The following is a 56885-nucleotide window of genomic DNA, read 5'->3' as shown; positions in this document are numbered from 1 at the left end:
CGTCCAGCGTGACCAGCTCCATCCGGTCCAGCAGCGGGCCGGGGATCGACTCCACCACGTTGGCGGTGGCCAGGAACAGCACGTCGGACAGGTCGAGGTCGACCTCCAGGTAGTGGTCCCGGAAGGTGTGGTTCTGCGCCGGGTCGAGCACCTCCAGCAGGGCGGCGGCCGGGTCGCCGGCGTAGCCGGCGGAGACCTTGTCCACCTCGTCGAGGAGCACGACCGGGTTCATCGAGCCGGCCTCGCGCAGCGCGCGGACGATCCGGCCGGGCAGCGCGCCGACGTAGGTGCGCCGGTGACCGCGGATCTCCGCCTCGTCGCGGACGCCGCCGAGCGAGACCCGGACGAAGTTGCGCCCGAGTGCCCGCGCCACGGACTCGCCGAGGCTGGTCTTGCCCACTCCGGGCGGACCGGCGAGGGCGAGCACCGCGCCCGAGCCGCGACCGCCGACGACGCCGAGGTTGCGCTCGGCCCGCCGGTTGCGCACGGCCAGGTACTCCAGGATGCGGTCCTTCACGTCGGCCAGGCCGGCGTGGTCGGCGTCGAGCACCGCCCGGGCCGCGGCCAGGTCGGTGTTGTCCTCGGTACGCGTGCCCCACGGCATCTCCAGCACCGTGTCGAGCCAGGTGCGGATCCAGCCCGCCTCCGGTGAGGCGTCACTGGCCCGCTCCAGCTTGCCGACCTCGCGCATGGCCGCCTCGCGGACCTTCTCCGGCAGCTCGGCGGACTCGACGCGGGACCGGTAGTCGGCGGAGCCGTCCGGCTCGTCCTCGCCCAGCTCCTTGCGGATCGCGGCGAGCTGCTGACGCAGCAGGAACTCCCGCTGGGACTTCTCCAGCCCCTCCCGGACGTCACTGTTGATCTGCTCGGTGACCTCCTGCTCGGCCAGGTAGTCCTTCACCCAGCCGACAAGCAGCTCCAACCGGGCGGTGACGTCCGGTGCGGCGAGCAGTTCGTTCTTCTGGTCCAGGGTCAACCAGGGCGCGTAACCGGCCGAGTCGGCCAGCTCGGACAGGTCGGTCATCCGCTCCACCGCGTCGATGACCTGCCAGGCGCCCCGCTGCTGGAGCACGGAGGTCACCAGGGCGCGGTACTCCCGGGCGAGTTCCCGGGCGCGGCCGGCGGGGGCGGGTTCGTCGAGTTCGGTCGCCTCGACCCAGAGTGCGGCGCCGGGGCCGGGCACGCCGGAGCCGATCCGGGCCCGGGACAGGCCACGGATGACGGCCGCGGGCTCACCCTCGGGCAGCCGGCCGACCTTCTCGATGGTGGCGACGACGCCGACCGGGCCATACTCGCCGTCGATGCGCGGCACGGCCAGCAGCTTGCGGTCGCCGGTCGCCCGCGCCGCGTCGATCGCGGCCTGGGTGGTCGGGTCGAGGGTCACCGGGATGACCATGCCGGGCAGCAGCACGGCGTCGGTCAGGGGAAGTACCGGAAGAGTTGCCATCGAACACCTGCTATCGCGTTGAGTTGAGCGTGTCTCACTCAAGTAACAAAGCGTTCCCCTTGTTCCGGCTTGTGACCCAGGCCACTCCGACGAGGGGATCCGCCCAACTCCCTCGTTCGGTGCGGGTACGGGTGGTCGCGATGTCCGGTTCCGTCGAGCCCACCCCGGCGCTGGAGGCGCTGCGGGCCGGCGCCGAGGGGTTCCTGCCGAAGACCGGCGAACCGGAACAACTGCTGCCCCGATGCTGGCCGTTCTCGACGGCTGGGCGGTGCTGCCGGCCGAGTTGCTGCGTGCCCTGCTGCGGCCCCGCACGCCAGATCGGTCGACCTGGACGACGAGGAACGGCGGCTGCTGCGGGCCATCTCCGCCGGCCGCACGACCGTCGACATCGCCGAAGAACTGCACGTCTCGGAACGGGCGGTGAAACGGTTGACCGCCGCGCTGCTGCGCCGGCTGCGGGTGTCCAACCGGGCCGAGGCGGCCGCCGTGGCCGGGCACACCGGCCTCCTCGACGATTGCGACCCACCGATTCTCGGTTTTTCTCGGTAACGAACGGAATCACGACGCGCCGAATGGGACGCGTATTGTTGCGGATTACCGGGCTGATAGGTCAGACTTTGGACACATCCCGCCGCACACAGGGAGTAATCGGCAATGGCGAGAAAAGTAATCACGGTCCTGACCGACGACCTGGACGGCGGCAAGGCCGACCGGACGGTCGAGTTCAGTCTCGACGGCGTGGCCTACACGATCGACGTCTCGGACGAAAATGCCGGCGTCTTGCGTAAGGCACTGGATCCGTACATCAATGCGGGTCGGCGGATCGGCCGCGGCCCGGTGGAGAGCGCCCGATCGATCCGGAGGCCGGGGCGACCCACCGGTGCCGGAATGGATCGGGAGCAGAACCGGGCCATCCGGGAATGGGCCGTCAAGAACGGCTACAAAATTTCCGAGCGGGGCCGGATCCCGGTTGAGGTCGTCGAGGCGTACAAGGCGCGCTGACACGCGGGTCGCCGACGGGGTTGCGCCGGACACGGCGAGGCCCCGTCGGATTGTCTCGGTACACGACATGACGGTGGCCGGCCACCCAGGGTTTGTCGCCCCGGGTGACCGGCCACCGTCGGTCGTACTGGGTCAGTTGACGTCGATGCGTACCGAGTCGAACGCGGGGGTCTGGTTGGCCCGCTCCATCATCGGCAGTCGGTGCGAACCGTCACCGGCCCAGACGGAGCACTGCGCGGTACCCGACTCCGGCAGGCCCGGAATCTGGATCGTCACCTCGTCGGGCTGGGCGCCACCGCGGCCGTCCTCGGTCGCGACAAAGAAGGCGGGCACCTCCTGCGGCTCCGGCGGGGCGGTCAGACTGTCCAGCATCCGACACGCGGTATGGAAGTGACCCCGGACCAGGCCCTGGGCGTTGAGCAGCGAGCTCTCCACGTAGTAGCCACCCTGGCCGGCGGCCAAGAAGCGGTCGCGGACCAGGTTGCGCGTGCTCACCCGCAGGGTGAACGCCTGGTTGCGGCCGATCTGGTCGGGGAACTGGGTGATCAACAAGGACGGGTTGTTGGCGGCGGCGCCGACCTCACCGAACTCGGTGCTGACGCAGCGGTTGCCGATCTGGAAACCGTCGTGCGGCTGGAGCCGGCTCTCGTCGCAGTCGTTGGCCAGCACGCCGAGCCCGGCGCCGGGGGCATTGCCACCGTTGTTGTTGCCACCACCGTTGTTGCCGCCACCGTTGTTGTTGCCGCCACCGTTGTTGTTGCCGCCACCGTTGTTGTTGCCGCCACCGTTACTGCCGCCACCGTTGTTACCGCCCGTGTTGCCGGTCGGCTGCACCTGGCACTCGGCGAGCTGCGCCAGACCCTGCGGTCGAGGCCCGACCCGGTCGATCGCGGTCGTGATCCGGTCCAGCACCGCGCGCCGCTTTCCGGCCAGCGGCTGCAGGATCGCGTTGCGGATGAAAGCCTCACCCTTGTTTCCCTCGGCGGCCAACCGGCGGTCCGCCTCGGCGATCTGGGCCTGCAACTGGGCGAGACTGCGATCCACCTCGGCCCGTGCCTGGGCCGGCACCTGCGGCAACTTCGCCGTCACGTCCGGACAGGCGATGGCCGTGCCGGTGCCCACCGTGCCGTCCTTGCCGTCCTCACACTCGGGGACCGACTGCTGCCCGTCACCCCAGTGGTTACGCACCCAGCGGCCGTTCTGCCAGGTCCGGCTGGTCGAGGCGCCGCCAGCCGGCGCGGTCGAACCAGGGCTCGGCTCCACGCACTGCCCGGCAACCGGACGGGGCTTATTTGTCCGCCGGTCCTGGGCCGACGAAATCTGGGTCACGGCGACGACTCCGCCGAAGACCACGAGCGTGCCGACAACGGCCAGCAGACGCTTGCTCCGCGCGTTGCCGGATGACCGGCGCGCCCGTGTGGACCTGCGCATCGAATTGCTCTCCTTCTCGATCCGGTAGTGGATTCCTGCCCTCGGCGGACCGACGGATGTGAGATCGCACGCCACGGTGGTGAGCACCGCGACCTACCCGGTAATGCGTCGATGGCCGACGATGCCCTTTCCGCACCGTCTCCCGCGCCCGTGGACGCGGATGGGGAGATCCTGTTCATTCGCGCAGGAGTACGGGCCGCCGACCGGGAAGGTTCAACCGTCGCGAAGGAAATTGCCGGGACCGGAGACGTAGCCGATCCGGGGCAGGAATCAGCAGGTAGAACGGACGCCGGTCAGTCGGCGCAGAGGTGGTCGAAGCCGAATCCGCCGACGAGTTCGTGGCGGCGCCGACTCAGCGCGGCGATCCGCGCGGTCAGTTCGGCACGCGGCAGCAGGTCCGTGCCGGCGTCCACCCGCAGCCGCTCCCCCACCGCGACGGTGGCGAGATCCTCGGCCAGTCGGGCCGCGTCGATGCCGCACGAGAAACGCTGCTCGGTCACCGAAACCTCCTCGACGAGGCAGGCGTCGGGGCGGACCTGCACCCAACTCCACCCCTGCGCCGGTCCGTCGGCCCAGCGCACGTGCAGCCCGCGCACGATCGGGTCGGCCACCCGACCCGCCACGTACGCCTCGACCGCCGCCGCCCGGGTCAGCGCGCCGAGGTCGTTGACCGGCCCGGTACGGCCGTCCGGCAGCCGACCGAGGATGTCCCGGAAACCCACCGGGGCCGGGTCGTCGCCACCGGCGGTCACCCCGGCGGCGCCGGCCGCCCAGGCGCGCGCGTCGATCACGTACTCCACCAGGCGCCGGCCGTGCTCGGCGGCACGCAACGTCGACGATCCGATCCGCAGCACGGGCAGCCCGACAGCCGCGCTCACCGCGTCCTTGAGGCGCTCGAGGCGCTGCTGGGCGGAGCCGGCGGACGCCACCGGGCCGATCTCCACGGCGACGACCGCCCGGCCGGTGTCGGCGGCGCAGACCACGAAGTCGAAGCTGGCACGGCTGGCCGAACTCCACTGGCTGCCGGTGACCCCGGGCGGGCGACCCTGGACCAGATCGCTGAGCCGACGGGCCGGATGGACCCGGAGGCCGGCGCGGCTGAGCGTCGTCTCGCGCCCACCGTCGGTGGGCAGCGCCCGCAGCCAGCCGGGGTCCTCGCTGCCGATGCTCGTCATCTGCCTGATCCATCCGCCGGTCGGTCGAGCCGGGCCGAGTCTAGGTGGTCGATCAACGGACACCGGCTTGGGATGTGACCGGGATCACAGGCGTGTGACGTTCCAGGAGCGGCCGGCGGGTGTATCCAGCGACCGCCGGTACCGGACCGGCCGGAGGTGACCATGTCGCGTCAGCAGTTCGGCTTCCTCGCCGGGTTTCTCGCCGTGGCGCTCTGGGCACTCGCCGGCGTCGGCGTGACCGCCATCGCCGTCCTCGCCGGCCTGCTCGGCTGGCTGGTGGTCCGGGTGCTCGACGGAGACTTCTCCGTGACCGGCCTCGGCGACCGCCGCACCGAGCCACGGCGACGCCGATGACCGGCCGCCCGTCCGACGCCGCGGAGGTCGCGCGGATCGCGGTCCAGGCCGCCGGCCTGGTGCCGGGCGTCTCCGTCGTCCGTCCGGCGGCGGTCCGCCTCGACGACCGGTCCGTCGGACTCGACCTGCACCTCATCACCTGGTACGGGCACAGCGTGCCCACCATCGCCGAGACGGTCCGGGCGGTGGTCGCCGACCGGGTGGGCGCCACCACCGGCCTCAGCGTGGCGGCGGTGACGGTCACGGTGGACGACCTGCTCGTCCCGGGCGTCGACGTCTCCGCGACCCCCGCGACCGTTTCAACCGAGGGCCGCTGAGATGCGCTACGTCAACCGGGTCGCCTCGCTGCTGCTGGCCACCGGCCTGCTCGTCGGCGGGGCACTGGCAGCCGTCCAGGCGCTCCTGCTCGCCCTGGACCGGTCGGCGCCGCTGGACACCACCGGCTGGTTCGACGCCCTGACCGGCACCCGGTGGCGTGACCCGACGGTCCGGGCGGTGGCCGGCGGCGCCGTGCTGCTGGGTCTGGTCATCCTGGTCGCTCAACTGCGTCGCTGGGCACCGGTGCGGTTGCGCACCGACGACCACGACGGCTGGCACCTGCACCGTCGCAGTGTGGAACGGCGGCTGGCCGACGCGGCCAGCGCGGTGCCGGGCGTACGCCGCGCCCGGGTCCGCGTTCGACGCCGTGGCGGCCAGTGGCGCCCCCGGGTGCGCGCGACAGGTGACCCGGCGGCCCGGGCGGAGATCGAGTACGCCGTGCACCAGGAACTGCACCGGCTCACCGCGCCCCGCCCCGGACGCATCGACATCCGGCTACAGCCCCGTCGGCGCCCGGCATGAGCAACGCCGGCCACCGCCTCCTGTGGACGATCGTCGCGCTGCTGCTGGTGGCGGGCGGCGCGGCGGCGCTGGCGGCCGGCAACGGCACCCTGCCCGGCGCCGATCCGCAGGCGGTGTTGCTCAGCGCCGGGCTACTGGACCGGTGGCGGACGGCCACACCGTGGAGCACCCTGGCCGCGGCGGTCGGCGGGGCACTCCTCGCCCTGGCCGGGCAGCGTCTCCTGGCCCGGGAGGTGCGGCGACCCGCCGGTACGCTGCGCGGCACCCTGAGCCACCCCGGGCGACGACCGGGCCGCACCCGGCTGGCCACCGACGTCCTCACCGACGCGCTGGTCCGCGACCTGACCGCCAACCCCGAGGTACGCCGAGCCCGCGTGGTGCTCACCGGCGAACCGCCGCACCCCGACGTGTGGATCCGGGTGGACCTGACGACCGACGCGGCGACCGCCGGTGTACGCGAACACGTCCGCGCCGCCGTCCGCCGGTTCGCGGCGACGACCGACTGCCAGCCGGCACACCTCGACGTGACCGCCCGCATCGAGCCAGGCCGACCCTGACCCGCGCCGCGCCGACCCGGCGGGCATGATCGGTGTCGGGACCGGTGGCGGACGGAGGTGCGCGGATGCGGGTGGTGTCACTGGTGCCGTCGCTGACCGAGGCGGTGGCGCTGACCCTGCCGGGGCTGCTGGTCGGGGCCACCGACTGGTGCAGCCACCCGGCCGGGCTCGACGTCGCCCGCGTCGGCGGCAGCAAGTATCCCGACCTGGACCGGGTCCGCGCGTTGCGGCCGGATCTGGTGCTGCTGAACGTCGAGGAGAACAGCCGGGCCGACGCCGAGGCGCTGCGGGCAGCCGGCGTGCCGGTGCGGGTCACCTACCCGCGTACCGTCGAGGGCGCGTTGACCGAACTGGGTGACCTGCTGGCCGAGTTGGGCGCGCCGGCCGAGCCGGACTGGCTGCGGGCCGCTCGGCGGTCGTGGGCCGCGCCACCCCGGCTGGCCCCACCCCGCCGGGCGGTGGTGCCGGTCTGGCGTCGGCCGTGGGTGGTGCTCGGCAGCGACACGTTCGCCGGTGACGTGCTGCGCCTGCTCGGCGTGGTCAACACCTACGACGAACACCCCGAGCGCTATCCCCGCCCACCCCTCGCCGAGCTGCGCGAACGGGAGCCCGACCTGGTGGTGCTCCCCGACGAGCCGTACCGGTTCACCGCCGAGGACGGGCCGGAGGCGTTTCCCGGCGTACCGTGTGCCCTGCTCTCCGGCCGACACCTCACCTGGTACGGCCCGTCCCTGGCCGAGGCGCCCGCGCTCCTGGCCGCGCAGCTGTCCCGGCCGGTGCTGACCGACTGACGCGGGCGGCCCCGGCGGGTCAGGTGCCGACGTCGGGTCGGCGCGCGGCCACGACGCTGGCCCCGATGGAGACCACCAGGGTCAGCACCACCACCGCCAGGGTCGACCAGACCGGCAGCTTGCCCACCGGTGTCTCGGCCAGGATGAGCTTCAGTCCGGCGAAGCCGAGCAGCAGCGCCAGCCCGTACCGCAGATAGCCGAACTGTCGCAGCAGGCCGGCGAGGCAGAAGTAGAGGCTGCGCAACCCCAGTACGGCGAACGCGGTCGCCGTCCAGACCAGGAAGGTGTTGGTGGTGATGGCGAGGATCGCCGCCACCGAGTCGATGGCGAAGACCACGTCGGTGGCCTCGATGGCGACGAGTGCCACCAGCAGCAGTGTCGCCACACGTCGGCCGGCCACCCGGGCGGTGAACCGGTCCCCGTGGTACCGGGCGTCGGTGGGCACCAGCCTTCGGAACAACCGGACCACGACGTTGCGTTCCGGGTCGACGTCCGGCTTTCCGCGTACGGCCAGCCGCCAGCCGGTCCAGATCAGGAAGGCGCCCAGCGCGAACCCGGCCCAGGTGAGCCGGTCCAGCAGCTCGGCGCCGGCCAAGATGAACAGCAGGCGGAAGACGAGCGCCCCGACGACACCCCAGAACAGCACCTTGTGCTGATAGCCCGACGGCACCTGGAAGTAGCCGAAGAGCAGGGCGAAGACGAACACGTTGTCCACCGAGAGCGCCTTCTCCAACAGGTAGCCGGAGAAGTACGCGATGGCCGGGTCGCCGCCGAGGCCCCACCACAGGACCAACCCGAACAGCAGACCCGCGCCGACCCAGACGGCGCTCCACAGCAGCGCCTCGCGGAGCCCGATGACGTGGTTGTCCCGGTGCAGGAGCACGTCCACGGCGAGCAGTACGGCGATCACCGCGCCCACGGCCGCCCAGGCCCACAGGGGCACCGCGACCGTCGCCTCAGCCACCGACGCCCTCCGCATCGACCGCCCGCCACCAACCCCGCGGGCCGCTTCCGAGCCTAGGCGAGCGCCCCGGCCCGCACCCGGGCTCCGCGGAAGTCGGCCCCGCCCGCCGATCTTGCACTTTCAGCCGCGACAAGAGGCGTCGAACAGGCGTATACCGGCGACCGAAAGTGCGAGATCGACACCTGGTGGGGGTGGGTTGGGGCCTGGGTGGGCGGGTCTGCCGGACATTGGTGGGGGGTGATCCGGCAGGATCGAGGGTGACCGGACACATCAATCGACACGGCAGGAGATCCCCGCATGAACCAGGCAGCAGGCGCCCGATCCGGCAAGCCCGAGGTGGGTCCGATCGAGGGTGCGCCGCCGGCCGACCTCGTGATCGAGGACATCACCGTGGGCGAGGGGCCGCAGGCCGAGCCGGGCCAGCTGGCCAGCGTGCACTACGTCGGCGTGTCGCACTCCACCGGTGCCGAGTTCGACTCGTCCTGGAACCGGGGCGAGGCGTTCGAGTTCCCGCTCGGCGGCGGTCAGGTCATCGCCGGCTGGGACCGGGGCGTCGTCGGCATGCGCGTCGGCGGCCGCCGCCGTCTCACCATCCCGCCACACCTGGGGTACGGCGACCGCGGTGCGGGCGGCGTCATCAAGCCGGGCGAGACGCTCGTCTTCGTCGTCGACCTGCTCGACGTGCGCTGACCGACGCTCAGGGGCCGTCGGCGCGCGCCGACGGCCCCCGGCGCGGCCCTCGGACAAGCGACGGCGGCTCAGGGTCGCCAGCGCGCGCCGGCAACGGCCCTCGAACAGCGACAGGGGCTCGGGGATCGTCGGCCCGTGCCGGCGGCCCTCGGACAAGCGACGGCGGCTCAGGGGTCGTCGGCGCGTGCCGGCAGCAGCCCATGAACAGTGACAGGGCTCAGAGGTCGCCAGCGCGCGCTGGCAACGGCCCTCGAACAGCGATGGGCTCGAGGTCAGGCGGCCAGTCGCAGGTTGGCCGGCTCGACCGCCGGGCGACGGGCGGCCTCGACGACCCGAGCCGGCTCCAGGATCGGCATCACCCGGTGCAGGCCGGTGGCGCGCAGCACCCGGGCCACGACCGGGCTCGGGTCGACCAGGACCAGCTCACCACCGCACGCCCGGACCCGCAGGTGCGCGGCGAGCAGCGTGCGGACGCCGGCGGCGGAGAGCAGCCGCAACCCGGACAGCTCCACCTGGATCACCGGACGGGCCGGCACGGACCACAGCGCGGACCGGAACGCGGCCACCGTGGCGATGTCGACCTCACCGGCCACCCGCACGAGGACCACTTGGTCACCCACGCTGACCTGCACGTCGAGCCGGTCGATCCGTTCTCCCATGCCGAGAAATCTAGCCGCCCCCACCGACAGTTTCGGCCGCCGCGGGAGTGATTCCGGGTACGCCCAGGGTCTTACCCCGAGGTGCCCCTCGTCCCCCTCGGGGTAGCAGCCCGGGGCCCAGCTCCGCACCGTGCCCCCGACCGCCGGGCCGCGCGTTGATCGACTCCGGTTCCAGGAAACCGGGGTATCCGGAGCAGCGGGACACCGCGACACCACGGATACCGTGTCGATCATGGGCGGCGGGCGGCGCCGGCGGTGCAGAATGGGCCGATGCTGCTCCCTCGGCCCCGGCCGCCACGGTTGATCCGGCCCGTCCGCGAGCCGGCCACCGTGCCTCCGCCGTTGGCCGGGGCCTGGGCTGCGACGGACCAACGGCTCGACCGAGCCGAGGTGCTGCCCCTCCCCGACGGCGCCGTCGGCCCGGAGGACGTGCTTGTCGACGACGCCGGCCGGGTGGTCAGTGGCGACGAGGACGGCCGGCTGTGGTGGTGGCCTGTCGACGCGCCGGTCGGCACCCGCCCCCGACTGCTGGCCGAGACCGGTGGCCGACCGCTCGGCATCGAGGTGGACGCGTCGGGTGAGGCTCTGGTCGTCTGCGACGCGTACCGCGGGTTGCTGCGGGTGACGCCCGACGGCGCGGTACGCGAACTGACCGGGACCGCACCCCTGGTGCACCTGGCCAACAACGCGACGGTGGCGCGCGACGGCACCATCTACTTCACCGACTCCTCCGACCGGTTCCCGGTCTCGCACTGGAAGCGGGACCTGCTGGAGCATCGCCCCAACGGTCGGGTGCTGGCCCACCACCCGGGCAGCGGCCGCACCGACGTGGTGGCCGAGGGGCTGTACTTCCCCAACGGGATCGCGCTGACCCCGGACGAGTCGGCGTTGATGCTCGTGGAGACCAGCACGCACCGTCTGCTCCGCGTCGACCTGGGCGGTGGCGTCCGGGTGCTCGCCGACCTGCCCGCGTACCCGGACAATCTCTGCGCCGTCGGCGACGGGACGTACTGGATCGCGTTGCCCAGCCCGCGGGTGCCGATCGCCGAGCGGCTGCTGCCGCACCCGCGCCTGCGTCAGATCGCCGCGTTGCTGCCCGACGCGTTGCAGCCGCAGCCGCGCCGCTACGGGCTGGTCGCGCTCGTCGACGGCGCGGGCGCGGTCCGCCGGACGCTGCACGGTCCGACCGGGCGGTACCGGATGATCACCGGGGTACGCCAGCACGGCGAACACCTCTGGTTGGGCAGCCTGATCGGGCCCGGGGTGGCCCGCGTACCCCTGGATTGACACGCCCGGGCCGACCCGCCGTGGTGGCGGGCCGACCCCGGGTGCCGGTGTCTCAGCGGCCGCTGACCGAGGGCGCCGGGGCGGGCGAACCGCCGGCCACCGCGCCCGGGTGCGCCGGGGCGACCGGCGCGGGCTTGAGCCCGGGCGGCACCGGCAGGGCGCTGCCCCGGACGAACTGGTCCCAGCTCACGTTCCACGCCGTCCAGCCGTTGCCCGGCTGCAGGTCCACCTCGGTGCCCTTGACGGTGATGAGGTCACCGACCTGCGTCACCCCCATCAACCAGTCGGCCGCGGTGGCGGAGACGTTGGCGCAGCCGTGCGAGACGTTGGTGTTGCCCTGGTCTCCCTCCGACCATGGCGCGGAGTGGATGAACTCGCCACCCCAGGTGTAGCGCTGGGCGTCGTCGACGTCGACCACATAGCCGCCGTTCGGGTCACCCCGGGTGTCGAAGGTGGTCCGCTCGTGCTTCTCCATGATCACCATCTTGCCGCTGGAACTCGGTGTGCTCGGTTTGCCCAGACTGACCGGGATCCGGCGGATCTGCTTGCCGTCGCGCAGCACCGTCATCTGCTTGGTGGCGTTGTCGACCTCCAACGCGAGCTGGCGTCCGATCTTGGAGGTCGCGGTCCGCTCGGCGTCGCCGACCCGGTCCTTGCCGATCGGCAGGCCCTCCAGGCCGGCCCGGACACTGATCGAGGTCCCCGGTTTCCAGAAGTCGGGCGCCCGGTAATAGACCTGGCTTCCGTCATCGAGCCACGACCAGGTGCCCGGCTGCGGAGGATTCGTCTTCACGAACAACCGTCGCTGGACATCCGCTCTGGCCTCTTTCGGAATTGCCGGGTCGAACGCGACGGTTACCGGCATCGCCGTGCCGTACGTCCGATTACCCACAAAATAGAGGGTGCTGGTGATCTGCGGTTTGGTCGACGTGGCCATGGTGGTGAACGTGGTGGTGCGGGTGGTGGTGGCACCGGAGTCCCCGGTCGCGGTCACCTCGGCGGTGTACGTCCGCCGTGGTTGCAGCGGCCCCTTCGGCACCCACCCCGAGCCGTCCTCGCGCGGCTCCGCGTCGACCGGCTTGCCCTTGTCGTCGGTGAGGCGTACGCCGGTGACCCGTCCGCCCCTGACCACGGTGCCCACCTCGGCGCTGACCGGAACGTCCCGGGCCTTGTCCCCCGGTGTCACGGCGAGTTCCGGCCCGGCGACGTGGTGCTTGGTCGATCCATTCGCCGTCTCCCGGTCGGCGGTGCACCCACCCAGGACGAGCGGTGCGGCTGCGATGGTTACCGCCAACAGCGTCAATCGCCGCCTAGACGTCATGTTCAGTCCCCCCGTTTTCGACTTCCCTCCGCCCCATTCTCGCCCGCTCGACAGGGACGTCCACGGCATTCGGAAATAATCGGCGGCGCATTTACCGACGCATTTTCCGGCAATGTTCCGCTTGTTGGAACAGCGGCACAGGCGACCCTTGTCGGGCCCTTTGCTCTGCTTGCGCGACCCCGGACCGGCTGTCCGGATGACGGCGCCTGCGGGGGATGCGACGCGAACGGGCCGGTGCGACCGGTCGCACCGGCCCGGTGACATGAGGTCATCGGGACATCACGGATACGGATCAGGCCTGCGGCGCTCTGTCCACCCGGCCCGGCCGGCGCGAGAAGTAGGAGGTGACGGCGGGTGGCGCACGTCGAGGGCGGACTTTTGTCGCCTGAAGTGAAACTTCTGCCGAACGCGACGAAGCTTTGCCTTCGTCCGGGGGCAAGGGTAAGGTCACTTTCCAGATAGAGGGTTGCCCATTAGTCGATCAGCTTGCCGCCACCCTGCCGGGTTCGCTGTGTTCCGCCCCCACGGGGGCTGAGCCGCACCGGCGCACCGTCCTCACCGTCCAGCCGGAGCCCGCCTCCGGCCGGTTCGGCGTGCCCGGGTGACGGCAGCCAGGTCGACCGCCGCCGACGGCGTACCTGCCGTCAGGAAGGGACCACCACCATGGATCAACAGCTCAACCGTCCGATATCGGCGTCCGAGTCGATCAGCCGGCGCGGAGTTCTCCGCGCCGCGACCGTCTCCGCCGCCGCCGTCGGCGCCGCCGGTCTGCTCGCCAGCCCGGCCGCCGCCGCGCCCGCCGGGCAGTCCCAGGGCCGACGTCGGGTCCCGGTCGACCGGATCAGCATCCAGCTCTACACGCTGCGCGACCAGCTCGCCGCCGACCTGCCCGGCACCCTGGACGCGCTGCGCCGGATCGGCTACCGGCGGGTGGAGCACGCCGGATTCGTCGGACGCACCGCCGCACAGTTCCGGGCGGCGCTCGACGAGGCCGGGTTGCGGTCCACCTCCGGGCACACCGGCATCCCGCAGCCCTTCGATGCCGCCACCTGGGAGCAGGCCCTCGCCGACGCCAACGTCGTGGGCTGCAAGAAGATCGTCCACCCGTACTTCGGTCGGGACGCCAACGGTCAGGCGATCCGGGACCCCAACGTCTACCGGGCCCTGGCGCGCGACCTGAACAAGGCCGGCCGGTTGGCCGAACGCGCCGGGCTCGACTTCGGCTACCACAACCACCAGCTGGAGTTCGTGCCGTTGACCGACGGCTCGACCGGCTTCGAGATCCTCACCGGGCAGACCGACCCGCGCCTGGTCCACTTCGAGCTCGACCTCTACTGGACGTGGCGGGGCGCGCACGACCCGGTCGACGTGATCCGGGCCAACCGCGGCCGGATCCGCCAGGTGCACGTCAAGGACCTCGACGTCGAGGGCGGTTTCGCCGACCTCGGCGACGGCGTCATCGACTTCGGCCGCATCTTCGCCCACGAGCGGGAGGCCGGCATCGAGGAGTACATCGTGGAGCGCGACGACGCCGGCACCACGCCCCGCTCCCCCGCCGACGCCCTGGACACCGCTCGCGTCGGCTTCGACTATCTCGCCTCACTTCGGTACTGAAACACCTCGGGGGACAATTGATGAACAGGACCGCATTCGTGTCCGCCCTGCTGCTGGTGACGGCCGGTCTGGCCGTACCACCGTCGGCAGCGGCCGCGGCGCCGGCCGCGCCGCCGGACACCAGCTTCCAGAAAGTGACACTCAACGACTTCCCGGGCGAGCCGATGAGCCTCGCCGTCCTGCCCGACCTGCGGGTGCTGCACACCTCCCGCACCGGCGAGGTCCGCATCCACGACCCGCGCACCGGGCTGAACACCCTCGCCGCGGACATCCCGGTGTACGAGCACGACGAGGAGGGGTTGCAGGGCGTCGCCATCGACCCGAACTTCGCCCAGAACAAGTGGGTCTACCTCTACTACTCGCCGCCGATGGACACGCCGGTGGACGACCCGGCGACCCCCGGCGTCAACGAGGGGGACGCGCCGGAGACCGGCACCGAGGCCGACTGGCAGCCGTTCAAGGGCGCGCTGCGGCTGTCCCGGTTCAAGCTGGACGGGATGAAGCTCAACCTCGCCAGCGAGCAGCAGATCATCGACGTGCCCACCGACCGGGGCATCTGCTGCCACGTCGGCGGCCAGATCGACTTCGACAGCTTGGGCAACCTGTACCTGTCGACGGGTGACGACACCAACCCGTTCGCCTCCGACGGCTACATCCCGATCGACGAGCGGGCCGACCGGCACCCGGCGTTCGACGCCCAGCGCAGCTCGGCCAACACCAACGACCTGCGCGGCAAGCTGCTGCGCATCAAGGTGAAGAACGGTGGCGGTTACACCGTGCCGGCCGGCAACCTGTTCAAGCCGGGCACGGCGCAGACCCGCCCGGAGATCTACGCGATGGGGCTGCGCAACGCGTTCCGGTTCTCCGTCGACAGGCGTACCGACAACGTGTACGTGGGTGACTACTCCCCGGACGCGTCCAACCCGAACCCGGAGCGTGGCCCGGCCGGGCACGGCCGGTGGATGGTCATCGACAAGCCGGCGAACTACGGCTGGCCGTACTGCGTGACGCCGACGATCGCCTACCGCGACTACGACTTCGCCACCGGGCAGTCCGGCGCCAAGTTCAACTGCAAGCGCCCGGTCAACGACTCGCCGCACAACACCGGCAAGCGCGTGCTGCCGCCGGTCGAGCAGCCGCAGGTCTGGTACGCGGCCGCCCCGTCCGCGGAGTTCCCGCAGCTGGGCACCGGCGGCATCTCGCCGATGGGCGGCCCGGCGTACGACTACGACGGGACCAGCACGTCGCGTACCCGCTGGCCGGCGTACTACGACGGGGTGCCGCTGTTCTACGAGTGGTCCCGCGACTACATCAAGGAGTTCCGCCTCGACTCCGACGGTGACGTGACGGACATCCGTCCGGTGGCGCCGTCGCTGGTGGTGGACAACCCGATGGACATGGAGTTCGGCCCGGACGGCGCGCTCTACGTGCTGGAGTACGGTGACGGCTACTTCGCCGAGAACCCGGACGCCCAGCTGTCCCGGATCGACTTCGTCCGCGGCAACCGGACGCCGATCCCGAAGATCAGCGGTACGCCGACCGTCGGGCAGGCCCCGTTGACCGTCGCGTTCTCCAGCGCCGGCACCACCGACCCGGACGGTGACAAGCTCAGCTACGCGTGGGACTTCAACGCCGACGGTTCGGTGGACAGCACCGCTCCGAACGCGTCCTGGACGTTCCCGGAGAACGGCTCGTACACGCCGACGCTGAAGGTGACCGACCGCACCGGACGGTCCGCCTCGGCAGCCCTGCCGCTGGTGGTCGGGCCGACCGCGCCGGTCGTCGAGTTCGTCACCCCGGAGGCGGGGCAGCCCTTCCAGTTCGGGCAGACCGTCGCGTACGAGGTGAAGGTCACCGACGACCTGCCGGTGGACTGCTCCAAGGTGAAGGTCACCTACGTGCTCGGGCACGACGAGCACGGGCACCCGCTCTCCACCTCGACGGGTTGCTCCGGGACCATTCCCACCTTCCTCGACGGTGGGCACAGCGGTGCGGACAACCTGACCGCCGTGTTCGTCGCGGAGTACACCGACGCGGGCAACCCCGCGCAGTCGGGCTCGGCCACGGTCGTGCTGGACCCGACCCCGGTGGCCGGCCTGGCCGGCTGACCACCGCACGATGACAGCGGCGGCGACCGGAGCACTCCGGTCGCCGCCGTTCGTCGTCCCTCCCGCGGGCGGCGCGGGCCACGGACCGGCGCGGCGTGCGAGCGGCCCTCCGGCCGGCGCGGGGCACGGACCGGCGCGGCGTGCGAGCGGCCGTCCGGTCGCCGCTCAGCTCCAGTCGCTGTCGACGTGGTTGTCCCGCCAGCGCCCGCCCACCGGCGGGGTGTCCAGCAGCATCCCGTCGCCGGCGTTGCCGGCCAGGTCGTTGTCCTCGACCCGGCAGTCCACACAACTGCCCCGCTCGGTGATCCACAGCCCGTGCGTCTGGGTCTGGTCGTCGTGGTTGTCCCAGATCCGGTTGCCGCGCACCGTGGCCGAGTCGAACGCCGCGTCGATCGTGATCCCGGCTCGCCGCTGGGGTGCCGGAGACAGTTCGTATCCGCAGCCGGGCGGCGGGACGTCCCCGCTCCACGCGGTGAACCCGTCGGGGCGTACCGGGGCGAGGGCGAGTTCGTCGCCGGTGTTGGAGGCGACCATGGCGACGGCCTTCCCGACCCGCAGCACCTTGCCCCGGTGCCCGTCGTGCGGCCAGTTGGCCGACCGGTCCACCAGGCACCGTTCGCTGTAGCGGACCGCGTCGCCGGTGCCGCCGGCGCCCTGGGCACACTGCCGCCCGTTGTTGCGGATCCGGTTGTTGAGCAGCACCGCGTCGGTCATCTGGTGGTCGATCCGGACCGCGTCCAGGCCGTTGCCCCAGAGCTCGTTGCTCTCGATGACCACGTCCCGGATCGAGCCCTGGTAGCCGCGTCCGAGGTTGTGCGCGTGGTAGCCGTGTCGCCCGTTGCCGCTGATCCGGTTGCCCCGCACGGTGTACGGGCCGGGGCTGTTGCCGATGCTGACCCCGTCGCGCATGTTGCCGTCGATGACGCAGTCGGTGAGCAGCCCACCCCGGCCGGCCACCGACGAGGTGCCCTGCGCCGACACGTCGAAGCCGGTCTCCAGGTTGCCGGTCATGGTGCAGGCCGAGACGATCAGACCGTCGGCGCCCCAGTCGGAGATGCCGAACCGGTTGCCCTGGCTGTGGCAGCCGATGATGCGGTAGCCGCGCGGCGGCGCCCAGTACTCCTTCTGCAACTCCAGGAAGATTCCGTTGGTGCCGTTGGCAAGCGTGGTGCAGTTGGCGATGGTCAGCCGCTCCACCGTGCCCCAGCCGCCGATGCCGACCCCGATGCCGGCGCCGCCCATCTGCTCGCCGTTGTCCAGGCGGCCACAGCCGACCACCACCACGCCGTCGATCAGCGAGTCCTGGAGGAAGTCGCAGCCCAGCCCGGTGGCCGCGGTGTGGTGGATGTAGAGGTTGCGGAACACCCCCCGCACCACGTACTGCAGACCGAGACCCTTGGCCAGGTAGTTGTACTCGGCCATCGCCACGCCGGAGCCGTCGATCTGGAAGTCGGAGAAGGTGCAGTCGGCGATGTGCCGGTCCCGGTCGGCACCGTGCTGCACGGTGGTCCAGAAGGCCAACGGAGTCGGATCGGCCCGGTTGCCCTCGTTGCTGAGCATGAACCGGGTCGCCGCCGGTCCGGCCCCCACCAGCGACACTCCACTGCGCCACACCGTGCCCGCGTCCCGGATCGAGTAGATGCCCGGCGGGCAGTAGATGACCCGGGCGCGCCCGTCCGAGGCGTACCCGGCGCCCAGCCGGTCCACGAGGGCGGCCAGCGCCGGCTGGTCGTTCGTCGCGCCGTCGCCGGTCAGCCCGTACTCCAGCGCGTCGCAGTAAAGGGGAGCGCCGGCCGAGGCGGGCCGCCGTACCCGGACCGAGTTCAGTAGCAGCTCGTTCGCCACAGCCACAGGCCGGCTCCCTTCGACGCGTTCGGTGCGCTTCGGCGGGGCCGACTTCCCGATCGCACCGCCGGGAAACCCCGACACGAGCAGGCCGCCGGGAGAGCCGGGACGCGCGCCGGCCCCGGCGCGCCGCAGGGGGCAGCGCCGGGGCCGGGGTACGCGCTCAGACGGCGGCGATCAGCAGCGCGGGGCGCTCCACGCAGTCGGCGACGTGCCGCAGGAAGCCGCCGGCCACCCCGCCGTCACAGACCCGGTGGTCGAAGGTGAGGCTCAGCTGGGTCACCTTGCGAACCGCGAGTTGCCCGTCGACCACCCACGGCTTGTCCACGATCCGCCCGACCCCGAGCAGCGCCGCCTCGGGGTGGTTGATGATCGGTGTGGAGCCGTCGACGCCGAACACCCCGTAGTTGTTGAGGGTGAACGTGCCGCCGGTCAGCCGGGCCGGCGGCAGGCTGCCCGCCCGCGCGGCGGCGGTGGTGGCCGCCAGTTCGGCGGCCAGCTCGGCGGTGGTGAGTCGCTGGGCGTCGCGCAGCACCGGCACCAGCAGGCCCCGGTCGGTCTGCGCGGCGATGCCGAGGTGCACCCCCGCGGACTGGACGATCCGCTGCGCCTCGGTGTCGACCCGGGCGTTGAGCTGCGGGAACCGGCGCAGCCCACTGAGGCAGATCCGGGCCAGCAGGGCCAGGATGCTCACCGGCGCGTCGGGCGTCGCCGCGTTGATCGCGGCCCGGGTCTCCAGCAGCCCGGTGGCGTCCACGTCGACCCAGATGGTCACCTCGGGGATCTCCCGCCGGCTGCGGGAGAGCTTGTCGGCGATGACCTTGCGGACACCGGTGAGCGGGACGATCACGTCGTCGTCCCCGGACGGCACCGGCGCGACGGGCGCGTCCGGCACGGCGGTGAGCCGGGCGGCGGGCACGGTCAGCGCCGCCTCCACGTCGGCACGGCGGATCACGCCGCCGGGCCCGGTACCCCGCACCGCGTTCAGGTCGACGCCGCGCTCCCGGGCCAGCCGCCGCACGATCGGCGAGATGACCAGGGCGGTCGGCCGCGCCGGGTGACCTGGTGCGTCGCCCGCGGCACCGCCGCCAGCCGGGCGGGCCACCCCGGTCGGGGCAACACCACCGGTCGGGGCAGCACCGGTCGGAGCAGCACCGGTCGGAGCAGCACCGCCCGTCGCGGCAGCACCATCGGTCCGCGCGGTGTCGGCCGGTTCGGGGGCGAGCGTCAGCCGAGGTCGGCGCCGACGGCGGGTGGCGCCGCCGTGGCCGGTGCCGTAGCCGATCAGCACGTTGCCGGAGCCGGCCCGCTCCTCCTCGCGGTAGGTGGCGTGCCCGGCGGGCTCGTCGCCGCCGTCCAGCGGCGCGATGGTGATCAACGGCTGGCCGACCGGGCGTACCTCACCGGCCGCGCCGTGCAGGGTGACGACCCGGCCGGCGTACGGGCAGGGCACGTCCACGACCGCCTTCGCGGTCTCCACCTCGACCACGCTCTGGTCGACGGTGACCACGTCGCCCACGGCGACCCGCCACTCGACGATCTCGGCCTCGCTCAGCCCCTCGCCCAGATCGGGCAGGAGGAAGACCTGCGTCCGTTCGACGGTGGTCATGCCGCCGCCCAACGCGCGTCCGGCTGGTCGTCCCACTGGAGTCGGGCCACCGCGTCGAGCACCCGGTCCACGCCGGGCAGGTGGGTGTGCTCCAGCATCGGCGCCGGGTACGGGATGTCCAGGCCGGCGACCCGCAGCACCGGGGCGTGCAGCGCGTGGAAGCAGCGCTCCTGCACCCGGGCGGCGATCTCCGCGCCGACCCCGGCGAAGCCCTGCGCCTCCTGGATCACCACGCAGCGGCCGGTGCGGCGGACCGAGGCGGCGATGGTGTCGTCGTCGAACGGCACGATGGTGCGCACGTCCACCACCTCCAGGTCCCAGCCCTCCTCGCGGGCGGCCTCGGCGGCCTCCAACGCGACGGGCACCGCCGGCCCGTACGCCACCAGGGTGGCGTCGCGTCCCGGACGGCGCACGACGGCCCGGCCGAACGGCTCGGTCCGCGTCGGCAGGGCCGCGTCGGCGCTGCCGAAGTAGAGCTTCTTGGGCTCCATGAAGACCACCGGGTCGGGGTCGTCGATCGCCTCACGCAGCAGCGAGTACGCGTCCTCGACGGTCGCCGGGGTGACCACCTTCAGACCGGGGGTGTGCGCGTAGTACGCCTCGGACGAGTCGCAGTGGTGCTCGACCCCGCCGATGCCGCCCGCGTACGGCACCCGGATCACGATCGGCACGCTGAGCGCGCCCCGGGTCCGGTTGCGCAGCTTCGCCACGTGCGAGGCGATCTGCTCGAACGCCGGGTACGCGAACGCGTCGAACTGCATCTCGACCACCGGCCGTAGACCGGACATGGCCAGGCCGACGGCGAACCCGACGATGCCGGCCTCGGCGAGCGGGGTGTCGAAGCAGCGGTCCTCGCCGAAGCGGGCCTGGAGGCCGTCGGTGATCCGGAAGACGCCGCCGAGCGCGCCGACGTCCTCACCGAAGACGACGACCCGGTCGTCGGCGGCGAGCGCGTCGGCGAGCGCGGTGTTGAGCGCCTTCGCCATGGTGGTGGCCATCAGGCGTTCCCCTCCTCGTCGCGAGCGGCGGCCAGCTCGGCGCGGACCAGCTCACGCTGTTCGACGAGTTGCGGGGTGGGCTCGGCGTAGACGTGGTCGAACAGGCTCAACGGGTCGACTTTGGGCTGCTCGTTCATCCGGGTCCGCAGGTCCGCCGCGTACGCCTCGGCCTGCTCGGCGACCTCGGCGATCGCCGCGTCGTCGAGCACCCCGCGGGCCCGCAGGTAGGTTTCCAGCCGGGCGATCGGGTCGCGGTCGCGCCAGGCGTCGACCTCGGCGCCGTCGCGGTAGCGGCTGGCGTCGTCGGCGTTGGTGTGCGGCTCCATCCGGTACGTGTGCGCCTCGACGAGGAACGGCCCGTTGCCGGCGCGGGCGTGCGCGACCGCGCGGGTGAGCACGGCGAGCACCGCCACCGGGTCGTTGCCGTCGACCTGTTCGCTGGGCACGCCGTAGCCGACGCCCTTGTAGGCCAGCGACGGCGCGGCGGTCTGCCGGGACAGCGGGACGCTGATGGCGTAGCGGTTGTTCTGTACGAAGTAGACGACCGGCGCCTTGAACACGGCGGCGAAGTTGACCCCCTCGTGGAAGTCGCCCTCGCTGGTGGCGCCGTCGCCGATGAAGGCCAGCGCCACGGTGTCGCGACCCTGGTACGCCTCGCCGTGCGCCAGACCGGCGGCGTGCACGCACTGGGTGGCGAGCGGGGTGCACTGTGGCGCGGTGCGTACCTCGGTCGGGTCGTAGCCGCAGTGCCAGTCGCCGCGCAGCAGGGTGAGCACCTCGACCGGGTCGATGCCCCGGGCAACCAGCGCCATCGACTCACGGTAGGTGGGGAAGACCCAGTCGGTGTCGCGGACCGCGAGCGTCGCGCCGACCTGGCACGCCTCCTGGCCCCGCGAGGACGGGTAGACGGCCAGCCGGCCCTGCTTGGTCAGGGCGGTCGCCTGGGTGTCGAACCGGCGGCCGAGCACCATGCGCCGGTACAGCTCGCGCAGCAGCTCGACGGGTGGCTCCGGGTAGTCGCCGCGAGCGGGCAGCGGCGTGCCGGTCGGGTCGAGCAGGCGGACGGGTTCGGTGTTCGGCAGCAGCGGGCGCGCCGGGTCGGGCGGGGTGGCCGCTCGACGCGTACGCGGGGATGCCCTGCGGACCGCCTGGGGAGTGGTCGTCACGGCGGAACCTCCTGGGACGTGTGGTGACCCTATGCTTCCGCTTGTCGGATGATTGACTCAAGATCCACGCAGAAGGCGGGACGGTTGGCATGCGGAGGGACTATCAGTGAGCCAGGAGACCGGCGACGAAGCAGACCGGGTGGCGGGATCGGGACGATCGGTACGAGCCCTCGACGAGGTGGACCGGCGGATCCTCGACGAGCTGGTCCGGGACGGGCGGACGTCGGTGCGTACCCTCGCCGAACGGATCCACATCTCCCGCACCAACGCGTACGCGCGGGTGGAGCGGTTGCTGCGCGACGGGGTGATCACCGGGTTCCACGCCCAGGTGGCGCCCGAGGCGGCCGGGTTGGGCACCTCGGCGTACATGGCGTTGACGATCGAGCAGAACACCTGGCGGGAGGTGTCTGCCGAGTTGGCCCAGGTGCGCTATGTCGAGCACGTGGCGTTGCTCAGCGGCGAGCATGACGTGCTGGCCCTGGTCCGGGCGCCGGACAACGCCGCCCTGCGGGACGTGGTGCTGGACCGGGTGCAGCGCATCGCCGGGGTGTTGTCGACGCGGTCCTGGCTCGTCTTCGAGGAGTTCGGCGGAACGCAGAGCCCCTGGCAGTAGAGGCCATAACACGAATTCATTAGCACGATCCTGAAACAGCCGAATTACCGCAGAACGCCGCTACTATCCGCGACGTGGCTATATCGAATGAGTTGTGGGCGCAGGCCAGGGTAGCCGCCCCGCCACCGACCAGGCCGACGTCGACAAGGCCGACGTCGGCCGGCGCGCGGTCCTTCCGCGGCGACATCGAGGGCCTGCGGGCGGTGGCCGTGCTGCTGGTGCTCCTCGGGCACGCCGGAGTGCCGTACCTGCCCGGCGGTTTCGTCGGTGTCGACGTGTTCTTCGTGATCTCCGGCTTCCTCATCACCGGTCTGCTGCTCGAGGAACTCGACAAATACGGACGGCTCTCGCTCACCGACTTCTACGCCCGACGAGCGAAGCGTCTGCTCCCGGCCGCCGCGACAGTCCTCCTCGCGACCCTGGTGCTCACCTACTTCTTCCTGCCCCGAGGCCGCTGGTCGTCCACCGCCTGGGACGTCATCGCCAGCGCCTGCTACGCCATGAACTGGCGGTTGGCCGAGCAGTCCGCCGACTACGTAGCCGCCAACGACGCCGCGAGCATCGCCCAGCACTTCTGGTCCCTCGCCGTCGAGGAGCAGTTCTACCTGGTGTGGCCCCTGCTGCTGATCGCCCTCGGGTGGTTCGCCCGCCGCCGGGGGCATGGTGGCCGCGGCCTCTACCTGCTCGGGTTGGCGCTGATCGCGGTCCCCTCGTTCGCCTGGGCGCTGTACGTCTCGCCGACCGAGCCATCGGCGTACTTCGTCACCACCACCCGGATGTGGGAGCTGGCCCTCGGCGGCGCCGTCGCCGTCACGGCGATCTGGTTACGCCGGTCGCCGCGCCTGGTGGCCGTGCCGCTGGCCTGGGCCGGGCTGATCGCCGTCGGCGCCTCGGCCGCGCTGATCACCACCGAGGCCGGCTTCCCCGGCTACGCCGCGCTCGGCCCCACCCTCGGCACCGCCACGGTGATCGCGTTCGGGCCGGCCGCCGGCCGTGCCGGGCCGGTCCTGCTGCTGGGCCAACAGCCGCTGCGCTACGTCGGCGGAATCTCCTACTCGCTGTACCTGTGGCACTGGCCGGTGCTGATCGCCGCGCAGGCGCACTTCGGCGACCTCGGCGTCGGCCCGGCGCTCGCCGTCGTGGCCGCCTCGGCGATCCCCGCCGCGCTCACGTACCACTTCGTCGAGAACCCGGTGCGCCGGTCGCCGGTCCTCGCCGACCGGCCGACCTCCGCCCTGCGCATCGGGGCCGTCTGCACCGGCGCGGCCGCGCTGGCCGGCCTCGCCTTCCAACTGGCCATTCCGTCGACGGCGGGTACGACGCCACAGCCGTCGGTCATCATGGGCCAGGTGCCCGGCGGTTCCGCGCAGGCGGCGCCACCGGCCGCGCCGGGTGCCGCGGCACTCGGCGGATCCCCCCGCACCAGCCGGGCCGGGGTGCCCGTCGACAAGGTCGACTCGATCACGCCCGAGCCGGCGCGGGCGGCCCGGGACGCGCCGCTGTTGCAGGCGACGAAGAGTTGCCACGTGTCGTTGGAGTCCGCAACGCCGGAGGTGTGCGTCTACGGAAAGATGAACTCGGCGACCACCATCGCGCTGGTCGGCGACTCCCACGCCGACCACTGGGTCCCGGCCATGCGGGGAGCGGCGGAGACCAACGGCTGGCGCCTCGCCACGTACACCAAGGGTGGTTGCCCGTTCCTGACCGCGGAGATCTCCCTGAACGAGCGGCCCTACACCTCCTGCACGGAATGGAACCAGAAGGTACGCGAAACCCTGCTCGGCGCGGGCCGCCCCGACCTGCTGGTCGTGACGAACGCCGAGTACCCGGTCAGTGGCGAGCCGCCCGCGAAGTGGCGGTCCGCGCTGGCCCGTGAACTGCGCGCGACGTGGAGCGGCATGATCGCGGAGAAGATTCCGGTGGTGGTGCTGCGGGACACTCCGCTGCATGAGAAGGACATCGCCGAGTGCGTGTCGAAGAACCCGAACCGCCTGACGAAGTGCGCCATGCCCCGGGCCGAGGCCCTGGGCCGCGGGGGCGGTCCCGCGCAGGAGGAGGCGGCCGATGGCCTCGCCGGTGCCCACCTGGTCGACCTGAACGACTGGATCTGCCCCGCGGACCGGTGCGCCCCCGTCATCGGCGGCGTGCTCGTCTGGCGCGACGCGCACCACCTGAGCGCCACCTACTCGACGACCCTCGCACCCCAGGTGGCCGCCGCGCTCAAGCCCGTGCTCGCCGACCTGTGACCCGCCGCGCTGGGCCGGACCTCACCGTTCGGGCGGGGCCTCCAGCCCCTCCCGGTCGGCCAACTCCAGCAGCGGCTCCAACGAGTGCCGGTCGCCGTCCAGGCCGGCGTGCGGGTCGCCGCGCTCGGCGAAGCGGGCCGGCACGGTGCGCACGTCGAAGTCCTCCGGTCGGGCGTCGTCCAGCTCCGCCCAGGTCAGCGGTGTCGACACCAGGGCCCGGGGCGTCGGTCGAATCGAGTACGCCGAGGCCATCGTGTGGTCCCGCGACATCTGGTTGTAGTCGACGAAGACCGGCCGGTCCCGCTTGTCGCGCCACCACGTGGTGGTGACCAGCTCCGGCAGCCGGCGCTGCATCTCCCGGCCCAACGCGAGCACCGCCCGACGGCACTCGCCGAAGCTCCACCGCGGCTCGATCGACAGGTAGACGTGCAGGCCCCGCCCACCTGTGGTCTTCGGGTAGCCGGTCATGCCCAGCTCGGCCAGGAACGCGTTGACCTCGCGGGCCACCGGCAGCACCTGGTCGAACCCGACGCCGGGCATCGGGTCGAGGTCGATACGCAACTGGTCGGGTCGTTCCACGTCGGCGGCGGTGACCGGCCAGGGGTGAAACCGCAGGGTGCCCAGGTTGGCCGCCCAGATCACCACGGCCAACTCGCTGGGCGCGACCTCGTCGGCGGTGCGGCCACTGGGGAAGGTGATGTGCGCGGTGCGCACCCACTCGGGCGCGCCCGCCGGCAGCCGCTTCTGGTAGAACGCGTCGCCCCGGTTGGTCTGCCGGGTGGCGATCGTCGCGCCCTCGAAGACGCCACGCGGCCAACGTTCCAGCATCGTCGGCCGGTCCCGCAACGCGCGCAGGACCCCGTCACCCACCGAGAGGAAGTAGCGGACCACGTCCACCTTGGTGAGCCCGAGCTCCGGGAAGTAGGGCTTGTCGGGACTGGAGACGCGGACCAGCCGCTCCCCCACCTGGATCTCCTCCGCCGCCGTGGCCACGCCCCCGAGCGTACGGCTCGGGGGCGGGCACGTAGGCGCTACCGGCCGGGGACCAGCGTGGCGGATTGTTGTGGCAGCTCCTCGGTCGGACCGCCGACCTGCACCGGCGGCGTCGCGGGCGGCGTCGCGGGCGGCTCCTCGGCCACCGCGGTCTGCTGCTCGACGGGCACCCGCTGCGACGACCGGCGGGCCACGAAGCCCGGCGTCCAGTCCTTCAACCGCAGCGCCGGCTGCTCGACAAGCTTCCAGGACAGGAACGCGGCGACGAAGGCGACCGCGACCGACATGGCCGCGAACGGCACGTAACCCCAACGGTTCCAGCCGAGGCTGGCCATCAGCTGCTGGAAGATGAACCCGTAGATGTAGATGCCGTACGAGTAGTCGTTCTTACGGCCCACCCAGTGCACCTGGCGCGGCAGCCGCACCGACAGCCACACCAGCAGGTACGCGAACGCGGGCAGCCCGATGACAAAGAACCCGCCGACGAGCAGCGACAACCCGAGCGCCACCGCCGCGCCGATGCCCAGCACGTCGCTGATCGGCACCCGCTCCCGGTAGAGGTCGAAGGTCGCGCCGAGGGCGAAGAGGAAGCCCAGGTAGACGATGTAGTGGAAGCCCATCGGGCCGACCAGTGGCGCATCGAAGGTCCAGCCCGCCGTCGACGCCGGGCCGCTGATCCGCCCGGTGGCCACCCAGTCCTGCAGGATGCTCAGGTAGAGCACGACGGTCAGGACCAGCACGAACCGGCGGGCGTGGCGCAGCACGGCGGTCGCCGCCAGCACGCCCACCACGACGTAGCAGAACATCTCGTACTTCAGCGACCACAGCGCGCCGTTGAAGACGCTGGTGCTGGTCTTGCGACCCCACGGGGTGGACTGGATGAACAGGTCGTGGATGCCGTACTGCTCGACACCGGTCCACCAGTTGCCGCGCAGGTAGGCCAGCGGGCCGCCCGGCTCCCCGGGATTGTCGAAGTAGCCGGCGGTGGTGCCGTGCTCGCGCAACGCGACGAGCGGGGCGATCACCAGCGCGGTGATCAGCAGGCAGACCCAGAGACCGGGCAGGATCCGCAGGGCCCGGTGCCAGGCGTAGCGAATCACGCCGGTACGCCGAGCGCTGCGGGTGATCAGCAGGCCGGAGAGCACGAAGAAGCCGTACACGGCCATGGTGCCGACGTTGGTCTGCCGACCGGTCAGGCTGTAGCCGAGGTCGGCGGCACCGAAGCCGAGCGGCTTGGAGTGCGACAGCACGACGCCGACGGCGAGGCAGAGCCGGATCAGCCCGATGCCGTTACTGCGGCCGGAAAGCAGGTCGGCCAACGTGCCACGGGACCGAATGAGGGCGGGGGTTGTCATACGGTCAGGAAACCTCTCGGCATCAGGCGGGCACCTCGGCGCCGGCGTGCTCCCACAATTGCTTCATCTCGGTGTGCAGGTCGTCGCTCGGCGACCAGCCGAGCACCTCGGCGGCCAATCCGACGTCCAGTCGCTGCCAGCTGGTCTCGGCGGGGCCGGCCTGCTCGGCCTCGACCAGATCGGTCGGCACCTCACTCACGTCGATGAGGAGCCGGACCATATCACGCGCGCTGGCCGCCACCCCCCGACCAATGTTGATCACGCGGCCGGGCGCGTCGGGGCGGGTCGCGGCCAGCAGTACGGCGGCGACCACGTCGCTGAGGCCGATGAAGTCCCGCCGGGAGCCGAGCGGAGCGAGCTCCAGCCGGGCCCGGGTACCGGCCCGCTGGGCGTCGCGCAGCCGGCCCGCGACCACCCCGAGCAGGCTGTGCCCGGGCTGGCCGGCGCCGATGACGTTGCCGACCCGCAGCGTGACGCCCTCGATCAGGCCCTGCCGGTCCGCCGCGGTGATCGCCTCGGTGCAGCGCAGCTTGAACTCGCCGTACGGCATCACCGGCGCGGGGGTCAGCTGCTCGGGCATCGACGAGTCCACCGGGACCAGCCCGTACTCGTGCACGCTGCCCATCTGGACCACCCGGACCCGCCCGGGCAGTCGGCCCGCGGCCTGCACCAGCCGCTCGACCAGTGTGACGTTGACCGCGAGCATCTGGGCCTCGGACAGGCCCCACATCCCGCCCGCCGCGTTGATCACCACGGCCGGGTCGAGGTCACGCAGCACCGCGGTGATCTCGTCGACGTCGGCGGCGGCCAGGTCCAGTGCACGGACCTCGACACCCGGGCCGATCGTCTTCGGGGTACGCGCGACGGCGACCACGGTGTGGCCCTGGTCGGCCAGCGCGCGGCAGATCGGGCGGCCGAGGAAGCCGGTGCCGCCGAGCACCACCACCCGCATCGGCTGCGGTGCCGCGTCCTGGGCCGGAGGTCGTGGTCTGACGGTCATGGCGTCCCCCTGGCTGTCGTCGGTCATCGGCCCGGCCCGAACGCGTGCCGGGACAGGCTGCGCACGCCGGCCATCCTGCCCGAGCGGACAGCCGCCGGCAGCAGGGTGATGGCGTGGAGGCGGGACGAGGTGTAGCTGCGGGCCGCGCGGGCCGCCCGGGGCCAGCCCTGCTCGTCCATCCGGCGGGCGACATCGACGAAGAACGCCCGCGCCTCGGTGAACCGGGAGCCGTTGGCCGCGTCGGCGGCGGACTTGCTGACCGCGTGCCGCCGGTACTGGAAGCAGAGGGTGGTGTCGACGGCCATCTGCTCACCGCGCTGGATCAGGTCGATCACCAGGGCCAGGTCCTGGATGACCTGGAACTCCTCGCGGAAGTCGACGGCCTTGAGCGCGTCCGTCCGCCAGCAGATCGACGGGAAGTAGAACCAGCAGCCCCGCAGCAGGCTGGCCGCCAGGTCCTCGCCGCCCATCAGCTCGCGGGAGTCGATCCGGGGGGCGTAGATCCGCCGCTTCGCCTCGTCGACGATGGTGTTGACCACGGTGCCGTCGGCGTCGATGATCTCGACCCCCGGCTGGACCATGCCGACGCCCGGGTACTGCTCGATCACCGATCGCACGGTGGCGACGTAGTTGGGGTGCATGATGTCGTCCGTGCCCATCATCACCAGGTACTCGTGCTCGGCGAGACCGACGCACTTGCGGTAGTTGGCGGTGATCCCGAGATTGCGCTCGTTGCGCTGGTAGCGGACCCGCTCGTCGTCGATGCCCGCGAACCACTCCGGCACGCCCGGCTCGGTGCCGTCGTCGACCACGGTGAGACGCCAACCCGGGTCACTCTGCGCCATCACGCTGCGCACCGCCGCCTGCATGAGGGGCACGCTTCCGTAGTACGGCAGCATAATGTCGACAATCATTGGGTCGGTTGGCCTCACTGTGCGTGGTGGAAATGCTCGACGGGCGCGGCCACATTATCAGGCCCGTCTCCGCGATCGGCCATCGCCGAACCGAGCTGACGCGCACCCGGATCGGGCCGATCACGCGCGGGGGCCGGCCGTCGCGGGCGCTATCATCGGCGCGCCCCGTAACCGCCCCCCCGATCGGACGCCGATGTCGAACCGCGCCGTTGCCACGGACGCGCAGCCCGCGCAGACCGATGCGGGGAGTCCTCCCCCGCCCACCGGGCCGGACCGCCGGCCGGTCCCGCTCGCCCGCCGGCTGGCGCTCAGCGTCTGGTTCTGGCCGACGGCGTTCGCCGCGGTCGCGGTCGGGTGGCGGCTGGGCAGCCCGGAGATGTGGCACGACGAGCTGGTCACCATCGACGTGGCGACCCGCTCCACCGGGCAGATCCGGGCCATGTTGGCCAACGTCGACGCCGTGCACGGTGCCTACTACCTGTTCATGCACGCCTGGACGACGCTGTTCGGCACCGGCCCGATCGCGGTGCGTCTGCCGTCGGCGCTGGCGATGACCCTGGCCACCGCCTGCGTGGCGCTGGCGGGGCGGAGGCTCTTCGACCACCGGACGGGTGTCGCCGCCGGGTTCGTCTTCGCCCTGGTGCCCACTGTCACCCGGTTCGGGCAGGAGACCCGCTCGTACGCCTTCGTCGTCCTCGCCGCGGCGGCGGCCACCCTGTTCCTGCTCCGCGCGCTGGAGCGGCCCGGCCTGCTGCGCTGGGCGGCGTACACCCTCGCGGTGGCCGGCATCGGCCTGGTCAACGTGGTGGCGCTGACCCTCCTGGTGGGGCACGGCACCGCCGTCCTGATCCACTGCTGGCGCAAGCGCGCCTGGTGGTCGCTGGCCTGGTTCCCGCTCGCCGCCCTCGGCGGGGTGGCGCTCGCCGCGCCGGTGATCCTGCGGGGGATGAAGCAGGCGGGGCGGCAGATCAGCTGGATCCCGGACAGCTCGCCCTGGACGGTCTGGGAGCAGGCGTACGGCTCGGTGCTGCTCGCCGCCGCGGTGACCGCGCTGGCCACCATCGGTCTGCTGACCCACCTGCGCCGCGACGCCGTGGCCCGGACGGTGAGCGCGACGCTTGTCGCCGTGCTGCCGGTGCCGGTGATCCTGGTGGCCTCGACCGGCGAGATCAACTACTTCTTCTCCAAGTACCTGCTGTTCCTGCTGCCGGCCTGGGCGGTGCTGGCCGGCTCGGGGCTCGCCGTGCTGCGCCGTACCCCGCTGGTGGCGGCCGGGCTGGTGGTCGTGGCCGCGCTGTCCGTGCCCGGTCAGCTCGCGATGCGCGGGGAGTACTCGCACAGCTGGTACACCTACCCCCAGGCGAGGGCCTTCGAGCCACTGTCCTACTCCCAGGCGGCACGGGTCATCGAGGCGGGCTACCAGCCCGGTGACGGCCTCGTCGTGGGCGACGTCTGGTGGTGGCTGACCGAGCCCGGCGTCCGGTACTACCTCCCGGCGGACATCTCCCCGCGCACCGTGTTCCAGGCGCGGACCGCGGCCCAGCGCAACGAGCTGTTCGCCGCGGACTGCGCCGACCCGGCGAGCTGCCTGCGGGACGAGCCACGGCTGTGGCTGGTGCAGCCGACGGTCACCGACACACCGATGACCGGGCTGTCGAAAAAGGCGGCCGCCGTCCTCGGCGAGCGGTACCAGCTGGCCCAGCTGACCCACGTGACCGGGATGACCGTCGCCCTGCTGCAACGGCGCGGCTGAGCGGGCGCGATTACCGCCGCCGGCACCCGGGTAGGGGGTCGGCATGGCGGAACTGGCAACGCTCTGGATCATCCGGCACGGTGAGAGCACCGCGAACGTGGCGGCGACGCACGCCGAGGCGTCCGGCGAGGAGCTGATCGGGCTCAGTCACCGCGACGCCGACGTGCCGCTGTCCCCCACCGGCGAGGAGCAGGCGCGGGCCACCGGCCGCTGGCTGGCCGGGCTGCCCGCGGACCGCCGGCCGGACGTCGCGGTGGTCTCGCCGTACCTGCGGGCGGTCTCCACCGCCGAGTTGGCGCTGCACGGCACCGGGGTGCCGGTGAGCCGCGACGAGCGGCTGCGCGACCGGGAGCTGGGCATCCTCGACGGCCTGACCGGGCACGGGGTCCGTCGGCGCTACCCCGACGAGGCCGAGCGGCGGGCCCGGCTCGGCAAGTTCTACTACCGTCCGCCCGGCGGGGAGTCCTGGACCGACGTGGCGCTGCGGCTGCGCACGCTCCTCGGTGACCTGCGCCGGGACCACGAGGGCCAGCGAGTCCTGCTCTTCGGCCACGACGCGCTGGTCTTTCTGCTGCGCTATCTGGTGGAGGGGCTGACCGAGGCGGACCTGATGGCACTGACCCGCGAACACGTGATCGCCAACTGCTCGATCACCGACTGGTCCGCCGACGCGCGGGACCGGCTGGCCCTGGGCGGATTCAACGAGGTCGGCCACCTGCACCGGCAGGGCGCCCAGCCGACCAGGGAGGACGAGATCCATGCCGAACCGGTCTGAGGTGAAGGTGATCACGCCGGCGTTGCTGCGCGACTGGGCGCTACCGGTGCCGGTCGGTGGCAAGGAGAGCCGGGGCACCGTGCTGGTCGTCGGCGGGTCCCGCTTCACCCCCGGTGCGGTGCTGCTCGCCGGGGTGGCCGCGCTGCGCGCCGGCGCCGGGGTGCTCCAGCTCGCCGCCGCCGAGTCCACCGCCGCCACGCTGAGCATCCAGGTGCCCGAGGCGCTGGTGGTCGGGCTGCCGGAGACCCCCGACGGCGCGGTCGCCGCCGACCGGGACGGGCAGCTCGACGAGCTGGTCGCCCAGGCCGACGTGGTGGCCGTCGGGCCAGGGCTGAAGGCGATCGACGAGACCAACCGGTTGCTGAGTCTGGTCCTGGAGGCCGCCCGGCCGCAGACGTCGCTGGTGCTCGACGCGTACGCCCTCGGTGCGCTCAGTCACGCACCTGACCTGCTGGTCGGCTCGGGGCGGCCGGTGGTGCTCACCCCGAACCTCACCGAGGCCAGGCACCTGCTCGGGCGGGACCCGGGCGACGACCTGGACGCCGAGGCGGCCGAGTTGGCCGGCCGGTACGAGGCGGTCGTCTCGCTCTACGGGCACGTGGCCGCACCGGACGGCCGAGGGTGGCGGGAGGAGAGCGGCGACGCCGGGTTGGGCACCTCCGGCAGCGGGGACGTGCTCGCCGGGTTGCTGGCGGGGCTGCTGTCCCGGGGCGCCGACCCGGCCCAGGCCGCCTGCTGGGGTTCGTTCGCGCACGCGGTGAGCGGCCAGCGGCTGATCCCCCGGTACGGCCGGATCGGCTTCCTCGCCCGGGAGCTGCTCGACGAGATCCCCCGCACGTTGGCGATGGTCTGATCCCGCCATATCCGCTGTTTCCGCGTCGACCACCTGGGTACCGATCACCCCACCAGACGAGATCCAGGGAGGTCACACCCGTGTCGACAGATGCCATCGTCCTGCTCAAAGAGGACCACAAGGAGATGCGCCGACTGTTCAAGGCCTTCCAGGATGCCGAGGAGGGTCCGGCGAGCAAGCGGCAGAAGCTGGTGGAGGAAATCCTGGAGGCCCTCACCGTGCACACGTACCTCGAGAACGAGGTGATGTACCCGGAAGTCCGCCGCCTGCTGCCCGACCTGGAGGACGACATCCTCGAGTCGTACGAGGAGCATCACGTGGCCGACGTGCTCTGCGCCGAGCTGGCCAGCATGGACGCCGACGACGAACGCTTCAACGCCAAGACGACGGTGCTGATCGAGAACGTCACGCACCACGTGGAGGAGGAAGAGGAGGAGTGGTTCCCCAAGGTCCGCGACGCGCTGGGCCGCAAGCAACTCCAGGAGATCGGCGAGCGGATGATCGCGCTGCGGGCCGACGCGCCGCGTACCCCCACCGCGCCGAAGGCGATCAAGAAGGCGATGGACGCGATGACCGCCTGAGTCGGTCGCGTACACCGAGGGGCCCGGCGTGCTGCCGGGCCCCTCGTCGTGCGCCAATCTCCCGGGGACCGCGTGGGAGGGCCCTGGACGGCCCGGTAGGATCGGCGCGGGCCGTTACTGGCGCGTGGGGATGGACAACCATCGGGGAGCGGCCCCGTCACGAGGACGTTTGCCGAGCGCCTGGGCCTTCCCGCACGTCTGTTGGAGGTCGCATGTCGCACAACGCCGAGTCCACCGCATTCCGGAGCGCCCTCGAGGTGATCCGGGCTGTCGAGCCGCGGGTGGCCGACGCCATCGGCGCCGAGCTGACCGACCAGCGGGAGTCGCTCAAGCTCATCGCCAGCGAAAACTACGCCTCCCCGGCGACGCTGCTGGCCATGGGCAACTGGTTCAGCGACAAGTACGCCGAAGGCACCGTCGGCCGCCGTTTCTACGCCGGCTGCCAGAACGTCGACACCGTCGAGGCGCTCGCCGCCGAGCACGCCCGGGAGCTGTTCGGCGCCCCACACGCCTACGTGCAGCCGCACTCGGGCATCGACGCCAACCTGGTCGCCTTCTGGGCGGTGCTGGCCGACCGGGTGGAGTCCCCCGCGCTGAAGAAGGCGCAGGTCCGCCAGGTCAACGACCTCACCGAGGCCGACTGGTTCGCGCTGCGCCGCGAGCTGGGCAACCAGCGGATGCTCGGCATGTCGCTGGACGCCGGCGGCCACCTCACCCACGGCTTCCGGCCGAACATCTCCGGCAAGATGTTCGACCAGCGCAGCTACGGCACCGACCCGGCGACCGGCCTGATCGACTACGACCGGGTCGCCGAGGCGGCCCGCGAGTTCAAGCCGCTGATCCTGGTCGGCGGCTACTCGGCGTACCCCCGGAAGGTGAACTTCCGGATCCTGCGGGAGATCGCCGACTCGGTCGGCGCCACCTTCATGGTCGACATGGCGCACTTCGCCGGCCTGGTGGCCGGCAAGGTGTTCACCGGCGACTTCGACCCGGTGCCGCACGCGCACATCGTCACCACCACCACCCACAAGTCGCTGCGCGGCCCGCGCGGCGGCATGGTGCTCTGCCAGCCGGAGCTGGCCGACCAGGTGGACCGGGGCTGCCCGATGGTGCTCGGTGGTCCGCTGCCGCACGTGATGGCCGCCAAGGCCGTCGCCCTCGCCGAGGCCCGCCGGCCCGACTTCGCCGACTACGCCCAGCGGATCGTGGACAACGCCCAGGCTCTCGCCGAGGGGCTGCTGCGCCGGGGCGCCAAGCTGGTCACCGGCGGCACCGACAACCACCTGGTGCTGATCGACGTGTCCGGCTACGGGCTCACCGGCCGGCAGGCCGAGCAGGCGCTGCTCGACTCGGGCATCGTCACCAACCGCAACTCGGTCCCGCAGGACCCGAACGGCGCCTGGTACACGTCCGGCATCCGGATCGGCACCCCGGCGCTGACCACCCGGGGCCTCGGCACCGCCGAGATGGACCAGACCGCGGAGCTGATCCACACCGTGCTGGCCCAGACCACGGCCGGCGCCAACGCCGACGGCACCCCGTCCAAGGCGAAGTACAACCTCGACGCCGACCTGGCCGACAAGATCGCCCAGCAGGCGACCGACCTGCTGGCCCCGCACCCCCTCTACCCGGCCATCGACCTGACCTGACCCGACCCGCTCGTCGGACGCGGACCAGGCCCAGGCCGGGTCCGCGTCCGGAGGCGGGCGTCAGGCCAGGGGGCGCTTGAGGTGGTAGCGGTGCACTTCGGTGCTGCCCTGGACGTTGTTCACGTCTTCGGCCGCGGAGACCAACTCCCACCCCTCCCGGCCGGCACGGTTGAGGTGCGCGATGGCGGTGTCACCGAAGGCGGTGATGTCCTTGCGGGACCCGTCCGGGGCGTACCAGACGAACGAGACATGAAAATTGCGGCCCTGTCCCTGATAACGGCGGACGAGCAGGGCGTACTCCCAGGCAACCATGCGGCCCATTATGACCGTCCACCCAGGACGACGGCACGCCGGCCGTCGCGCATTGCCATCCGGTGAACGCGGTGTGTCAGCCCGCTCGACGGGCCAACTCGTCGGTGATCAGCTCCGCGAGGCGATCCAGCCCGACGTCGATCTGCTCGGGTGTCACCGCGCTGACCGACAACCGCAACGCGCGTACCGGCGCGGTGTCGTCGTAGAAGTGCGCCATCGGCGTCCACAGCACCCCGTAGTCGCGCGCCGAGCGGTCCAGCAACGCGTCGTCGACCGGGAACGGCACGGTCACCACCACGAAGAACCCTCCGGCCGGCACCGTCCAGCGCACCGCCGCCGGCCGGTCCGGCACGGCCGGAAAGCGCCGGGTCAGGCCGGCCACCAGGTGACGCAGATTCCGGGTGTACGCGGCCCGCTCCCGAATGTTCGCGGCCACCAGGCTGCATCCGTGCTCCAGCAGCCGACCGCCGATCACCGCCTGCGCGATCGGCGACGTGTTCACCGTGACCATGCTCTTGATCATGGCAAGCTGGTCGGCGAGCGGGCCGACCCGTCCGTCCGCACCGGCCACCCGCTGGTCGGCGACCACGTACCCGACCCGCGCGCCGGGGAGCACGGTCTTGGCGAACGAGCCGAGGTAGACGACCCGCCGTCCGGTGTCCAACGCCTTGAGGGTGGGCGGGCGGGGCCCGTCGTCGAGGTGGAAGAGCCCGTACGGATTGTCCTCCAACAGCAGCAGGTCCTCCTCGACGGCCAGGTCCAGCAGCCGCCGCCGGTGCGCGGTGTCGATGCTGACCCCGGAGGGGTTGGCGAAGTCCGGCATCAGGTAGCAGGCGCGCGGCCGCAGCCCGGCCGCCCGTGCGCGGCGTGCCTGGGCGGCCAGGTCGGCCAGATCGACCCCGGACGACCCACCGACGACCGGCCACACCGGCAGGTCCACCAGCCGGGCCGCCCCGGTCAGCCCGACGTAGGTCGGTGCGACCGCGAGCAGCACATCCATCGGCCCGGCCCGTAACGCCCGCAGCACCAGGAACATCGCCTCCTGGCAGCCGACCGTCACCACGACGTCCTCCGGGTCGACGGTGATCCCCTCGTCGACGGCGAGGTTGCGGGCGATCAGGTGGTGCACGATGCCCTTGGTCCGGCCGTACTGCAGCAGCAGTCGCCGGGCCTGCTCCGGTCGGTGCCCGAGGTCGTCGACGAGGTGCCGGTGGAAGGTGTCCAGGTGCCGGTGCACCGCCGCCAGGTCGAAGTACTCCTCGTACGGCCGGCCGGCCGCGAGGGACACCGCCGCCGGGTAGCGCTCGGACACCTCGTTGAGGAAGTTCATCGACGTCAACGCCGGATCACCCAGCGCGGGGTGCAGGTCGGCGACGGTCAGGTCGACCGGTTCGGCGGCGCTCACCCCTCAGCCCACCCCGAGGGTGCGCAGCTCGCCGGCTGCCGCCACGTCGGCACAGCCGGCCAGGGTGAGCGCGTCGGTCAGCTCGGTGGCCAGCAGCGCCAACGCGTGCCGGGCGGCCGGTTCGCCACCGGCTGCGAGGGCCCAGAGCAGTGGCCTGCCGACCAGCACCCCGGCCGCGCCCAACGCCAGCGCCCGCAGCACGTCGGTGCCGCCCCGGATGCCGCTGTCCAGCAGCACCTGGCAGCCGTCCCCGACCGCGTCGACGACCTCCGGCAGCATGGTGACGCTCGCTGGCGAGCCGTCCAGTTGCCGCCCGCCGTGGTTGGAGACGACGATCGCGTCCGCGCCGATCCGTACCGCCTCGATCGCGTCGCGCGGGTCCAACAGGCCCTTGACCACCAGCGGCAGGTCGACCTGCTCGCGCAGCCACGCCAGGTCCGCCCAGCGCAGCGCCGGCGCGAACGACGCCGCGGTGTGCGCGGCGATCGCGGACACCCCGGGCGCACCGGAGTGCGCCAGCGCGTCCCGACCGTCGGGGAGGTTCGCGGCGACCACCTCGGCCGGCAGCCGGAACGCGTTGCGCAGGTCCCGGGGACGCCTGCCGAGCACCGGCACGTCCACGGTGACCACCAGCGCCCGACACCCGGCCGTGACGACCCGGTCCAGCAGGTCCCGGACGAGAGCCCGATCGCGCAGCCAGTAGAGCTGGAACCAGACGTCCACGCCCGCCCCGGTGACCTGTTCGATGGGTGTGCTGCCCAGCGTGCTCGCCAGGTACGGGATGCCGGCCGCACCGGCCGCCGCGGCCAGACCCAGCTCCCCGTCCGGGTGCAGCAGACGCTGGTACGCCATCGGCGCCACCCCGACCGGCATGGCGTACCGACGACCGAGCAGGTGGGTGCCGAGGTCGACGGTGCCCACCCCGCGCAGCACCCGGGGCAGCACCGCGACCCGGTCCAGCGCGCGACGGTTCGCGGCGAGGGTCACCTCGGACGCGCTGCCGCCGGCCACGTAGTCCCAGACGTCCGGTGGCAGCACGGCGCGGGCCCGCTCGGCGTAGTCGGCGAGCGACACGGCCGGCAGGTCGGCCAGCACCCGCTCACCCATCGTCCGCCGCCGTGCCCGTCGGTGCGGCAGCCACGTCGCACCCGGCGGGCCCGTCCGACCGGCCGAAGCGCGCACGGCGGAACGCCGCCGCGCCAGCCGCGGCACGGGCCGCCCGGTACGCGGCCACCTCCGGATGTAGGGCCATGTCGCTCCTATCCTCCGGTGCTGACCAACAGCTTGTCGATGCCGCGCAGGAACAGGCTGCCGCTGTACGTCGGCGTCTCGGTGATCGTCAGGGCGGGGAACCGGGCGAACAGCCGGGGCAGCGCGAGGCGTCCCTCCAACCGCGCCACCGCCGCGCCGAGGCAGAAGTGCAGGCCCACGCCGAAGGACAGCGACGGGGGGCCGGAACGGGTCGGGTCGAAGGTGTCCGGGTCGGGAAAGCGGGCCGGGTCCCGGTTGGCGGCCCCGATCAGGATCAGCACGTTGTCGTCCTCGGCGACCGGCACGCCGTTCAGCACGGTGTCGGCCGGCGCGGCTCGGGCCAGGAAGTGCACCGGGCTCGCCAACCGCAGCACCTCGTCCACGCAGCCCTGGGCCAGTGTGGCGTCGGTGGGCAGCGCCGCGACCGTCCCCGGCTGGGTCAACAGCAACGGCAACCCGTTGCTGAACATGTAGACGGTGGTGACGAAGCTGGCGTTGAACAGCACGATCAGGTTGCTGACCAGCTCGTCCTCGGTCAGCGCCACCTCACCGGAGTCGAGCGCCTCGACCAACCCGCTGAGCAGGTCTTCCCCGGGCACCCGGCGGCGATGCCCGAGCAGATCCCGGTAGAAGACCCGCAGATCCCGCGCGGCGGTGTTGGCCGCGGCCAGCCGCTCCGGGGTCTTCCCCGCCACATCCAGGAACTCGTCGATCCAGCCCACCCGCTCGCGGTACCACGGCAACTCCGCGGCCGGGATGCCGATGAACTCGGCCATCACCAGGGCCGGAATCGGGTACGCGAAGTCGGCCACGAAGTCGACCACGCCCTCCCCGGCGTCCGCCATCCGGTCCAGCAGCTCGTCGACCACCCGCAGGATCACCGGTTCCAGCGCGCCGAGCCGGCGCGGCGTGAAGGTGCGGGAGAAGACCTGCCGCATCCGGGTGTGATCGGGCGGGTTGACGAACATCATCGAGGTCTGGAAGGTACGCAGAATCTCCTGCTCCTCCCACCCCGGCGGCGGCTGTTTCGTCCACTCCGGATCGCGCAGCAACCCGTCGACGAGGTCGTAGCCGACCGCGACCGCGGCCACCGTCCGGTGCTCGGCGCGCGCCGGCACCGCGCTGATCGGGCCGAGCCGGTGCAGGTCGGCGTACCACGGGTAGGGATCCTGTCTGCCCGGTTCGCTGTACAGGCCGGTGAGTATCTCCTCCACGTCCACGGCCAACTCCTTCCCGCCGATGTCGGTGGCCGGGGACAGCGGGGATGACCCGCCGCCCCCGGCCCGGGTCACAGATCGAGCAGCCGCAGCGGCACGGCGTCGGCCAGCGCCTGGTTGCCGGCATCGTTCGGGTGGATGTGGTCCCCCGAGTCGTACGCGGGCAGCAGTTGGCTGGGTCGCGCCGGGTCGCGCACCACGCGGTCGAAGTCGAGCAGCCCGTCGAACTCCCGGCTGCCGCGCAGGTACGCGTTCACCGCCTGGCGGGTGGCCTCCTTCTGCGGCGTCCACACGCCCGGTGCGCCGTGCCCCTCGTACGGCGTCAGCGTGGCCACCAGGCTGGTCAGTCCGCGCTGCTGGAGCTGCTGGTTGATCTGCCGCAGGGTGGCGATGATCGCCTCGGGTGCGTCGTTCGACATCCAGATGTCGTTGATGCCCAGGTGGGTGACGACGGTGCGCACCCCGGTCTGGCCGAAGACGTCCTCGTTGAGCCGGGCGGCGGCGTTCGGGCCGAGCTGGTAATAGCCCGGGTAGTTCCCGTCGCCCGGCTCGGTGCCCTCGTGGTTGAGCCGGTTGCCGGCCAGGCTCAGGTTGAGCACGCCCGGGGTGCGCTTGTCCGGCCGGTCGGCGAGCAGCCGGTCGGAGAGCAGGTCGGGCCAGCGCCGGTTGGCGTTGACGGTGCTGCCGTTGCCGTCACCGATGGAGTCGCTGAGCACGACGAGCGCGCCGGGACTGCCCCTGCGCTGCACGTCGATGCCGGAGAGGAAGAACCAGCAGCAGGTGGGACGGGTGGTGAACCCGGTGCCCTCGGCCACCCCGGTCAGATCCCCCGCGCCGATGAAGTTGGCCTGCTGGGACTGCCCGTGGAACGTGGTCGGGCCGGTCGGCGTCGGGAAGTGCAGGGTGACCACCAGGTCGCTGTCGTCCGCGACCGGGAAGGCCAGCGGGTCGCTGAGGAGTTCGGCGCCCCGGTTCATGGTCGCCGTGGTGGCGCCGGTGAAGCTCAGCGAGCGTACCGACGTCGCCTCGATGTCGGAGAGGTCGTCGGGGGTCGCGGTGTTCGGCCGGGCGACGGTGGCGCGGCCAACCCGGACCGCCTGCTCGCCGTACAGGTTGCTGAGGCGTACCCGCAGCGCCGGTCCGCCCACCGACACGTGCACGATCATCCGGACGCTCTGGTCGTTGAGGCCGGTGTTGGTCAGTCCGACCGAGTTGCCCCGGGTGACCGCGGTGGCCCAACTGCCCGCCCACTCGGCGCGGTCGGGTCGGCCGGCGGCGGTGCCGGACGGACCGGCGCTGGCGACGACGGCGGGTGCGCCGACGACCAACAGCGCGGCCGCGGCGGCGATGACGGGCCATCTCTTCGGGGTTGCCGTTGCCATGGAACCTCCATCGTGTGGCAGCCCGGGGCCGTCCGCTGACGGCGCCCGCCTGGACGATGGTCCAGAAACCTAGCCGCCGCCGCTGACGGGCGTCAATCGACCTGATCGACGCCATCAAATGTCCGGCGGGCCCGTCGGATCGCCCGTCGGCACGGTTCCGACCAGCCGTTTCGCGCCTAGGCTTCCAGGCGGCGGCGGTGCGGTCGCCCGAGCGCGCCACCGTCGCGTCGTCACCGGGAGCTGCCCGGGACCGCCGCTTTCTGGGGATGGGGGCTGCCGGATGACTGACGGACCCGGGCACGACACGACCTACGTGCACAGGGTGTTGGACCTCTTCGCCGAGTTCGGCGACCGGGAGGCGCTCGTCGGCGCCGGTCGCCGCCTCACCTACACCGACGCTGCCGCCCGGGTCCGGGCGATGGCCGCGACGTTGACCCGGCACGGCGTACGGCCCGGGTCGGCGGTGCTGGTGACCGTCGCGAACGCGGTGGAGGTTCCGCTGCTGCAGCTCGCCCTGCACCTGCTGGGCTGCCGGACGATGTGGGTCGCCCCGGTGACCGCGCGCCGGGAGGTCGACGAGTTCATCCGGTTGGCCCGCCCGGACGCCCTGGTCTACGACGCCCGGGACCGGGCCGGTCTGGGCCCGGAGCTGGCCGCGGCGCTGCCCGGCACACCGGTGTGCTGTCTCGGCGCGGGCGGCACCGGCCCCGACCTCACCGCCGACACCGACGCCGACGTGACGAACCTGCCGGCGGCCGTGCCGACGCCCGAGTCGTTCCTGCAGACCAGCGGCACCACCGGCAGCCCCAAGCTGGTGCACCACCGGGCCAGCTTCTACGCCCAGATCCTCGCCCTGGCCGCCGACTTCCGCGCCGCCGGTTTTCCGCTGCTGCGGCACCTGTCGCACTCACCGATGTGGCTGGCCAGCGGGCAGATCACCACCCTGTTCAACCTGTTCACCGGCGGGGTGCTGTTCCTGCGCGACGACTGGGACCCGGTGGCCTTCGCGGACACCGTGCAGCGGGAGCGGATCAACTCGACCTTCGTCACCCCGCCGATGCTCTACGAGGTGTTGGACCATCCGGCGCTTGTCGGCGCGGACTTCTCCGCCATGTTCATGTTCAACGTGGGCGCCGGGCCCGCCGCGCCCGCCCGGCTGCGCCAGGCCATCGCGCGGTTCGGCCCGGTGCTGCGCATCGTGTACGGCCTCAGCGAGGCCGTCGTGGTCACCGCCCTGCCCGGCCTGACTGACGATCCGGAGCACCCGCAGCGGTTGGGCTCCTGCGGGCGGCCCTACGGCGACGTCCGCATCGAGATCCGCGGCGACGACGGCACCGTGCTGCCGACCGGCCGCGACGGCGTGGTGTGGGTGCACACCCGGCTGCGCTTCGCCGGCTACCACGGCCAGCCGGAGCTGACCGCGCAGACGCTCGTGGACGGCTGGGTGCGGACCCGCGACATCGGTCACCTCGACGACGACGGCTACCTCTACCTGGTCGACCGGGCAGACGACGCGATCCTCACGCAACGACGGAGCTGGCCGATCTTCTGCCGCCCCATCGAGGACGTGCTGGCCGGGCATCCCCGGGTACGGGCCGCCGCCGTGATCGGCGTACCGGACGAGACGGCCGGTGAGGTCCCGTACGCGTACGTGGTGCTCGCCCCGGGCGCGACGGTCGCCGGGGCGGAGCTGATCGACCTGGTGACCGCCGAGCTGAACGAGATGTGGGCGCCGGCCGCCGTGGAGTTCGTCGACCGGCTGCCGGTGAACCGGTCGATGAAGGTGGACAAGCGGGCCCTGCGCGCGCGGTACGCGGCGCGTCGGGCGACGGCGGTCGGGGCGTGACTCCCCGCCGGCAACTGGTCATCCTGGTCAGCGCGGACCTGATCTCCAACCTGGGCACCCGCATCTCGGTGGTGACCATTCCGTGGCTGGTGCTGGTCACCACCGGCAGCCCCACCAAGATGGGCCTGGTCGCGTTCGCCGAGACCCTGCCGTACCTCCTGTCCAGCGCGTTGGGCACGCCCTGGGCGGACCGGATCGGCCTGCGCCGTACCTCGATCCTCTGCGACGCGGGCAGCGCCGTGGCGATGGTCGTCGTCGCACTGACCCCGTGGTTGGGCTTCGCCCCGTTGGTGGCGCTCGTCGCGGTGGCCGGCGCGCTGCGGGGCATCGGGGACCGGGTGAAGCACGTGATGTTCCGCCCGGTCGCGGAGGCCGCCGGAGTACCGCTGATCCGGCTGACCTCCGCGTACGACGGGCTCAGCCGGGTGGTGACCCTGTTCGGCGCCGCCGTCGGCGGCCTGCTGATCGCCGCGTTCGGGGTCACCGAGGCGCTCCTCATCGACGCGGCCAGCTTCGGCGTCTGCGCGCTGCTGATCGGTGTCCTGGTCCGCCCGCCGGCCGCCCCGGCGCAACCCGCCCAGCCGGAGAGTTACCTGCGCGCGCTGCGGGCCGGTTTCCGCTACCTGGGTCGGGACCGGCCGCTGCTCGGCATGCTCGCCGTCGTCTCGGCGCTGAACATGGTGGCCAACGCCAGCGTGGCCGTCTACATCCCGGTCTGGGTCGCCCGGGAGCTGCACGGCCCAAGCGGCCTCGGTCTGGTGCTGGCGGCGTTCTCGGCGGGCGCGCTGCTGGGCAACCTGGTGTTCACCATGCTCGGGCCCCGGCTGCCCCGGCGGCTGACGTTCCTGCTCGGCGCGCTGGTCGCCGGCACACCCCGGCTGGTGGCGCTGGCGATCAGCGACGAGCTGCCGGTGGTGCTGGTGGTGACGTTCCTGTCCGGAATCGGCATCGCGGCGGTCAACCCGCTGCTCGGGGTGGCGCTCTACGAGCGGATACCGCCGGAGTTGCAGACCCGGGTGATCGGCATCGCCGGTTCGTTGGCCTTCGTCGGGTTGCCGGTCGGCGCACTGCTCGGCGGCTGGTCGGTGGACGCTCTGGGGCTCACCCCGGCCCTGCTGACCATGGCGGCGGCGTGCCTGGTGATCACCGCGTACCCGTTGCTGAGCAGGGCCTCCGGCCCGGAGACACCGGCCCGGTCCGCCCCCGTCACCACACCCTGACCGGCCCGGCTGCCTCGCGAGGCCCTACCGCAGCCGTGCCCGGCGGGCGCGACACTCGGGGTCGTCGGCGTGCGCGTCAGTCGCCGGCCGGGCCACTTCGGCCGGCAGGCGCGTCTGGTCGTCCACGAAAGCGCAGCGGAGGTTCACACTCGCGAGCAGTCTCGCCCGTTCGAGGTTAGCCCCGTTCAGGCCGACGCCGAACAGGTCGACGCCGAACAGGATCGTGTTGGTGAGGTCCGCGCCCGTCAGGTCCGCGTTGGTCAGATCGGTGTTGGACAGGTTCACGTCGGTCAGCACGGCAAAACGCAGGGTCGCCTCGACCAGCCTCGTGCCGGCGAGGGTGGCGTGGTCCAGTCGCGCCCGGTTCAGCTGCGCGCGCTGTAGGTCCACCGAGCGGAGGTTGGCGCGGCGCAGGTCCGCGTCGGTCAGGTCGACGTCGGTCAGGTTGGCGCCCGCCAGGTCCGCGTCGGTCAGGTCGGCGTCGGAGAGGTTCGCCCCTTCCAGATTCGCCAGGCCCAGGCTCATTCCGGCCAGGTCCATCCCGCGCAGGTCGGTACGGGACAGGTCGACGCGGGTCAGGTCTGGCCGGCCGCTGCGGGAGTCCCTGTCGCCGAGCGCGGCCAGAGCAGCGTGGATGTCGACCGGGGGCGGTACCCGGGTGTCCTCGAACGAGGCTGCTGCCGTGGCCTCGTCGGTAGGAGCGGGGGTGGGAGCGGCCGCCCCGCCGACCGAGTGGACGCGGACGAACGCCGACAGGATCTCCACGACGGCAGGACGATCGGCCGTAGAATCGCGCATGATCCGTCGCAGGGCGTGGATGGCGCCCAGGCGCACGTCCACCTTGTCGGCGCCGGGCTGCCCCAACTGTTCGATCGACGCGGTGAAGCGGTCGGTGATCTGCCCCTGCGCGGTGAGGCGTTGCTGCTCGCGGTTGGCCTCCTGTTGCGCACGGTTGGCGGCGTTGGTGACGTACAGCCCGATCGCGAGGACGATCACCGACAGGATGCTCCCCAGGCCGAGTAACCGTTGCCAGGGGTCCGGTCTGAGTTCCAGGGGGGCGCCCGGAGCCAGCTCCAACCGGGTTGTCGACGGTCGGCCAGGGCGTAGGGCGCGCGACGCGACGGTAGTCGGCCGAGGCCGTCTCTCCCGCGTCGGGCGGCCGGGGGCCGCGGTGGGGGTGCCGGCACGCCAGGCGGCGCGGACGGCGGCTAGTCGAGCGCGGATGGTCGCCACGACCTCCATTTGACCCGACCTGTGCCACTCCTGCTCGCACCTCCGGACGTCGGTGCTCGGCGAACTCCTCGCCGAGCAGAGCGACGGCCTGGCCGAGGCCAGCGTGACCGACTGAGCCTGGCCCGACGGTCCGGCGGTCGGCTAGCGTGCCGACATGCCATCGACGCTCACCGAATCGACGGACCCGTACTGTCTGCGCCCCGGAGAGGCCACCGAACTGCTGCGTGGGCACCCGTGGCGGCGGTTCGTGGCGCTCGGCGACAGCGTCGTGGAGGGCATGTGTGAGCCGACGCCGGGCTACCCGGACGTGCAGTGGGTCGACCGGGTCGCCGCCGAGCTGACCGCCGTGCGCCCCGGGCTGGCGTACCAAAATCTGGGTCGACGCGGGCTGCGCGCGCACCAGGTGCGGGCCACCCAGCTCGCCCCGGCACTCGCCTTCGCACCGGACCTGGCGTTGGTCGTCTGCGGGGGCAACGACGCCTTCCACCCGGCGTACGACGCGGAGGCGGTGGACGCCGAGCTGACCACGATGATCACCGCGCTGCGCGCCGTGGGGGCCGACGTGATCACCGTGGGCATGTTCGACGTCTCGCACAGCCCCGCGGTGCCCGAGCACCTCCGGCCCGGCCTGGGCGAACGAATGCGCCGCCTGTCGGCACACAGCGCCAACCTGGCCGAGAGCCTGAACACAATCCACGTGCACCTGACCGACCACCCCCTGACGGCCGACCCCACCCTCTACAGCACCGACGGCCGCCACGGCAGCGCCCGCAGCGACGCCATAGCAACAGCCCAAACCCTCCGCACCCTCTCCCTCTCCCTCTCCCTCCCCCGCCCCGAAGCCCCCTCCCAGCCCCCACCCCCTCCCCTCCGCCCAGCCCCCGTTGATCATGAGGTTATTGCCCCGACACGCCGATGCGGGGAGCAATAACTCCATGATCAACCAGGGCAAAGCGGGGGTGGGTTAGTGCTTTAGGAGGACTCCGGTTAGGAGAACTCCGTGGGCCAGGTTGAGGACTCCGTCGCAGCCGGGGTAGCCGACTCTCGCCAGGCCGCCGGAGGCGTGGCGGCCGAAGAGGTACGGGGCCAGCGAGAACGGGACGTCGGCGGTGACCGTCTCGCCGGTCTCGATCTGAACGAAGTCCATCGACACCCGGTCGGTCGGCAGGTACTCCTGCAGGATCGCGCCGCCCCGATCGACGGCGGCCCGCACACCCTCGGCCCAGTCCGCCGCGCTCAGCTCCGGGCCGAGCAGCACGCCGTGACCGGCGGAGCCGTCGGCGGGTTTCGCCACCAGCTCGGCCTGTTCGGCGATGGCCCGGTCGAGCACCGCGGCGGTCAACGGCACCGTGTACGGCACGTGCCGGCGGATCAGCGCCTGGTCGTCGGCGGGTAGCCCGTCCACGTCCTCCCACAGCCAGGCGAAAATGGTCTTGTTGCCGAGCAGCCACGCCGCCGCCGACACGAACATCGGGAGGGTGCCGGCGGCGAGGGCCCCGGCCACCGCGTCCAGGCCGGCGGTCGGGGTGACCCGGTTGGGCACGAACAACCGGAACAGCGCGTCGACCGGCGCGCCGTCGACCACCAACCGCGCGGAGGCGTCCAGGGTGGCGCTGGACACCGGCGCGATGACCAGGTCGATGCCGAAGTCCCGGGCCCGTACGGCGAGGGGGTCGAGGATCCGGATGAACGTCTGCGGGTCGTCGAGGCCCGGGTAGTCGGCGTCGAAGTCCATCAGCAGCGCCACCCGGGCGCCGTCGGGCAGCCGCAGCTCCTCGCGGATCGCCACGAACCGCTGGTCGAGCAGCGACGGGGCGGCCCGCACCGGCAGGTCGTCGAGGATGCCCCGCTCCCGGTACAGGCGCGCGAACCGCTGGATGACGGTGTCGGCGTCGAACCCGCCGCCGAGGCTGCTGTCGATGTTGTACTCGACGAACTTCGGCACCCCGCCGGAGAAGATCACATCTGGGCGGTACGCGGCCAGCAGCGCCTCGGTCAGCGGCTCGGCCTCGTCCAGCAGGCGGGTCTCCCCCGCCGGTACGCCGAGCAGCCGGCGCAGCTCACCGGCGGTGCCGGTCCGCCGACGGCAGGCGTCGAGGATGAGCTGGGCGAGCCGGTCGCAGACCTCGTTGAGCTCCCGCCAGGCGTCGGCGGTGAGCACCGGGGGGCGGGCCAACCGCCACTGCTTGTTGTAGGTGGCCCGGCCGTGGAAGACCTGCTCCCAGGCTGCCGCCCCACCGGCCACCATGGCCGAACGGGCCGGCTCCGGCAGGTCGGTCCAGGCCCGGTCAGCCGTCGGCCACGCGTAGTTCGGGTCGATCATGATCCGTCCTTCATGGTCAGGTGGATGGCGGTGGCGAGCTGGTCCCGGCCGGGCTGGACGGCCCGGTCCAGTGCCGGGGCGAACGGGAGCACCGCCCCGTCCGGGCGGGTGACCCGGCGGGGTGGGGCGAGCAGCCGGACCCGCTCCACCACCGAGGCGATGATCTCGGCGGCCATTCCGCAGGAGCGGTTGGCGTCGTCGAGCACCACGAGTCGCCCGGTGCGGGCGACCGACTCGGTGAGGCCGTCGATGTCGAACGGGTACAGGGTGCGGGGGTCGAACACCTCCACCGATACCTGGTCGGCCAGCTCCGCGGCGACGGCGAGCGCGTCGTGCACCAGGTGCCCGATCGCGACCACCGTCACGTCGTCGCCGGAGCGGTGGATCCGGCCCTGGCCCAGCGGCACCGGTGCCGGGTCCTCGACGTTTTCGCGCACGTCCATCGCCGCGGCCGGCGCGAACACCACCACCGGGTCGTCGTGGCGGATGGCGGTGACCAGCAGCCCGTACGCGTCGGCCGGGGTGGCCGGCACGACGGTGACCACGCCGACGTGGGCGAAGAGGCTGTACGGGTGGTCGGAGTGCTGCCCCGCCCACCCGGTACGCGAGCCGGAGCCGGGCACCAGGTAGGTGACGGGGACGCTGCACTGCCCGCCGGTCATCAGCGGGAACTTGTGCGCGTGGTTGACGATCTGCTCGAAGACCAGGAACAGCAGCGACGGGATCTGGAACTCGATCACCGGCCGCAGCCCGGCCAGCGCCGCCCCGGTGGCGAAGCTGGTGAAGGCCTGCTCCGACAGGGGGGTGTCGCGGACCCGATCGGTGCCGAACCGTTTGGCCAGCCCGGTGGTCACCAGCGACGCCCCGACCTGGACGTCCTCACCGAGCAGGAACACCGCCTCGTCGCGGGCCAACTCGTCGGCGAGGGCCCGGGTCAGCGCCCGGCGGTACGACAGTCGGGGCACCTCAACCACCTCCGGTGCGGGCGGTCAGGCCGCTGGCGTACAGGTACGCCAGGGCGTCGGCCGGGTCGGGTTCCGGGCTGTGCAGGGCGAACCGCACGGCCGCGTCGAGGGTTTCCTCGACCTCGGCGTCCACTGCGGCGCGGTCGACGTCGGAGAGGCGTTCGCCCTGGATGCGGACCGGGTCTCGGGCCCGACCCCGGGTCACCTCGTCGGGTGGGCGGTAGTCGAGGCGTACCGCGTGTTCGAAGGTGTGATGGGCGTCGAAGCGGTAGGTCCGGGCCTCGATCAGCTCGGGGCCGCCGCCGGAGCGCATCCGGTCGACGGCCTCGGCCGCGGCGGCGCGTACCCTCTCGGGGTCCTGGCCGTCGACCTGGACGGCCGGGATGCCGAACGCGGCGGCCCGGCCGGCGATGCTGCCGGCCACCGCGCCGGCGACCGGCATGGTGGTGGCGTAGCCGTTGTTCTCGCAGACGAACAGCACCGGCACCCGCCAGAGCGCGGCCAGGTTGAGCGCCTCCAGCAGCATCCCCTCGTTGACCGCGCCGTCGCCGAAGAAGCTCACCCCGACGGTGTCGCGGCCCCGGCGGCGGTGCGCCCAGACCGCGCCGGTGATGATCGCCCCGGAGGCGCCGACGATCGCGTTCGCGCCGAGCACGCCGATGCTCAGGTCGGCGGCGTGCATCGAACCGCCCCGGCCGGCGTTGAGGCCGGTGACCCGGCCACACAGCTCGGCCATCATTCGCGTCGGATCGGCGCCCCGGGCCAGGACGTGCCCGTGCCCACGGTGGGTGCCGGCGAGCACGTCGTCGGCACCCAGCGCCGCGCAGACGCCGGCGGCGATCCCCTCCTGACCGAGGTACGGGTGGATGCCGCCGACGATCTGCCCGCCGTGGACCAGTTCCACCGCCCGTTGTTCGAATCGGCGGATCAGCCGGACCGTGCGGTAGAGCCGGACCGGGTCGGCGCCGGTCACGCAGGCACCTTGAAGGAGAAGGCCGCCGGTCGGGCGTCCCCCACGTAGAGTTCGATGTGGTCGATACCACGGATGTCCATGTCTCCTGAAGCCCTTCCCACCCGGTTCCCCGCCCGTCCGGACGCGCCCCGCCCGGGACGCCGCGTCGATCACCCCCTTGGCTCGGCGACCCGCGCCAGCAGCAGGCTCACGTTCTGGCCGCCGAACCCGAACGAGTTGGTGACCGCGTACTCCGGGTCGGCCTTGCGGGGCGTGCCACGGATGTGGTCCGCCGGGCAGGCCGGATCCGGGTCGTCGAGGTGGTACGTCGGGGGCAGCAGCCCCCGACCGAGCGCCAACGCGGTGACCGCCGCCTCCAGCACCCCGGAGGCGCCGAGCAGGTGACCGGTGAGCGCCTTGGTGGAGCTGACCGGCACACCGCCGACGCCGAAGACGTCGGCCAGGGCGGTGGTCTCCGCGATGTCACCGAGTTTCGTGCCGGTGCCGTGCGCGTTGACGTAACCGACCGCCGCCGCCGGGACACCGGCGCTGCGCAGCGCCCGGCGGATGCACGCCGCCGCGCCGGCGCCGTCCGGGCGGGGGGCGGTCAGGTGGTACGCGTCCGTCGTCGCACCGTGCCCGGCCACCTCGGCGTACCCGGCGACGCCGCGCGCCGCGGCGTGCTCGGCGTTCTCCAGGACCAGCAGCGCGGCACCCTCGGACAGGACGAACCCGGTGCGGGAGGTGTCGAACGGCCGACTCGCCCGGCTCGGGTCGGTGCCGGCGCGCGCCAACGCCCGCGCGTTGCCGAAGGTGTCGGCGAAGGTCGGGAAGAGCGGCGCCTCGCTGGCCCCGCAGAGCACCACGTCGGCCTCCCCGGTCGCGATGAGCCGGACGCCGTCGGCGACCGCCTGCGCGCCGGAGGCGCAGGCGGTGCCGACCGACGAGCTGTAGCCCCGGATGCCGTGCGCGATGGCGATCCGCGCCGCCGGCATGTTCGGCAGGATCCCGGTGAGCAGGTACGGGCTGACCGCCGCCCGACCCCGGGCCGCCCGGGCCAGCACCTGTGACTCCAGGGTGGCCATCCCCCCGACCCCACCGACGATCACACCGATCCGGTCCGGGTCGACGTCGCGGCCCACCTCGATGCCGGCGTCGGCGAGCGCGTCGGCGGCGGTGAGGAGGGCGAGCACGACGATCCGGTCCAGCACCCGGGTCTCCGGCCCGGACGTGACGGTGCGCGGGTCAATGTCGGGCAGCAGGCCGGCGACGTGCAGCGACTCGCTCGCCGGGTGCCCCTGGGGTGGACGGGTCAGCCCGGACCGGCCGGTGGTCAGCGCGTCGAAGGTCTCCTCGACGCCCCGCCCGACCGGGGTGAACAGACCCATCCCGGTGATCAGGGCGGTCACGCCGCCGCTCCGCTTCGCTCCACGGCGGCGCGAGCCGCAACCCCACTGAGCTGCCTGGTTCGCTCGCTCCGCTCGCTCACGACGACGCCTCGGTGAGGTAGCGCTCGCGCAGGACCACCTTGCGGACCTTCCCGGTCACGGTGACCGGGATGTCGGCGGAGGCCACCGGCACCACCCGGCGCAGCGTGGCGCCGACGTCCGGGCCGAGGGCGGCACGGACCCGCTCGGTGCGGTCCTCTGCCGCGTCGGCGCCGGCGGCCAACTCCAGCAGCACGTCGGTGACCACCCCGCCGGCCTTGGCGACGATCACCACCGTGCAGTCGGTGACGTCCGGGCAGGCGGCGAGGACCCGTTCCTCGGACAGCGCGGTGTAGAAGCGTCGCCCGTCACCGGCGTCGACCGAGTCCACCGCCCGGTCCACGTGGTAGTAGCGGCCGTCGGCGTCGACGCGCACCAGGTCACCGGTCAGGTACCAGCCGCGCTGGCGGAAGCGGTAGGTGGTGATGGAGTCGTTCCAGTAGCCCCGGAACAGTGACGGCGAGTCGATGCCCAGGAAACCCACCTCGCCGACCGGCACCGGCTCGCCGTCGGCGTCGAGCACCGCGACCCTGGTGAACTGGTACGGGCGACCGATGCAGCGGCCGTACCAGTCGGTGTCGGCGCGATGGGTGACGTGGAACATCGAGTGCCCCATCTCGCTGGAACCGAGCCCGTCGATGAAGACCGAGCCGGGCACCCTCGCCACCCCGTCGCGGGTGACGATGTCGTGCCAGCCGACCGCGACGAGGCGGCGGATGTGCGGCTCGTGCGAGGCGTCGCCGGTGTTGAACCACAACCGCACCGAGTCCAGGTCGTACCCGGACAGGTCGAAGCGGGCCAGCTCCGCCCAGGTGACCGAGAAACCGAACACCCCGTCGGGGCGCCAGCGTTGGATCGCGTCCAGCACCCGTTCGCCGTCCTGCTCCGACAGCAGGAGCATCTGGGCGCGGTTGCCCAGCGCCTGGTTGACCATCAGCACCGTGGCGGTGTGCGGGGCGGGCAGCGCGTTGAGGATCCGGCTGGTGCCCTGCGCCTGCGGCATGCTGAGCAGGTGCCGGGTGGCCGCGAAGAGGCTGGCGTGCGAGTGCAGCACCGCCTTGGGCACCCCGGTCGTTCCGGAGGTGTGCGTGATCACGATCGGGTCGTCCGGGTGGTGCCGGTAGTGCGCCGGGGCCGCCGCCGGGTCGCCCGCGCCGGTCCGCGCGAGGGTGCCAAGCAGCGGTACGCCCAGGTCGTGCCCGGCCAGCAGGGCGGTGTGCGCGTCGTCGGCGAGCACACCGACGCCTCGCAGGCGGCGGATGTACTCGGCGGCGATCTCCGGGCGGAGTTTGCCGTTCATCAGCGCCGGGATCGCCCCGAGCCGGGTCAGTGCCAGGAAGCTGAGCACCATGTCGGCGGCGGCGGTGGCCCAGACGGCGACCGGGTCGCGGGGGCGTACCCCGCGCTCGTGCAGCCAGGCGGCGCGGGCGGCGACCCGCTCGTTGAGCTGCCCCAGCGTCAGGGGTGTCTCGGCGGGGTGCCCGTCGACGGCGGTGTCGAAGGTCAGGCCCGGCCCGTCCGGGTCCGCGCCGTGCGCCAGTACCCGGGCCAGGACGTTGCCCGCACCCACCTCGGTGTCGACGGCCAGTGTGCCGCGCAGTCCCCGTGTCCTCATGGTCGTGCTCCTCCCCCCAGCAGCACCGCGACCGCCTCGGTCGGCCCGTCGGGTGCCTGTTCGATCAGGATCAGCAACACCTCGTCGGCGTCGCCGTCGTCGCGCAGCAGGTCCGCCTCGGCGACGCCGTCGGCGTACGGGTCACCGGTCGGGCTGAGACAGACCACCGGGCCGCGCAGGTCCCAGCGGGCCGCGATGTGTCCGGCGACGCTGTTCGGCACGGACTGGAAGAAGAACAGCGGACCGATCCGCCCGCCGGCCTCGACGGTCGCCCGTACGTGCTCGGCGCTGGCGAGATCGCCACTGGCGCTGACCAGCACGATCCCCGTGCGCACCTCGGCGGGCGCCGCCGCCGACCCGTATCCCCGCCGCAGACACCGCTCCGCGACGGCCACCACCACCGGCGCGAAGTCCGAGTGCACGAACCCCGGCACCCCCGCCGCGCTGACCCCGACGTCCCCACCCTCGGGCCAGGAAGCCCGAGCCCGCTCCACCGGCGATCGTGCGGTTTCGGTCGCCGTTTGGGGTGCCTGGTGGGATTCGTCGGGGCAGACAGTGCAAGATCGCGGGAGGTTGGGGGTGGTCATCCGACGCCGACCAGGAGAGCGGTGTTGGCGCCGCCGAAGGCGGCGTTGAGGGTCAGGGCGTGGGTGGCTTCCGACTTTTCGGGACGGTGCTTGATCACGTTGAGGGGGCAGGCCTCGTCGGGGGCCAGCCAGCCGGCGTTGACCGGTAGCTCGCCGTGTCGCAGCGCGAGCGCGGTGACCACCAGTTCGAGCAACCCGGACGCCTCCAACGCGTGCCCGTGCACCGACTTGGTGGAGCTGACCGGGACGCGCGTGCCGTGCGCGCCGAGGGCCCGACGCAGCGCCGCCGCTTCGGCGGCGTCGCTGCGCGCGGTACCGGTGGCGTTGGCGTTGACGTAGCTGACAGCCTGTGCGGGCAGCCCGGCCCGGCGCAGCGCGGCATCGACCGCGCGGGCCAGCCCGGTGCCGCCGGGCTCCGGCTGACAGGGATGGAACGCGTCACCGGCCCGTCCCCAACCGGCCACCGTGGCCACCGGATCGACGCCGCGCCGCCGGCCGGTGCTCGATTCCAGCACGACCGCGGCCACGCCGTCGCCCAGCAGCAGCCCCCGGCGGCCGGCGCTGAACGGGCGCACCGCCCCGTCGACCGCGAGGGCACGACCGGCGTCGAAGAGCGCGAACTGGTCCGACTCCACCAGGTAGCCGGCCGCGACGACCACCCGATCGACGTCACCGCGGGTGATCCGGGCGGCGGCGTCGGCCACCGCCGTGCTCGCCGACACGCAGGCGCTGGTGTAGACCCGGGTGTGGCCGGACAGTCCACCGCGGGCGGCGAGCCGGTCGGCGAGTACGGCCGGCGCCGGGCCGGCATCGAGGGCTGGCCCGCCGTGCACGGCGAGCAGCAGGGCGCACCCCGCGCGCCGTGCACGGTCCAGGCCGGCCGCCCGGCAGGCCGCGTCGATCGCGGCGGCCAACTCGTCGGGGAGCGTGCCGACCTCGGGCACCGTGGCCGCCACGGTGACTCGGCGGGCGGCGGTGTCGAACCGGTCCACCGGCCCGAACGCCGGCACCCCGGCCAGCGCACCGGCGAGCTGCGCGTCGGCGCCCCGGCCCAGGGCGCTGACCGCGTACACGCCGGTGAGCTGGGCGACGCGCGCCTCAACCATCTGCGGAGGCGCTCAGCGACGCCCGGAACACCACCAGGGCGTCGTCGACGGTACGGATACCGGACAGTTCGTCGTCGGTGAGGTCGAGCCGGCACTCGTAGCGCTGCTCGACGAGGTGCACCAGCCAGGCAAGCTCCATCGAGCCGATCCGGTCGGACACCTCGGCAGCCGGTGTCGCGGTGAGTTCGGCGAGCATGGTCATCAGGTCAGCTCGCCCCAGATCGGGCTGACCGCTCATCAGGCTTTGTCGCTCGTCGCCGCGGTGACGCGACTGGCGACCATGGTGGTGAACTCACCGACGGTCATCAGGGCCAGTTGCTCCGACTCGTCGTCGGCGAACGTCAGGCCGTACCGGTCCTCGACCCGGCTGGACAGGTCGGCCAGGGCGAGAGATTCCAGGTCGACGCCGGACGGGCCGAGCGTGGTGTCGTCGTCGAGCCCCTCGATGTCGTAGTTCATGTCGACGAGCTGCTCGACGACGAAGGCGCGGACCTCGGCTCTCATGGATACCCTCTCTGGTGGGTCAGCTGACGGTGTCCGGTCGGGACACCGCCTACGTGTGGGTCGGCCAGGACACCGGCGGTCAGCCGGATCCGGCCGCGGTGCCGCTGCGGCGGACGGGTGCCCTGCTGCTCGGTCCCGGTCACCGGGTGACCGCCGAGCGCAGCGCGTCGGTCGCGCGCACCAGCTTGCCGGTGGTGGTGCGGGGCAACTGATCGACCAGGTGCAGGACGCGCGGGCGCTTGTAGCCGGCCAACCGCTCCGCGAGGAGCTTGTCCAGCGTCTCCTCCGACAGCGGGCCGTCCGGCTGGACGTACGCGGTGATGCCGCCGTCCCAGACCACCACGGCCGCGGCCACCCCGGTCAGCTCGGCGACGGTGGCCTCCACCTCGGTCAGGTCGACCTTCATCCCGCCGACGGAGACCTGCGAATCGAGCCGACCGCGCACCGTGACCAGGCCGGTGTCCGCATCGACGGTGCCGGCGTCGCGGGTGTGCAGCCAACCGTCGGACCACCGGGTCGGGTCGTGCGGTCCGACGTACGGCGACGCCGGGCAGGAGACCCACAGCTCACCGCCGGTCTCGCGGACCTCGATGCCGGGCGCCGGGGCGATCGACGACCGGTGTACGCCGTACAGGTCGGTGCCGATCACCCCGACCTCGGTCATCCCGTACATGTTGCCCAGCGGCACTCCGTACCGGTCGGTGAACGCCCGGGCGACGGCGGCCGGCACCAGCTCACCCCCGGTGGTCATCCGCCGTAGCTGCGGCAGTGACCCGGTCGGTCGGGTGGAGGCGAGCAGTCCGATGTGGAACGGAACACCCAGCACGGTGGCCGGTGTGGTGCCGGCGCTGATCGCCGCCAGCACGGCGTCACCGCTGAGCCGCTGGGGCGGGACCAGCTCGACCCCGGCGTGCAGCCCGTAGAGCAGGCCGCCGACCAGACCGAGCACGTGCACCATCGAGGGCAGCAGGATGATCCGCTCGCCGGGCAACGCCACCCCGTCGATCCGGGTGTAGCGGTGTACCTCGGCGACCAGGTCCGCCGCGGTGCGACCGATCACCTTGGACGGGCCGGTGGAGCCGGAGCTGAGCTGGATCACGGCGTGGCCGCTGACCGCCGGACGGTCGGCGTACCGGGTGACGCCCGCGGTGACGTCGACGAAGATCTTCAGCGCGCCGCCACCGGTACGCACCGGGGCGATGACCACCTGCGGGGTCAACCGGAGCAACGCGCGGTCCACCTCGTGCTCGGTCAGCCGGTGGTCGAGCAGGATGGCCTGCGCCCCGGCCCGCCAGGTGGCCAGCAGGTTCACCACGTACGCCAGGGACGGCGGCAGCCGCAGCGCCGCAGCGCCACCGGGGCGCAGTCCGACGGCGGTGAGCCGCTCCTGCGCGGCGGTGACCAACCGGTGCAGGGTGGCCCGGTCGACAGGCTCGGGCAAACGGAGACAAACGTCCGTCGGCTGGCCTGCGAACAGGACTTCGTCCACCCATCCGGGGTCTGTCGCCGTAGGATCTTCTGCCGTCACTGCCGTTCACCGCCCAGCATCAAAAGGGGCGAAACCGCCCATCACGAACGCTTGTCGGGGTGCTGCGGGGAACCATACGACTCCCACCACACCATCGCCAGATGCGAATGGATGGATCAGAAGAAGCGGCAAGCCGGATTGCCGACAGCCCGTTCGGCGGGCAGGATCGGGCAGGCGATACGGCGGAACGTCACCGAGACATGACGCCTCGTACAACCGTCGCGCGGCCCCACCCGGACGGCCGATGGTGTCGCGGTCACCGGCTGAGCCCGACGAGGGTGGCCAGTCGCGCCACGCTGGCGGCCGCGCGGCCACTGTGCGCGATCTCGGCGACGAGGGTACGAGCAGCAGGCCGGTAGCGGACCTCGTCGGGCGCGATGGCGTCGGCGGCAGCGTGGCGCAGCCGCTCCCGTGCCTCCTGCGGATGCAGCGTGACCGCGGCGGCCTGACCCAGGGTCTGCTTGACGGCGTCGGTGACTGCCGAAGGCACCAGCTCACTGAATTCCGCGCAGGCGGTGTCGTCCCCGCTGAGCAGGACGACGGGCACGTCCAGGTGCCCGGCCGTGGCGACGTTGAGGCCGATCTCGCCCACCGATCGTCCGGCCACCCGCACGTCGAGGATGGCATCACTCATCGGGTGCGCCAGCACGGCAGGCCCGGCACCGGCCCGAGCGTGATAGCCGACGGGCAGAAGGGCGTCGGTGTGCTCGTCCAGCCCGGCGAGCATGCCCAGCGGGCGGGGTGTGCCCCGCACGAGGTGGGCACGGCGGTCGAGCTCCTCCGGCAGGAGATTCCGGAACGTTCCGTGCGCGTCGGCGACCCGGACCACGGCGTCGGGTTCGGCATCGAGAACACCGGCGATCACCGCGTTCGCCTCAGCCGTCATCAACGCCCGGCCGCGCTCGTAGTCGTACCGATCCGGATTCGTCTCGGTGGGATGCACGAACCCCGCGCCGCCTTCGAGGTCCACCGAGATCAGCAGCTTCATGGCTACCAGACCCTACGCGCTCCCGACCCAACGTCGACCCCGCGCGGCGCAGCCAAGGCGTCGTCCCGCCGCGCCGATCTTGCACTTTCGGTCGTCGAGATGCGTGAAGTGCCCCCGATATCGCGACAGTAAGTGCAAGATCGCGGGGAGGGTCCGTCGATCATGGAGTTGTGGTGCCTAGCTTGGTGCTATTCGGGCACTTTGTCGCCCACCACAACTCCATGATCGACAGGGGGGCGGCGCGGCGGGGTGGGGCGGCGCGGCGGGGCGGGGTGGGGCGGCGGGGTGGGGTGGGGTGGGGCGGCGGGGTGGGGTGGGGTGGGGTGGGGTGGGGTGGGGTGGGGTGGGGTGGGGTGGGGTGGGGTGGGGTGGAC

General features: G+C 72.5%; 53 protein-coding genes, 1 pseudogene and 1 riboswitch (1 of these 55 running past the window's edge). Of the genes and pseudogenes, 22 read left to right on the top strand and 32 right to left on the bottom strand.

Features of this window, described 5'->3' with window-relative positions; translation table 11 throughout:
* Positions 1–1447, bottom strand: the 5' portion of a protein-coding gene (lon, locus tag AB0B57_RS29210) for an endopeptidase La (protein WP_357076741.1). It extends 884 nt beyond the left edge of the window; 1447 of the gene's 2331 nt are visible here — the first part of the coding sequence; it begins with the start codon at positions 1445–1447; its stop codon lies beyond the left edge, outside the window.
* Positions 1448–1708: 261 nt separating this feature from the next.
* Here lon and AB0B57_RS29205 point away from each other — a divergent pair, with 261 nt between their 5' ends.
* On the top strand, positions 1709–1996 hold the full coding sequence (locus tag AB0B57_RS29205) for a helix-turn-helix transcriptional regulator (protein ID WP_357076918.1): 288 nt from the start codon (positions 1709–1711) through the stop codon (positions 1994–1996).
* Between the two features lie 105 nt (positions 1997–2101).
* Positions 2102–2449: an Lsr2 family protein gene (locus AB0B57_RS29200; RefSeq protein ID WP_357076739.1), complete on the top strand. Its 348-nt coding sequence runs from the start codon at positions 2102–2104 to the stop codon at positions 2447–2449.
* Between the two features lie 132 nt (positions 2450–2581).
* Here the strand turns inward: AB0B57_RS29200 and AB0B57_RS29195 are convergent, their stop codons facing one another.
* Both AB0B57_RS29195 and AB0B57_RS29190 read right to left on the bottom strand, forming a co-directional pair.
* Positions 2582–3880, bottom strand: a complete 1299-nt coding sequence (locus AB0B57_RS29195; protein WP_357076736.1) for a hypothetical protein — start codon at positions 3878–3880, stop codon at positions 2582–2584.
* Positions 3881–4173: 293 nt separating this feature from the next.
* Entirely contained in the window at positions 4174–5055 is an 882-nt protein-coding gene (locus AB0B57_RS29190; protein ID WP_357076733.1) for a DUF2726 domain-containing protein, read from the bottom strand.
* A gap of 162 nt (positions 5056–5217) precedes the next feature.
* Here AB0B57_RS29190 and AB0B57_RS29185 point away from each other — a divergent pair, with 162 nt between their 5' ends.
* The 5 genes from AB0B57_RS29185 (at position 5218) to AB0B57_RS29165 (ending at position 7597) form a co-directional block, all read left to right on the top strand.
* Positions 5218–5409, top strand: a complete 192-nt coding sequence (locus tag AB0B57_RS29185; protein ID WP_357076730.1) for a hypothetical protein — start codon at positions 5218–5220, stop codon at positions 5407–5409.
* Positions 5406–5726, top strand: coding sequence for an Asp23/Gls24 family envelope stress response protein (locus tag AB0B57_RS29180; RefSeq protein WP_357076727.1), 321 nt, complete (start codon positions 5406–5408; stop codon positions 5724–5726). Before AB0B57_RS29185 ends, AB0B57_RS29180 begins: the two co-directional genes overlap by 4 nt.
* A gap of 1 nt (position 5727) precedes the next feature.
* Entirely contained in the window at positions 5728–6249 is a 522-nt protein-coding gene (locus tag AB0B57_RS29175; RefSeq protein WP_357076724.1) for a DUF6286 domain-containing protein, read from the top strand.
* Entirely contained in the window at positions 6246–6806 is a 561-nt protein-coding gene (locus AB0B57_RS29170; RefSeq protein WP_357076721.1) for a hypothetical protein, read from the top strand. Before AB0B57_RS29175 ends, AB0B57_RS29170 begins: the two co-directional genes overlap by 4 nt.
* 65 nt (positions 6807–6871) lie before the next feature.
* Complete coding sequence (locus AB0B57_RS29165) at positions 6872–7597, top strand: helical backbone metal receptor (protein ID WP_357076718.1); 726 nt, start codon at positions 6872–6874, stop codon at positions 7595–7597.
* Between the two features lie 19 nt (positions 7598–7616).
* On the opposite strand, the gene AB0B57_RS29160 is transcribed toward AB0B57_RS29165, so the two are convergent.
* A complete protein-coding gene (locus AB0B57_RS29160; RefSeq protein ID WP_357076715.1) occupies positions 7617–8561 on the bottom strand; it encodes a TerC/Alx family metal homeostasis membrane protein in 945 nt (314 codons plus the stop codon).
* Positions 8562–8858: 297 nt separating this feature from the next.
* On the opposite strand from AB0B57_RS29160, the gene AB0B57_RS29155 reads away from it, so the two are divergent.
* On the top strand, positions 8859–9251 hold the full coding sequence (locus tag AB0B57_RS29155) for an FKBP-type peptidyl-prolyl cis-trans isomerase (protein ID WP_357076712.1): 393 nt from the start codon (positions 8859–8861) through the stop codon (positions 9249–9251).
* A 272-nt stretch (positions 9252–9523) separates the two neighbouring features.
* On the opposite strand, the gene AB0B57_RS29150 is transcribed toward AB0B57_RS29155, so the two are convergent.
* A complete protein-coding gene (locus AB0B57_RS29150; protein ID WP_357076709.1) occupies positions 9524–9910 on the bottom strand; it encodes an STAS domain-containing protein in 387 nt (128 codons plus the stop codon).
* A gap of 270 nt (positions 9911–10180) precedes the next feature.
* Here AB0B57_RS29150 and AB0B57_RS29145 point away from each other — a divergent pair, with 270 nt between their 5' ends.
* Positions 10181–11197, top strand: a complete 1017-nt coding sequence (locus AB0B57_RS29145; RefSeq protein ID WP_357076706.1) for an SMP-30/gluconolactonase/LRE family protein — start codon at positions 10181–10183, stop codon at positions 11195–11197.
* A 52-nt stretch (positions 11198–11249) separates the two neighbouring features.
* Here the strand turns inward: AB0B57_RS29145 and AB0B57_RS29140 are convergent, their stop codons facing one another.
* A complete protein-coding gene (locus AB0B57_RS29140; protein WP_357076703.1) occupies positions 11250–12518 on the bottom strand; it encodes an Ig-like domain-containing protein in 1269 nt (422 codons plus the stop codon).
* 663 nt (positions 12519–13181) lie between these two features.
* Between AB0B57_RS29140 and AB0B57_RS29135 the strand changes: the two genes are divergently transcribed.
* Positions 13182–14132, top strand: coding sequence for a sugar phosphate isomerase/epimerase (locus tag AB0B57_RS29135; protein ID WP_357076699.1), 951 nt, complete (start codon positions 13182–13184; stop codon positions 14130–14132).
* Positions 14133–14152: 20 nt separating this feature from the next.
* Positions 14153–16240, top strand: coding sequence for a PQQ-dependent sugar dehydrogenase (locus AB0B57_RS29130; protein ID WP_357076697.1), 2088 nt, complete (start codon positions 14153–14155; stop codon positions 16238–16240).
* Positions 16241–16405: 165 nt separating this feature from the next.
* Here the strand turns inward: AB0B57_RS29130 and AB0B57_RS29125 are convergent, their stop codons facing one another.
* The 4 genes from AB0B57_RS29125 to pdhA all read right to left on the bottom strand — a co-directional run bounded on the left by AB0B57_RS29125 (position 16406) and on the right by pdhA (position 21891).
* Positions 16406–18085: a right-handed parallel beta-helix repeat-containing protein gene (locus tag AB0B57_RS29125; protein WP_357076915.1), complete on the bottom strand. Its 1680-nt coding sequence runs from the start codon at positions 18083–18085 to the stop codon at positions 16406–16408.
* Between the two features lie 163 nt (positions 18086–18248).
* Positions 18249–19694, bottom strand: a complete 1446-nt coding sequence (locus AB0B57_RS29120; protein ID WP_357076694.1) for a dihydrolipoamide acetyltransferase family protein — start codon at positions 19692–19694, stop codon at positions 18249–18251.
* On the bottom strand, positions 19691–20695 hold the full coding sequence (locus AB0B57_RS29115) for an alpha-ketoacid dehydrogenase subunit beta (RefSeq protein WP_357076912.1): 1005 nt from the start codon (positions 20693–20695) through the stop codon (positions 19691–19693). Before AB0B57_RS29115 ends, AB0B57_RS29120 begins: the two co-directional genes overlap by 4 nt.
* Complete coding sequence (gene pdhA, locus AB0B57_RS29110; RefSeq protein ID WP_357076909.1) at positions 20692–21891, bottom strand: pyruvate dehydrogenase (acetyl-transferring) E1 component subunit alpha; 1200 nt, start codon at positions 21889–21891, stop codon at positions 20692–20694. The genes AB0B57_RS29115 and pdhA overlap by 4 nt, the downstream gene beginning before the upstream one ends.
* Before the next feature lie 106 nt (positions 21892–21997).
* Between pdhA and AB0B57_RS29105 the strand changes: the two genes are divergently transcribed.
* Both AB0B57_RS29105 and AB0B57_RS29100 read left to right on the top strand, forming a co-directional pair.
* Positions 21998–22471, top strand: coding sequence for an Lrp/AsnC family transcriptional regulator (locus AB0B57_RS29105; RefSeq protein WP_357076906.1), 474 nt, complete (start codon positions 21998–22000; stop codon positions 22469–22471).
* A 74-nt stretch (positions 22472–22545) separates the two neighbouring features.
* Entirely contained in the window at positions 22546–24717 is a 2172-nt protein-coding gene (locus AB0B57_RS29100) for an acyltransferase family protein (protein WP_357076691.1), read from the top strand.
* Positions 24718–24738: 21 nt separating this feature from the next.
* On the opposite strand, the gene AB0B57_RS29095 is transcribed toward AB0B57_RS29100, so the two are convergent.
* Genes AB0B57_RS29095 through AB0B57_RS29080 form a run of 4 tightly spaced genes read right to left on the bottom strand, consistent with a single transcriptional unit; the run spans position 24739 to position 28964 of the window.
* Positions 24739–25710, bottom strand: coding sequence for a DNA primase small subunit domain-containing protein (locus AB0B57_RS29095; RefSeq protein WP_357076687.1), 972 nt, complete (start codon positions 25708–25710; stop codon positions 24739–24741).
* A gap of 38 nt (positions 25711–25748) precedes the next feature.
* Complete coding sequence (locus tag AB0B57_RS29090; RefSeq protein WP_357076685.1) at positions 25749–27065, bottom strand: acyltransferase; 1317 nt, start codon at positions 27063–27065, stop codon at positions 25749–25751.
* Positions 27066–27087: 22 nt separating this feature from the next.
* Positions 27088–28065 (bottom strand): NAD(P)-dependent oxidoreductase, encoded by a 978-nt coding sequence (locus tag AB0B57_RS29085; protein WP_357076682.1) that lies wholly within the window; start codon positions 28063–28065, stop codon positions 27088–27090.
* Positions 28066–28088: 23 nt separating this feature from the next.
* Positions 28089–28964: a glycosyltransferase gene (locus AB0B57_RS29080; protein ID WP_357076903.1), complete on the bottom strand. Its 876-nt coding sequence runs from the start codon at positions 28962–28964 to the stop codon at positions 28089–28091.
* Between the two features lie 208 nt (positions 28965–29172).
* On the opposite strand from AB0B57_RS29080, the gene AB0B57_RS29075 reads away from it, so the two are divergent.
* From AB0B57_RS29075 to AB0B57_RS29055, 5 genes are all read left to right on the top strand, one after another.
* Positions 29173–30732: a glycosyltransferase family 39 protein gene (locus AB0B57_RS29075; RefSeq protein WP_357076679.1), complete on the top strand. Its 1560-nt coding sequence runs from the start codon at positions 29173–29175 to the stop codon at positions 30730–30732.
* A 43-nt stretch (positions 30733–30775) separates the two neighbouring features.
* The gene (locus AB0B57_RS29070) at positions 30776–31507 is read left to right on the top strand and encodes a histidine phosphatase family protein (RefSeq protein WP_357076676.1); all 732 of its coding nucleotides are present in this window, start codon (positions 30776–30778) and stop codon (positions 31505–31507) included.
* Entirely contained in the window at positions 31491–32360 is an 870-nt protein-coding gene (locus AB0B57_RS29065; RefSeq protein WP_357076673.1) for an NAD(P)H-hydrate dehydratase, read from the top strand. Before AB0B57_RS29070 ends, AB0B57_RS29065 begins: the two co-directional genes overlap by 17 nt.
* A gap of 80 nt (positions 32361–32440) precedes the next feature.
* Positions 32441–32941: a hemerythrin domain-containing protein gene (locus AB0B57_RS29060; protein WP_357076670.1), complete on the top strand. Its 501-nt coding sequence runs from the start codon at positions 32441–32443 to the stop codon at positions 32939–32941.
* Between the two features lie 103 nt (positions 32942–33044).
* Positions 33045–33134: riboswitch (ZMP/ZTP riboswitch) on the top strand.
* Between the two features lie 19 nt (positions 33135–33153).
* Entirely contained in the window at positions 33154–34590 is a 1437-nt protein-coding gene (locus tag AB0B57_RS29055) for a glycine hydroxymethyltransferase (RefSeq protein ID WP_357076667.1), read from the top strand.
* 60 nt (positions 34591–34650) lie between these two features.
* On the opposite strand, the gene AB0B57_RS29050 is transcribed toward AB0B57_RS29055, so the two are convergent.
* The 6 genes from AB0B57_RS29050 to AB0B57_RS29025 form a co-directional block, all read right to left on the bottom strand.
* Positions 34651–34911, bottom strand: coding sequence for a hypothetical protein (locus AB0B57_RS29050; protein WP_110566555.1), 261 nt, complete (start codon positions 34909–34911; stop codon positions 34651–34653).
* A gap of 67 nt (positions 34912–34978) precedes the next feature.
* Positions 34979–36307, bottom strand: a complete 1329-nt coding sequence (locus AB0B57_RS29045) for a PLP-dependent aminotransferase family protein (protein WP_357076663.1) — start codon at positions 36305–36307, stop codon at positions 34979–34981.
* A gap of 3 nt (positions 36308–36310) precedes the next feature.
* Positions 36311–37414, bottom strand: coding sequence for an alpha-hydroxy acid oxidase (locus tag AB0B57_RS29040; protein ID WP_357076660.1), 1104 nt, complete (start codon positions 37412–37414; stop codon positions 36311–36313).
* Positions 37407–37559 carry a hypothetical protein gene (locus AB0B57_RS29035; RefSeq protein WP_357076657.1) on the bottom strand — a complete coding sequence of 51 codons (153 nt, stop codon included), beginning with the start codon at positions 37557–37559 and terminating at the stop codon, positions 37407–37409. Before AB0B57_RS29035 ends, AB0B57_RS29040 begins: the two co-directional genes overlap by 8 nt.
* Before the next feature lie 7 nt (positions 37560–37566).
* Positions 37567–38778 carry a cytochrome P450 gene (locus AB0B57_RS29030; protein ID WP_357076900.1) on the bottom strand — a complete coding sequence of 404 codons (1212 nt, stop codon included), beginning with the start codon at positions 38776–38778 and terminating at the stop codon, positions 37567–37569.
* Between the two features lie 68 nt (positions 38779–38846).
* Positions 38847–40124 carry an SGNH/GDSL hydrolase family protein gene (locus AB0B57_RS29025; RefSeq protein WP_357076897.1) on the bottom strand — a complete coding sequence of 426 codons (1278 nt, stop codon included), beginning with the start codon at positions 40122–40124 and terminating at the stop codon, positions 38847–38849.
* Between the two features lie 313 nt (positions 40125–40437).
* Between AB0B57_RS29025 and AB0B57_RS29020 the strand changes: the two genes are divergently transcribed.
* Together AB0B57_RS29020 and AB0B57_RS29015 are read left to right on the top strand one after the other, a co-directional pair.
* Positions 40438–42003 (top strand): AMP-binding protein, encoded by a 1566-nt coding sequence (locus tag AB0B57_RS29020; protein ID WP_357076654.1) that lies wholly within the window; start codon positions 40438–40440, stop codon positions 42001–42003.
* On the top strand, positions 42000–43223 hold the full coding sequence (locus tag AB0B57_RS29015) for an MFS transporter (protein ID WP_357076651.1): 1224 nt from the start codon (positions 42000–42002) through the stop codon (positions 43221–43223). Before AB0B57_RS29020 ends, AB0B57_RS29015 begins: the two co-directional genes overlap by 4 nt.
* 24 nt (positions 43224–43247) lie before the next feature.
* Here the strand turns inward: AB0B57_RS29015 and AB0B57_RS29010 are convergent, their stop codons facing one another.
* Complete coding sequence (locus AB0B57_RS29010; RefSeq protein ID WP_357076648.1) at positions 43248–44219, bottom strand: pentapeptide repeat-containing protein; 972 nt, start codon at positions 44217–44219, stop codon at positions 43248–43250.
* 391 nt (positions 44220–44610) lie between these two features.
* Here AB0B57_RS29010 and AB0B57_RS29005 point away from each other — a divergent pair.
* Positions 44611–45270 (top strand): annotated as a pseudogene (locus tag AB0B57_RS29005) (SGNH/GDSL hydrolase family protein); the annotation flags it as partial.
* Positions 45271–45420: 150 nt separating this feature from the next.
* Here the strand turns inward: AB0B57_RS29005 and AB0B57_RS29000 are convergent.
* The 9 genes from AB0B57_RS29000 to AB0B57_RS28960 all read right to left on the bottom strand — a co-directional run bounded on the left by AB0B57_RS29000 (position 45421) and on the right by AB0B57_RS28960 (position 53995).
* Positions 45421–46779: a hypothetical protein gene (locus AB0B57_RS29000; RefSeq protein ID WP_357076645.1), complete on the bottom strand. Its 1359-nt coding sequence runs from the start codon at positions 46777–46779 to the stop codon at positions 45421–45423.
* Entirely contained in the window at positions 46776–47744 is a 969-nt protein-coding gene (locus AB0B57_RS28995; protein ID WP_357076642.1) for a transketolase C-terminal domain-containing protein, read from the bottom strand. The genes AB0B57_RS29000 and AB0B57_RS28995 overlap by 4 nt, the downstream gene beginning before the upstream one ends.
* A gap of 1 nt (position 47745) precedes the next feature.
* A complete protein-coding gene (locus AB0B57_RS28990) occupies positions 47746–48717 on the bottom strand; it encodes a thiamine pyrophosphate-dependent dehydrogenase E1 component subunit alpha (protein ID WP_357076639.1) in 972 nt (323 codons plus the stop codon).
* Between the two features lie 149 nt (positions 48718–48866).
* Positions 48867–50105: a beta-ketoacyl-[acyl-carrier-protein] synthase family protein gene (locus AB0B57_RS28985; RefSeq protein WP_357076636.1), complete on the bottom strand. Its 1239-nt coding sequence runs from the start codon at positions 50103–50105 to the stop codon at positions 48867–48869.
* Between the two features lie 76 nt (positions 50106–50181).
* On the bottom strand, positions 50182–51798 hold the full coding sequence (locus AB0B57_RS28980; protein ID WP_357076633.1) for a class I adenylate-forming enzyme family protein: 1617 nt from the start codon (positions 51796–51798) through the stop codon (positions 50182–50184).
* The gene (locus AB0B57_RS28975; protein ID WP_357076630.1) at positions 51795–52292 is read right to left on the bottom strand and encodes a beta-ketoacyl synthase chain length factor; all 498 of its coding nucleotides are present in this window, start codon (positions 52290–52292) and stop codon (positions 51795–51797) included. The genes AB0B57_RS28980 and AB0B57_RS28975 overlap by 4 nt, the downstream gene beginning before the upstream one ends.
* A gap of 89 nt (positions 52293–52381) precedes the next feature.
* Complete coding sequence (locus AB0B57_RS28970) at positions 52382–53491, bottom strand: beta-ketoacyl synthase N-terminal-like domain-containing protein (protein ID WP_357076627.1); 1110 nt, start codon at positions 53489–53491, stop codon at positions 52382–52384.
* Positions 53484–53729, bottom strand: coding sequence for an acyl carrier protein (locus AB0B57_RS28965; RefSeq protein WP_357076623.1), 246 nt, complete (start codon positions 53727–53729; stop codon positions 53484–53486). Before AB0B57_RS28965 ends, AB0B57_RS28970 begins: the two co-directional genes overlap by 8 nt.
* On the bottom strand, positions 53729–53995 hold the full coding sequence (locus tag AB0B57_RS28960) for an acyl carrier protein (RefSeq protein ID WP_357076620.1): 267 nt from the start codon (positions 53993–53995) through the stop codon (positions 53729–53731). Before AB0B57_RS28960 ends, AB0B57_RS28965 begins: the two co-directional genes overlap by 1 nt.
* Positions 53996–54009: 14 nt before the next feature.
* Here AB0B57_RS28960 and AB0B57_RS28955 point away from each other — a divergent pair, with 14 nt between their 5' ends.
* The gene (locus AB0B57_RS28955) at positions 54010–54207 is read left to right on the top strand and encodes a hypothetical protein (RefSeq protein WP_357076617.1); all 198 of its coding nucleotides are present in this window, start codon (positions 54010–54012) and stop codon (positions 54205–54207) included.
* On the opposite strand, the gene AB0B57_RS28950 is transcribed toward AB0B57_RS28955, so the two are convergent.
* Positions 54135–55484, bottom strand: coding sequence for a class I adenylate-forming enzyme family protein (locus AB0B57_RS28950; protein ID WP_357076614.1), 1350 nt, complete (start codon positions 55482–55484; stop codon positions 54135–54137). The two genes, AB0B57_RS28955 and AB0B57_RS28950, sit on opposite strands and share 73 nt — an antisense overlap.
* A gap of 295 nt (positions 55485–55779) precedes the next feature.
* Complete coding sequence (locus AB0B57_RS28945) at positions 55780–56511, bottom strand: M55 family metallopeptidase (RefSeq protein ID WP_357076611.1); 732 nt, start codon at positions 56509–56511, stop codon at positions 55780–55782.
* Positions 56512–56885 lie beyond the last annotated feature (374 nt).

This window comes from Micromonospora sp. NPDC049101 (assembly GCF_040648675.1).
Classification (GTDB): Bacteria; Actinomycetota; Actinomycetes; order Mycobacteriales; family Micromonosporaceae; genus Micromonospora.
The sequence above is the reverse complement of the archived record's forward strand: the minus strand, read 5'-3'. Positions and strand labels throughout refer to the sequence as shown.

Coding starts and splice junctions, on each gene's coding strand:
- AB0B57_RS29200 (WP_357076739.1), top strand. CDS start 2,102: ATGGCGAGAAAAGTAATCACGGTCCTGACCGACGACCTGGACGGCGGC.
- AB0B57_RS29195 (WP_357076736.1), bottom strand. CDS start 3,880: ATGCGCAGGTCCACACGGGCGCGCCGGTCATCCGGCAACGCGCGGAGC.
- AB0B57_RS29190 (WP_357076733.1), bottom strand. CDS start 5,055: ATGACGAGCATCGGCAGCGAGGACCCCGGCTGGCTGCGGGCGCTGCCC.
- AB0B57_RS29185 (WP_357076730.1), top strand. CDS start 5,218: ATGTCGCGTCAGCAGTTCGGCTTCCTCGCCGGGTTTCTCGCCGTGGCG.
- AB0B57_RS29180 (WP_357076727.1), top strand. CDS start 5,406: ATGACCGGCCGCCCGTCCGACGCCGCGGAGGTCGCGCGGATCGCGGTC.
- AB0B57_RS29175 (WP_357076724.1), top strand. CDS start 5,728: ATGCGCTACGTCAACCGGGTCGCCTCGCTGCTGCTGGCCACCGGCCTG.
- AB0B57_RS29170 (WP_357076721.1), top strand. CDS start 6,246: ATGAGCAACGCCGGCCACCGCCTCCTGTGGACGATCGTCGCGCTGCTG.
- AB0B57_RS29165 (WP_357076718.1), top strand. CDS start 6,872: ATGCGGGTGGTGTCACTGGTGCCGTCGCTGACCGAGGCGGTGGCGCTG.
- AB0B57_RS29155 (WP_357076712.1), top strand. CDS start 8,859: ATGAACCAGGCAGCAGGCGCCCGATCCGGCAAGCCCGAGGTGGGTCCG.
- AB0B57_RS29150 (WP_357076709.1), bottom strand. CDS start 9,910: ATGGGAGAACGGATCGACCGGCTCGACGTGCAGGTCAGCGTGGGTGAC.
- AB0B57_RS29145 (WP_357076706.1), top strand. CDS start 10,181: ATGCTGCTCCCTCGGCCCCGGCCGCCACGGTTGATCCGGCCCGTCCGC.
- AB0B57_RS29140 (WP_357076703.1), bottom strand. CDS start 12,518: ATGACGTCTAGGCGGCGATTGACGCTGTTGGCGGTAACCATCGCAGCC.
- AB0B57_RS29135 (WP_357076699.1), top strand. CDS start 13,182: ATGGATCAACAGCTCAACCGTCCGATATCGGCGTCCGAGTCGATCAGC.
- AB0B57_RS29130 (WP_357076697.1), top strand. CDS start 14,153: ATGAACAGGACCGCATTCGTGTCCGCCCTGCTGCTGGTGACGGCCGGT.
- AB0B57_RS29120 (WP_357076694.1), bottom strand. CDS start 19,694: ATGACCACCGTCGAACGGACGCAGGTCTTCCTCCTGCCCGATCTGGGC.
- AB0B57_RS29090 (WP_357076685.1), bottom strand. CDS start 27,065: ATGACAACCCCCGCCCTCATTCGGTCCCGTGGCACGTTGGCCGACCTG.
- AB0B57_RS29085 (WP_357076682.1), bottom strand. CDS start 28,065: ATGACCGTCAGACCACGACCTCCGGCCCAGGACGCGGCACCGCAGCCG.
- AB0B57_RS29080 (WP_357076903.1), bottom strand. CDS start 28,964: ATGCTGCCGTACTACGGAAGCGTGCCCCTCATGCAGGCGGCGGTGCGC.
- AB0B57_RS29075 (WP_357076679.1), top strand. CDS start 29,173: ATGTCGAACCGCGCCGTTGCCACGGACGCGCAGCCCGCGCAGACCGAT.
- AB0B57_RS29070 (WP_357076676.1), top strand. CDS start 30,776: ATGGCGGAACTGGCAACGCTCTGGATCATCCGGCACGGTGAGAGCACC.
- AB0B57_RS29065 (WP_357076673.1), top strand. CDS start 31,491: ATGCCGAACCGGTCTGAGGTGAAGGTGATCACGCCGGCGTTGCTGCGC.
- AB0B57_RS29055 (WP_357076667.1), top strand. CDS start 33,154: ATGTCGCACAACGCCGAGTCCACCGCATTCCGGAGCGCCCTCGAGGTG.
- AB0B57_RS29050 (WP_110566555.1), bottom strand. CDS start 34,911: ATGGGCCGCATGGTTGCCTGGGAGTACGCCCTGCTCGTCCGCCGTTAT.
- AB0B57_RS29040 (WP_357076660.1), bottom strand. CDS start 37,414: ATGGGTGAGCGGGTGCTGGCCGACCTGCCGGCCGTGTCGCTCGCCGAC.
- AB0B57_RS29035 (WP_357076657.1), bottom strand. CDS start 37,559: ATGGCCCTACATCCGGAGGTGGCCGCGTACCGGGCGGCCCGTGCCGCG.
- AB0B57_RS29020 (WP_357076654.1), top strand. CDS start 40,438: ATGACTGACGGACCCGGGCACGACACGACCTACGTGCACAGGGTGTTG.
- AB0B57_RS29000 (WP_357076645.1), bottom strand. CDS start 46,779: ATGATCGACCCGAACTACGCGTGGCCGACGGCTGACCGGGCCTGGACC.
- AB0B57_RS28980 (WP_357076633.1), bottom strand. CDS start 51,798: ATGAGGACACGGGGACTGCGCGGCACACTGGCCGTCGACACCGAGGTG.
- AB0B57_RS28970 (WP_357076627.1), bottom strand. CDS start 53,491: ATGGTTGAGGCGCGCGTCGCCCAGCTCACCGGCGTGTACGCGGTCAGC.
- AB0B57_RS28965 (WP_357076623.1), bottom strand. CDS start 53,729: ATGAGCGGTCAGCCCGATCTGGGGCGAGCTGACCTGATGACCATGCTC.
- AB0B57_RS28960 (WP_357076620.1), bottom strand. CDS start 53,995: ATGAGAGCCGAGGTCCGCGCCTTCGTCGTCGAGCAGCTCGTCGACATG.
- AB0B57_RS28945 (WP_357076611.1), bottom strand. CDS start 56,511: ATGAAGCTGCTGATCTCGGTGGACCTCGAAGGCGGCGCGGGGTTCGTG.